This is a genomic window from Actinoplanes subglobosus (genome assembly GCF_042650585.1).
GTDB lineage: Bacteria > Actinomycetota > Actinomycetes > Mycobacteriales > Micromonosporaceae > Actinoplanes > Actinoplanes subglobosus.
On sequence record NZ_JBHSBL010000020.1, the window covers coordinates 410,388 to 465,891 of the forward strand.

The 55,504-nt window shown below is 71.7% G+C and carries 53 protein-coding genes, 1 pseudogene and 1 riboswitch (1 of these 55 running past the window's edge); of the genes and pseudogenes, 25 read left to right on the forward strand and 29 right to left on the reverse strand.

Going from position 1 to position 55,504, the window contains the following annotated elements; all coding sequences use genetic code 11:
- Positions 1-43: 43 nt before the first annotated feature.
- The 3 genes from ACFO0C_RS31065 to ACFO0C_RS31075 all read right to left on the reverse strand — a co-directional run bounded on the left by ACFO0C_RS31065 (position 44) and on the right by ACFO0C_RS31075 (position 3,532).
- The gene (locus ACFO0C_RS31065) at positions 44-2,614 is read right to left on the reverse strand and encodes a M14 family zinc carboxypeptidase (protein WP_378070270.1); all 2,571 of its coding nucleotides are present in this window, start codon (positions 2,612-2,614) and stop codon (positions 44-46) included.
- A 143-nt stretch (positions 2,615-2,757) separates the two neighbouring features.
- Positions 2,758-3,264 (reverse strand): hypothetical protein, encoded by a 507-nt coding sequence (locus ACFO0C_RS31070; RefSeq protein ID WP_378070271.1) that lies wholly within the window; start codon positions 3,262-3,264, stop codon positions 2,758-2,760.
- Positions 3,265-3,280: 16 nt separating this feature from the next.
- Positions 3,281-3,532, reverse strand: coding sequence for a hypothetical protein (locus ACFO0C_RS31075; RefSeq protein WP_378070272.1), 252 nt, complete (start codon positions 3,530-3,532; stop codon positions 3,281-3,283).
- A gap of 36 nt (positions 3,533-3,568) precedes the next feature.
- On the opposite strand from ACFO0C_RS31075, the gene ACFO0C_RS31080 reads away from it, so the two are divergent.
- Entirely contained in the window at positions 3,569-3,847 is a 279-nt protein-coding gene (locus ACFO0C_RS31080; RefSeq protein WP_378070273.1) for a hypothetical protein, read from the forward strand.
- Here the strand turns inward: ACFO0C_RS31080 and ACFO0C_RS31085 are convergent.
- The 5 genes from ACFO0C_RS31085 to ACFO0C_RS31105 all read right to left on the reverse strand — a co-directional run bounded on the left by ACFO0C_RS31085 (position 3,837) and on the right by ACFO0C_RS31105 (position 8,818).
- A complete protein-coding gene (locus tag ACFO0C_RS31085) occupies positions 3,837-4,331 on the reverse strand; it encodes a WXG100-like domain-containing protein (protein ID WP_378070274.1) in 495 nt (164 codons plus the stop codon). The genes ACFO0C_RS31080 and ACFO0C_RS31085 overlap by 11 nt on opposite strands.
- Before the next feature lie 6 nt (positions 4,332-4,337).
- A complete protein-coding gene (locus ACFO0C_RS31090) occupies positions 4,338-4,652 on the reverse strand; it encodes a WXG100 family type VII secretion target (RefSeq protein WP_378070275.1) in 315 nt (104 codons plus the stop codon).
- Positions 4,649-5,059, reverse strand: a complete 411-nt coding sequence (locus ACFO0C_RS31095; protein WP_378070276.1) for a YbaB/EbfC family nucleoid-associated protein — start codon at positions 5,057-5,059, stop codon at positions 4,649-4,651. The genes ACFO0C_RS31090 and ACFO0C_RS31095 overlap by 4 nt, the downstream gene beginning before the upstream one ends.
- Before the next feature lie 61 nt (positions 5,060-5,120).
- Positions 5,121-7,055, reverse strand: coding sequence for an ABC transporter ATP-binding protein (locus ACFO0C_RS31100; RefSeq protein ID WP_378070277.1), 1,935 nt, complete (start codon positions 7,053-7,055; stop codon positions 5,121-5,123).
- Positions 7,052-8,818, reverse strand: a complete 1,767-nt coding sequence (locus ACFO0C_RS31105) for an ABC transporter ATP-binding protein (protein ID WP_378070278.1) — start codon at positions 8,816-8,818, stop codon at positions 7,052-7,054. Before ACFO0C_RS31105 ends, ACFO0C_RS31100 begins: the two co-directional genes overlap by 4 nt.
- Positions 8,819-8,904: 86 nt before the next feature.
- Here ACFO0C_RS31105 and ACFO0C_RS31110 point away from each other — a divergent pair, with 86 nt between their 5' ends.
- Positions 8,905-9,855: a lamin tail domain-containing protein gene (locus ACFO0C_RS31110; RefSeq protein WP_378070279.1), complete on the forward strand. Its 951-nt coding sequence runs from the start codon at positions 8,905-8,907 to the stop codon at positions 9,853-9,855.
- On the opposite strand, the gene ACFO0C_RS31115 is transcribed toward ACFO0C_RS31110, so the two are convergent.
- From ACFO0C_RS31115 to ACFO0C_RS31130, 4 genes are all read right to left on the reverse strand, one after another.
- Positions 9,852-10,502, reverse strand: coding sequence for a thymidine kinase (locus ACFO0C_RS31115; protein WP_378070280.1), 651 nt, complete (start codon positions 10,500-10,502; stop codon positions 9,852-9,854). The genes ACFO0C_RS31110 and ACFO0C_RS31115 overlap by 4 nt on opposite strands.
- 39 nt (positions 10,503-10,541) lie before the next feature.
- Positions 10,542-11,894, reverse strand: coding sequence for an NAD(P)/FAD-dependent oxidoreductase (locus ACFO0C_RS31120; RefSeq protein WP_378070281.1), 1,353 nt, complete (start codon positions 11,892-11,894; stop codon positions 10,542-10,544).
- A gap of 70 nt (positions 11,895-11,964) precedes the next feature.
- Entirely contained in the window at positions 11,965-12,378 is a 414-nt protein-coding gene (locus ACFO0C_RS31125) for a MarR family winged helix-turn-helix transcriptional regulator (protein ID WP_378070282.1), read from the reverse strand.
- Positions 12,378-13,232 carry an alpha/beta hydrolase family protein gene (locus tag ACFO0C_RS31130; protein WP_378070283.1) on the reverse strand — a complete coding sequence of 285 codons (855 nt, stop codon included), beginning with the start codon at positions 13,230-13,232 and terminating at the stop codon, positions 12,378-12,380. Before ACFO0C_RS31130 ends, ACFO0C_RS31125 begins: the two co-directional genes overlap by 1 nt.
- Positions 13,233-13,295: 63 nt before the next feature.
- On the opposite strand from ACFO0C_RS31130, the gene ACFO0C_RS31135 reads away from it, so the two are divergent.
- Positions 13,296-13,634 carry an L-rhamnose mutarotase gene (locus ACFO0C_RS31135; protein WP_378070284.1) on the forward strand — a complete coding sequence of 113 codons (339 nt, stop codon included), beginning with the start codon at positions 13,296-13,298 and terminating at the stop codon, positions 13,632-13,634.
- Positions 13,635-13,641: 7 nt separating this feature from the next.
- Here ACFO0C_RS31135 and ACFO0C_RS31140 read toward each other — a convergent pair whose 3' ends face one another.
- Positions 13,642-14,082: a DUF1877 family protein gene (locus ACFO0C_RS31140; protein ID WP_378070285.1), complete on the reverse strand. Its 441-nt coding sequence runs from the start codon at positions 14,080-14,082 to the stop codon at positions 13,642-13,644.
- 132 nt (positions 14,083-14,214) lie between these two features.
- Here ACFO0C_RS31140 and ACFO0C_RS31145 point away from each other — a divergent pair, with 132 nt between their 5' ends.
- The 3 genes from ACFO0C_RS31145 (at position 14,215) to ACFO0C_RS31155 (ending at position 17,835) form a co-directional block, all read left to right on the forward strand.
- Positions 14,215-14,472 (forward strand): hypothetical protein, encoded by a 258-nt coding sequence (locus ACFO0C_RS31145; protein ID WP_378070286.1) that lies wholly within the window; start codon positions 14,215-14,217, stop codon positions 14,470-14,472.
- 80 nt (positions 14,473-14,552) lie between these two features.
- Positions 14,553-16,184, forward strand: a complete 1,632-nt coding sequence (locus ACFO0C_RS31150) for a sensor histidine kinase (protein ID WP_378070287.1) — start codon at positions 14,553-14,555, stop codon at positions 16,182-16,184.
- 19 nt (positions 16,185-16,203) lie between these two features.
- The gene (locus ACFO0C_RS31155) at positions 16,204-17,835 is read left to right on the forward strand and encodes a GAF domain-containing sensor histidine kinase (protein WP_378070288.1); all 1,632 of its coding nucleotides are present in this window, start codon (positions 16,204-16,206) and stop codon (positions 17,833-17,835) included.
- Here ACFO0C_RS31155 and ACFO0C_RS31160 read toward each other — a convergent pair.
- Genes ACFO0C_RS31160 through ACFO0C_RS31170 form a run of 3 tightly spaced genes read right to left on the reverse strand, consistent with a single transcriptional unit; the run spans position 17,821 to position 22,902 of the window.
- Complete coding sequence (locus ACFO0C_RS31160; RefSeq protein ID WP_378070289.1) at positions 17,821-19,419, reverse strand: glycoside hydrolase domain-containing protein; 1,599 nt, start codon at positions 19,417-19,419, stop codon at positions 17,821-17,823. The genes ACFO0C_RS31155 and ACFO0C_RS31160 overlap by 15 nt on opposite strands.
- Positions 19,420-19,478: 59 nt before the next feature.
- Entirely contained in the window at positions 19,479-21,182 is a 1,704-nt protein-coding gene (locus ACFO0C_RS31165) for an ABC transporter ATP-binding protein (RefSeq protein WP_378070290.1), read from the reverse strand.
- On the reverse strand, positions 21,160-22,902 hold the full coding sequence (locus ACFO0C_RS31170) for an ABC transporter ATP-binding protein (protein ID WP_378070291.1): 1,743 nt from the start codon (positions 22,900-22,902) through the stop codon (positions 21,160-21,162). Before ACFO0C_RS31170 ends, ACFO0C_RS31165 begins: the two co-directional genes overlap by 23 nt.
- 182 nt (positions 22,903-23,084) lie before the next feature.
- On the opposite strand from ACFO0C_RS31170, the gene ACFO0C_RS31175 reads away from it, so the two are divergent.
- Complete coding sequence (locus ACFO0C_RS31175; protein WP_378070292.1) at positions 23,085-23,405, forward strand: hypothetical protein; 321 nt, start codon at positions 23,085-23,087, stop codon at positions 23,403-23,405.
- Positions 23,406-23,470: 65 nt separating this feature from the next.
- Positions 23,471-24,025 (forward strand): HD domain-containing protein, encoded by a 555-nt coding sequence (locus ACFO0C_RS31180; protein ID WP_378070293.1) that lies wholly within the window; start codon positions 23,471-23,473, stop codon positions 24,023-24,025.
- On the opposite strand, the gene ACFO0C_RS31185 is transcribed toward ACFO0C_RS31180, so the two are convergent.
- Together ACFO0C_RS31185 and ACFO0C_RS31190 are read right to left on the reverse strand one after the other, a co-directional pair.
- On the reverse strand, positions 24,014-25,087 hold the full coding sequence (locus ACFO0C_RS31185) for a M20 family metallopeptidase (RefSeq protein ID WP_378070294.1): 1,074 nt from the start codon (positions 25,085-25,087) through the stop codon (positions 24,014-24,016). The genes ACFO0C_RS31180 and ACFO0C_RS31185 overlap by 12 nt on opposite strands.
- A 9-nt stretch (positions 25,088-25,096) precedes the next feature.
- Positions 25,097-25,882, reverse strand: a complete 786-nt coding sequence (locus ACFO0C_RS31190) for a DUF1684 domain-containing protein (protein ID WP_378070295.1) — start codon at positions 25,880-25,882, stop codon at positions 25,097-25,099.
- 74 nt (positions 25,883-25,956) lie between these two features.
- A riboswitch (SAM riboswitch) is annotated at positions 25,957-26,071 on the forward strand.
- Between the two features lie 16 nt (positions 26,072-26,087).
- On the opposite strand from ACFO0C_RS31190, the gene ACFO0C_RS31195 reads away from it, so the two are divergent.
- The 4 genes from ACFO0C_RS31195 to ACFO0C_RS31210 all read left to right on the forward strand — a co-directional run bounded on the left by ACFO0C_RS31195 (position 26,088) and on the right by ACFO0C_RS31210 (position 33,208).
- Positions 26,088-27,362 (forward strand): aminotransferase class V-fold PLP-dependent enzyme, encoded by a 1,275-nt coding sequence (locus ACFO0C_RS31195; RefSeq protein WP_378070296.1) that lies wholly within the window; start codon positions 26,088-26,090, stop codon positions 27,360-27,362.
- Positions 27,363-27,428: 66 nt separating this feature from the next.
- Complete coding sequence (locus tag ACFO0C_RS31200) at positions 27,429-29,708, forward strand: putative bifunctional diguanylate cyclase/phosphodiesterase (protein WP_378070297.1); 2,280 nt, start codon at positions 27,429-27,431, stop codon at positions 29,706-29,708.
- A gap of 33 nt (positions 29,709-29,741) precedes the next feature.
- Positions 29,742-31,952 carry a GH92 family glycosyl hydrolase gene (locus ACFO0C_RS31205; RefSeq protein ID WP_378070495.1) on the forward strand — a complete coding sequence of 737 codons (2,211 nt, stop codon included), beginning with the start codon at positions 29,742-29,744 and terminating at the stop codon, positions 31,950-31,952.
- On the forward strand, positions 31,949-33,208 hold the full coding sequence (locus ACFO0C_RS31210) for a glycosyltransferase (RefSeq protein ID WP_378070298.1): 1,260 nt from the start codon (positions 31,949-31,951) through the stop codon (positions 33,206-33,208). The genes ACFO0C_RS31205 and ACFO0C_RS31210 overlap by 4 nt, the downstream gene beginning before the upstream one ends.
- Positions 33,209-33,519: 311 nt before the next feature.
- On the opposite strand, the gene ACFO0C_RS31215 is transcribed toward ACFO0C_RS31210, so the two are convergent.
- Both ACFO0C_RS31215 and ACFO0C_RS31220 read right to left on the reverse strand, forming a co-directional pair.
- Positions 33,520-33,993 carry an SRPBCC family protein gene (locus ACFO0C_RS31215; RefSeq protein ID WP_378070299.1) on the reverse strand — a complete coding sequence of 158 codons (474 nt, stop codon included), beginning with the start codon at positions 33,991-33,993 and terminating at the stop codon, positions 33,520-33,522.
- A complete protein-coding gene (locus ACFO0C_RS31220; RefSeq protein ID WP_378070300.1) occupies positions 33,990-34,337 on the reverse strand; it encodes an ArsR/SmtB family transcription factor in 348 nt (115 codons plus the stop codon). Before ACFO0C_RS31220 ends, ACFO0C_RS31215 begins: the two co-directional genes overlap by 4 nt.
- 304 nt (positions 34,338-34,641) lie before the next feature.
- Between ACFO0C_RS31220 and ACFO0C_RS31225 the strand changes: the two genes are divergently transcribed.
- Positions 34,642-35,607 (forward strand): hypothetical protein, encoded by a 966-nt coding sequence (locus ACFO0C_RS31225; protein ID WP_378070301.1) that lies wholly within the window; start codon positions 34,642-34,644, stop codon positions 35,605-35,607.
- Positions 35,608-36,368: 761 nt separating this feature from the next.
- Here ACFO0C_RS31225 and ACFO0C_RS31230 read toward each other — a convergent pair.
- Entirely contained in the window at positions 36,369-37,421 is a 1,053-nt protein-coding gene (locus ACFO0C_RS31230; protein WP_378070302.1) for a glutamate-cysteine ligase family protein, read from the reverse strand.
- A 704-nt stretch (positions 37,422-38,125) separates the two neighbouring features.
- Here ACFO0C_RS31230 and ACFO0C_RS31235 point away from each other — a divergent pair.
- Positions 38,126-39,160, forward strand: coding sequence for a hypothetical protein (locus tag ACFO0C_RS31235; protein WP_378070303.1), 1,035 nt, complete (start codon positions 38,126-38,128; stop codon positions 39,158-39,160).
- Positions 39,161-40,177: 1,017 nt separating this feature from the next.
- On the opposite strand, the gene ACFO0C_RS31240 is transcribed toward ACFO0C_RS31235, so the two are convergent.
- Positions 40,178-40,933, reverse strand: coding sequence for a carbon-nitrogen hydrolase family protein (locus ACFO0C_RS31240; protein ID WP_378070304.1), 756 nt, complete (start codon positions 40,931-40,933; stop codon positions 40,178-40,180).
- A 42-nt stretch (positions 40,934-40,975) separates the two neighbouring features.
- Between ACFO0C_RS31240 and ACFO0C_RS31245 the strand changes: the two genes are divergently transcribed.
- A complete protein-coding gene (locus ACFO0C_RS31245) occupies positions 40,976-41,803 on the forward strand; it encodes an ATP-grasp domain-containing protein (RefSeq protein ID WP_378070496.1) in 828 nt (275 codons plus the stop codon).
- Here ACFO0C_RS31245 and ACFO0C_RS31250 read toward each other — a convergent pair.
- Entirely contained in the window at positions 41,781-42,257 is a 477-nt protein-coding gene (locus ACFO0C_RS31250) for an SHOCT domain-containing protein (protein ID WP_378070305.1), read from the reverse strand. The genes ACFO0C_RS31245 and ACFO0C_RS31250 overlap by 23 nt on opposite strands.
- Positions 42,258-42,313: 56 nt before the next feature.
- Here ACFO0C_RS31250 and ACFO0C_RS31255 point away from each other — a divergent pair, with 56 nt between their 5' ends.
- Positions 42,314-42,976: a spermine/spermidine synthase domain-containing protein gene (locus ACFO0C_RS31255; RefSeq protein ID WP_378070306.1), complete on the forward strand. Its 663-nt coding sequence runs from the start codon at positions 42,314-42,316 to the stop codon at positions 42,974-42,976.
- Here ACFO0C_RS31255 and ACFO0C_RS31260 read toward each other — a convergent pair.
- Together ACFO0C_RS31260 and ACFO0C_RS31265 are read right to left on the reverse strand one after the other, a co-directional pair.
- Positions 42,925-43,428 carry a GNAT family N-acetyltransferase gene (locus tag ACFO0C_RS31260; protein WP_378070307.1) on the reverse strand — a complete coding sequence of 168 codons (504 nt, stop codon included), beginning with the start codon at positions 43,426-43,428 and terminating at the stop codon, positions 42,925-42,927. The genes ACFO0C_RS31255 and ACFO0C_RS31260 overlap by 52 nt on opposite strands.
- Positions 43,425-44,345, reverse strand: a complete 921-nt coding sequence (locus ACFO0C_RS31265; protein ID WP_378070308.1) for an aminoglycoside phosphotransferase family protein — start codon at positions 44,343-44,345, stop codon at positions 43,425-43,427. The genes ACFO0C_RS31260 and ACFO0C_RS31265 overlap by 4 nt, the downstream gene beginning before the upstream one ends.
- Before the next feature lie 270 nt (positions 44,346-44,615).
- Here ACFO0C_RS31265 and ACFO0C_RS31270 point away from each other — a divergent pair, with 270 nt between their 5' ends.
- A complete protein-coding gene (locus tag ACFO0C_RS31270; protein WP_378070309.1) occupies positions 44,616-45,638 on the forward strand; it encodes a hypothetical protein in 1,023 nt (340 codons plus the stop codon).
- A 74-nt stretch (positions 45,639-45,712) separates the two neighbouring features.
- Here the strand turns inward: ACFO0C_RS31270 and ACFO0C_RS31275 are convergent.
- Positions 45,713-45,880, reverse strand: a pseudogene (locus ACFO0C_RS31275) (GntR family transcriptional regulator); the annotation flags it as partial.
- A gap of 36 nt (positions 45,881-45,916) precedes the next feature.
- On the opposite strand from ACFO0C_RS31275, the gene ACFO0C_RS31280 reads away from it, so the two are divergent.
- The 4 genes from ACFO0C_RS31280 (at position 45,917) to ACFO0C_RS31295 (ending at position 49,067) form a co-directional block, all read left to right on the forward strand.
- The gene (locus ACFO0C_RS31280) at positions 45,917-46,960 is read left to right on the forward strand and encodes a LacI family DNA-binding transcriptional regulator (protein ID WP_378070310.1); all 1,044 of its coding nucleotides are present in this window, start codon (positions 45,917-45,919) and stop codon (positions 46,958-46,960) included.
- 174 nt (positions 46,961-47,134) lie between these two features.
- Positions 47,135-47,758, forward strand: coding sequence for a 5,6-dimethylbenzimidazole synthase (gene bluB / locus ACFO0C_RS31285; protein WP_378070497.1), 624 nt, complete (start codon positions 47,135-47,137; stop codon positions 47,756-47,758).
- Positions 47,755-48,606: a DUF72 domain-containing protein gene (locus tag ACFO0C_RS31290; protein ID WP_378070311.1), complete on the forward strand. Its 852-nt coding sequence runs from the start codon at positions 47,755-47,757 to the stop codon at positions 48,604-48,606. Before bluB ends, ACFO0C_RS31290 begins: the two co-directional genes overlap by 4 nt.
- A gap of 47 nt (positions 48,607-48,653) precedes the next feature.
- Positions 48,654-49,067 carry a hypothetical protein gene (locus ACFO0C_RS31295; RefSeq protein ID WP_378070312.1) on the forward strand — a complete coding sequence of 138 codons (414 nt, stop codon included), beginning with the start codon at positions 48,654-48,656 and terminating at the stop codon, positions 49,065-49,067.
- Positions 49,068-49,120: 53 nt separating this feature from the next.
- On the opposite strand, the gene ACFO0C_RS31300 is transcribed toward ACFO0C_RS31295, so the two are convergent.
- Positions 49,121-49,996 (reverse strand): poly(ethylene terephthalate) hydrolase family protein, encoded by an 876-nt coding sequence (locus tag ACFO0C_RS31300; protein WP_378070313.1) that lies wholly within the window; start codon positions 49,994-49,996, stop codon positions 49,121-49,123.
- Positions 49,997-50,103: 107 nt separating this feature from the next.
- On the reverse strand, positions 50,104-50,970 hold the full coding sequence (locus ACFO0C_RS31305) for an alpha/beta hydrolase family protein (RefSeq protein ID WP_378070314.1): 867 nt from the start codon (positions 50,968-50,970) through the stop codon (positions 50,104-50,106).
- Positions 50,971-51,239: 269 nt separating this feature from the next.
- Here ACFO0C_RS31305 and ACFO0C_RS31310 point away from each other — a divergent pair, with 269 nt between their 5' ends.
- From ACFO0C_RS31310 to prfH, 3 genes are all read left to right on the forward strand, one after another.
- Positions 51,240-52,376 carry an RNA ligase RtcB family protein gene (locus ACFO0C_RS31310; protein ID WP_378070315.1) on the forward strand — a complete coding sequence of 379 codons (1,137 nt, stop codon included), beginning with the start codon at positions 51,240-51,242 and terminating at the stop codon, positions 52,374-52,376.
- On the forward strand, positions 52,373-52,570 hold the full coding sequence (locus ACFO0C_RS31315; protein ID WP_378070316.1) for a hypothetical protein: 198 nt from the start codon (positions 52,373-52,375) through the stop codon (positions 52,568-52,570). The genes ACFO0C_RS31310 and ACFO0C_RS31315 overlap by 4 nt, the downstream gene beginning before the upstream one ends.
- Before the next feature lie 348 nt (positions 52,571-52,918).
- The gene (gene prfH, locus ACFO0C_RS31320) at positions 52,919-53,527 is read left to right on the forward strand and encodes a peptide chain release factor H (RefSeq protein ID WP_378070317.1); all 609 of its coding nucleotides are present in this window, start codon (positions 52,919-52,921) and stop codon (positions 53,525-53,527) included.
- A 174-nt stretch (positions 53,528-53,701) separates the two neighbouring features.
- Here the strand turns inward: prfH and ACFO0C_RS31325 are convergent, their stop codons facing one another.
- Positions 53,702-54,712: an Lrp/AsnC family transcriptional regulator gene (locus ACFO0C_RS31325; protein ID WP_378070318.1), complete on the reverse strand. Its 1,011-nt coding sequence runs from the start codon at positions 54,710-54,712 to the stop codon at positions 53,702-53,704.
- Between the two features lie 87 nt (positions 54,713-54,799).
- Between ACFO0C_RS31325 and ACFO0C_RS31330 the strand changes: the two genes are divergently transcribed.
- Positions 54,800-55,504, forward strand: the 5' portion of a protein-coding gene (locus tag ACFO0C_RS31330) for an MFS transporter (RefSeq protein ID WP_378070319.1). It continues 669 nt past the right edge of the window; only the first 705 of its 1,374 coding nucleotides appear in the window; it begins with the start codon at positions 54,800-54,802; its stop codon lies beyond the right edge, outside the window.

Below are 55,504 nucleotides of genomic sequence, written 5' to 3' on the forward strand. Positions count from 1 at the left end.
CCCCCCCGCCGGTGTTTCTAGGCTTGTCCCATGGCGGAGATGACTAGTCGGTTGTCCAGAAGAGGGCGCGGGCGTATTGGGCGTACAGGCCCTTCGGGTGGGCGCGGAACAACGGCTCCGTGCCGAAGAGGACCGCCCGGCCGCCTCCTGCTGTGGTGCCGGAGACGACTGCCGGCTGGCCTGCGGCCTGGGCCGGGCCGTTGGTTCCGGCGTCGGTCGGCAGCCAGTGGCCGGCCACCAGCGGAGTTGTGCCGTAACGCTGCTCGACGGTCACACCCGAGCCGACGGTGAACCAGAGGGGGGAGTAGATGAAGGAGTTGCCGGGGGAGCCGGCGCCGACGATCGGGCCCTCGTTCGTCACGGTGACCACGCCGTTGGCGTCGCCTCGGCCGGCTGTCGCGGTCACCGGCAGGACGCCGGCGGCCGCGTTGAAGTTCGCGCCCGTGGCGCCTCGGGTGAGGACGCCGCCGCCGCGCGCCAGGAACGTGTCGACGGTGCCGCGGGCGGCCGGGGTCAACGCCGCATAGGAGAGACCGGAGGAGACGATGAGAGTGTCGATCGTGGACAGGTCGAAGCCCGCGTTGAGGAGCGCCGTCGAGACGGGCTGGACAGTGAAGCCCATCTCCCGCAGGGCGGACAACTCGTCGGCGGAGACGGCCGCGGCTATCGCCGGCTGGTCGAACACGACGCCTTTTACGCGACCGGGGGCGGCGGTGAACCGTACTCCCAAGGTCTTGGAGAGAGCGACGGCCTCGGGCCGCGCGTCGGCCGGGACCACGACGGTGGCCGCGTCGGTGCGCCGCAGCTTGACGCCCCGGGTGAGCAGTTCGTTGACCGCGCGCACGTCGTTGCCGTCGCGCAGCGACAGGGCGAGGTCCCGTCCGCGCGGCGCGTCGACCGCGCCGGTGGGTGCCGCCCTGGTCACCGTGGCGACCGGCGTGCGCGGCAGGGAACGGAGGCTGCGGTCGACGGTGGCGCCCCAGAGCAGGCCGTGGCTCCAGCCGGAGATGTCGTACATCTGCGGGACCAGGTCGGAGATGTCCCGCCCGGCTTCGAGCAGGACGTTCGCGAGGCCACGCTTCGGCTGATGCATGTCGACGATGTAGGTGCCTTTGCCGTAGTGGCGCCCGTCCAGCCGGAAGCTGGTGAGGGCGCGTGTCACCCGCACATCGTGGGAGGTCAAGTGGTTGACGAGGCGGGCGGCGGCGGGAGTGCCGGCCGGGATGACGTAGGAGCGGGGGAACGTCGCGGAGTAGCGGTCCTCCGGGCCGAAACCGTCGACGAAACCGTCCGGGATCGTCGGCGACGGCTCACCGGCCCAGCCGCGGCGGAACTGTTCGATCTGGTCGGCGAGCAGGGTGGCCCGGTTCGTGTCGGCGTAGGTGAGAGCCGCCTCGATCGTCGCCGCGGCCACATCGGTGTTGATCCGGGACCGGCGCTGCAGTTCCTCGACCGGCAGGTTGTTGTAGGCGGCGTTGTTGACCTGCAGCGGTACCTCCACGGTGTGCCCGACCGCGCCCTGATAGATGGCGTACATCGGGGTGAAGATCGGCGGCCAGTCGTCCCAGTCACCGGGGGCGTAGTCCCGGAACGGGATGTCGGCGCGGGTCGTCTCCGCGTGCCCGAGCCGCTGGATGGCCTTCTCCATGCCGAGCGCGTTCGGCAGAGCGTGCTTGATGTACAGGTCGTACTCGTAGTTCTGCCCGTGCGGCGGCGTCGCCGGCTCGATCAGGGTCGTCCCGGTGTAGCCGTGCTCGTCGAGCATCACGAACGGCTGCGTCGCGATCACCACGTCACGCGCCATCCGCGACTCCGGTTGCGAGCTGGTCGCGAAGTCGCGGTTGATGTCGAATCCGGCCCCGTTGGCCCGGGTGCCGGCGACGCGGCCGTCCGGGTTGAGGCTGACGCTGACGTAGACGCGGCTGCGCCTCAGGAACGCCGTCGTCGCCGGGTCGGTGGCGGTGGCCAGGCGCTCGATGACCCGCAGGGCGCCGTCGGTGCCCTCCCACTCGTTGCCGTGGATGTTCGCGTTGATCCAGACCGGTGTCTTGTAGCCGGCGGTCAGGGCCCGGTCCCGTCGTGCCGCGCCCGGATCGTTCTCGATCAGCTGCCGCCAGCGGTCCTGCCGCGCGGCCTCCGAGGCCGACTCGGGGGCGGTCACCGTCACCAGATAGAGATCACGGCCTCCGGCCGAGGTCCCGGCGATCTCGGCCGAGACGCGGTCCGAGGACTCCTGGAGGGCGTTCAGTTTCGGGGCGATCGCGTGGTACGGGACGAGCCCCAGCTTGATCGACCGGTCATCCGGGTTCACCGGCCAGACCGGCAGGCTGTTCTGTCGCGGGTAGCCTTTCCGGCCCGTTATCGCCCACGCCGGCTCCGGAGCCCCGGCGCTGAGCTCTGGAGCCCCGGCGCTGAGCGTGCGTGCCGACAGTGCGCTGACCGCGGCGCTGTCGAGGGCGGCGCTGTCGAGGGCGGCGATGTCGTTGCGTTCGGGCCCGTTGCCGAAGTCACGGGTCGACGGGGCGTCGCCCGGCGCCGCCGTCGCCGGGTTGGCGAGCAGAGCCGAGGCGAGCAACGCGGCACCGATTCCGGCCAGCGTTCGTGACAGATCCACAGAGCACCTCCGTTAGGGTCCCCCGACCCTCCCTGTCCCATCGAGTGATGCGCAATCATCGATGCCGGTGTGTCGCCATACCGTTGAGGTCATCCCCGCCCCACTGTTCGGCGCGTTCCGCCCGGGTGGCGCACGGCGCGGTGTCAGATCAGGCCGAGGCGGCCGAGTGTCTGATCGTCCCAGGGCAGGATGTCACTGCGGGTGAAAAGCGCCTGGTAGAAGCGGACACGGCCGGGCTCCATCCCGGCCAGCCGCAGCGCCACCGGTTTCTCGAGCTCGGCCCGGCCCAGCAGCCGCAGGCCTTCTTTTTCCAACGTCCGCAGCAGCCAGCGCTCATGTCCGTCCAGGTCCCGCGACGACGGCTCCAGCAGTGCACTCCAGAACCCGCCGTCCGGGCTGATCCGGCCGACCAGCGCGTACGGCCCGACGGCGGAGAGCCCGAGGACCCATTCGCGCCCCTCGTCACCCAGGACGTAGGTGAACGCGACATCGTTGTTGTCGTCGGTCTCGTCCTCGACGGTGAACTGCAGCCCGATCTCGGCGACCAGTCTCGCCCACGGCTGCCTGCCCATCGTCTCGTTGATCGCCCGGAACTGCGGGTCTGCCAGCGAGGTGTACGTCCGCTCGATCTGGCGGAGGACATCGTCCACGGCCGGGGCCTCTCTCTCACTTCGGGTGGCCATGGATCATCCCATCCTGGTCCATGTGCACTCGTACCTTGCTCTGCGGTACCCCGCGGGAGGTGTGGCCGACCGGCTCCTGGAAGTCGTAGTCCCGCTGGTCGGCCCGGCGCGGGTTGGGGGTGCCCCGGTACCACGCCTCGTAGGTCAGGCGGTTGGCGTAGTTCTCGTCGCCGGCCCATGCCGATCCCTGTTGGTTGCGTCGCTTGCGGTCCTCGAACTCGTCCGTGCCCGGCACGTGTTGCCGCTGTTTCGGGCCCTTGATCCCCTGCGGATGCTCGTGCGGGGCGCCCCGGGCGCCGCCGGGGGCCGGTGGCCGCGGTGCCGGCGCACCGGTGCGTCCCGTGGCGCGGGGGAAGCCCGTGGCGGCGACGCGGGAGACGATCCGGGCACCCGGCGTCGAGCGTGGGCCGCCCTGCCCCGCCTGGCCGCCTTGCTGGCCGCCCTGCTGGCCGCCCTGCTGGCCGCTTTGTCGGCCGCCTTGCTGGCCGCCGCCGCTCTGCTGGCCGCCGCCGCTCTGCTGACCGCCACCCGACCGGCGCCTAGCCATTGAGGACCGTCTCGATCGCCTGGTTGATGATCTCGTCGACGATCGCCCCGATGATCATCTTGAAGATCGGGATCTCGGCCAGCGAGGCCCCGAACGTCACCGCAGCGGTGGCGATTGCCTGCGCGATGGCGATCGCCAGCGTCACCAGCTGGACGATCACGTTGATCTTCAGCACCAGCACGATCAGGGCGGCGCACAGCATGCCCGCGCCGACGATCAGGCACGACTGCGCCATGGTGGCGAGGTTTGCCGACGGCGCCGAGCCGTCCGCCCACGCCTGCTGGAAGGCGGTGATGTCGGCGCCGAGGTTCGCCGCCCACACCTGCTGGGCCGCCGCGTCACCGGCCGTCACCGCCTGCTCCAGCGCGGCCCCGAAGTCGATCCACGTCATGGCGACGTCGATCAGTTTCTCCTCGTCGGCCTCCGGCCAGTTGAAACCGAGCTCGCCGAGCAGCCACACCAGCTCGCCGGGAAGTTGCAGACCCATGCCGGCCTACCAGCGGAACGTGTCGAAGGACTGGGCGTTGTCGCTCTCGGCACGGTCGTAGCCGTCCGCCATCGCCGTCAGCGACTCGACATGGCTGTCGAGGGTGTCGAGGTTGCCGTCGCAGCAGTCGAGAGCGGCGTCCAGCACCGCGTCGTGGGCCACGCCGATCAGCGTGCCCAGATCGTCGGTGCCCCACGGGGCACCGAGGCCCTCCAGGTCCGCCAGGAAACGGTCGGTCAGCGCGCCGATGTCCTCGGCGGCACCGGCCAGCTGCCGTGCGGCGGACCGGATCGCCTCCGGGTCGATCTCGATGCCGCTCATGCGCGGTCCCGGTGGATGCGGGCCATCACGGCCTGCACGGCCGACGAGATCTCGGCCATCCGGCGCACACCCTCGTCCTGCACCTGCCGCAACTGGCCGTCCAGGGCGGCCAGGTCGACACCCTGCGCCGAGCCCGCCGACGCCCGTAGCTCATCGAGCGCGGCGTTGACGGCCGCGGTCAGCTCCTCCGACAGGGTCCGCGAGTCGAGGCGCATGGCCCGCGGGTCGAGGTCGATCGACTCGATCCGGCCCTCCCCGGCGACCACGCGCACCAGGCCGTCGGCGGCCTCGGTGGTCACCGTGACCGGCTCGCCGTCCGGCGGCGTCTCACCGCGGCGTACCGCGTCGAGGAGCCGCCGCGAGCGCTGCAGCAGATCGTCCGTCGCATCCGTGCCCAGATCGGCCATCGATGATCCTCCCGGCGGAAAGAGCCGAGTGTACGTATCGACGTCCACCTGTGGGTGGAATTCAGGCGGTGTGTGACTCCCAGGTGGCGTACATGGCGGCGTAACGGCCGCCCGCGGCGACGAGCTGGTCGTGGGTGCCCTCCTCGATGATGTCGCCGTCGTCGACGACGATCACCCGGTCCGCCCGACGGGCCGTGGACAGGCGGTGCGCGACCAGGATGGCGGTCCGGCCCTCCAGCAGGCGCTGGATCGCGGCCTCCACCCTCAGCTCCGACCGCAGGTCCAGGCTCGACGTCGCCTCGTCGAGGACCACCACCCGGGGTTCGGCCACGAAGACGCGGGCCAGGGCGATCAGCTGGCGTTCGCCGGACGAGACGGACTGGCCGCGTTCGTGCAGGATCGTCCGCAGGCCGTCGGGGGAGCGGTCCACCAGGTCGCGCAGGCCGACCGCGTCGACGGCCGCCCACACCACCTCGTCGGGGACGTCGGGGCGGGCGAAGGCGATGTTGTCGCGCAGCGTCCCGGCGAACAGGAACGGCTCCTGCGGCACCACGCCGACCTGCCGGTGCAGCGAGTCGAGGGTGACGTCGCGCAGGTCGTGGCCGTCGATCAGCACCGTGCCGGAGTTCGGGTCGTAGAGGCGGGACACCAGTTTGGCCAGCGTCGACTTGCCGGCGCCGGTCGGGCCGACACAGGCGATCGTCTCGCCGGGCGCGATCCGCAGATTCACCCCGCGCAGGACGGGGCGCGTCTCGTCGTACCCGAAAGTGATCTCCCGCAGCTCGATCCCGCCGGACGCCGGCGGCAGCGGCTGGGCCCCGGGTTTCTCGCGGACCGCGGGGACCGTGCCGAGCAGGCCGCGGAGTTTGCCGAGCGCGGCGCGGGCCTGCTGATAGTTGGTGTAGAGCTGGACGAGCTGCTGCACCGGCTGGAAGAACGCGTTCAGGTAGAGGACGAACGCGGTCAGCTCACCGATCGTCAGGGTGCCGCGCAGCACCATCCGGCCGCCGATCAGCAGCAGCGCCGCCAGGCCGAGCAGGCCGATCACCGATGTGCCGGGGCCGTAGACGGCGTTGATCCGGCCGGTGTGGTCGTTGGCGTCGCGATAGGCACCGACCACCTCACGGTGGGCGATCACGTTGCGGTCCTGCTGGTTGTGGGCGGCGATGACGCGTACGCCGTTCAAGCTCTCCGTCAGGTGGGTGAAGAGTCCCGCGATCGTGTCGCGCTGCCGGTTGTACCCGACGTCGGCGGCCTTGCGGAACCAGAGCGTGAGGAGCAGCAGTGGCGGCACCACCAGGAGCAACGTGATCGCGGCGAGGGTCGCGTCGTAGTGGACGAGGACCGCCGTGACCACGACCATCGTGAGCCCGTGGATGAGGAACTGCGCGAACCCCTCCTGCAGCAGTTGCTGGAGCGCCTCCACGTCGGAGGTCATCCGAGTCATGGTGACGCCGGCCTTCTCGGTCGTGTAGTGGTCGAGGCTGAGCCGCTGCAACTGGGTGAACACGCGAACCCGCAGGTCACGGGTGCTGTAGGCGGCGAGCCGCCCGCTGGTGCGGATGCGCACGGCGGTGGCGGCGGCGGTCAGCGCCACCGAGGCGAGGAAGGCGACGGCCGCGACCACGAGGACGGTCACGTCCCGGGCGACGATGCCGTGGTCGATGCCGACCTGCACGAGGTAGGGCCCGGACTGCAGGAGCAGCGCCTCGACGAGCACGGCGACGGCGGCCCCGGCCAGGAGCGCGCGCCGCCCGGACAGCAGCGACCACAGGGTGAGCCGGCCGCTGTCGGGGGCGTGGCTGAACGTCCCGGCCGGATCGGGGTGGGCCGGTTCGCTCGCTTCGAGGAGGGTGACGCCCGCCGCGAGTTCCGGCGGCACCCCGGCGAACGGCGTGTTGCCCGCACGGCGGGTGCCGGTGCCGCCCATCCCGGCGATCGCCCCGGATCCGGGACCGCCGCCGGGACCGCCGAAGCCGCCTCCGAACATGCTCATGTGAGGACCTCCGTGGCCAGGACCCGTCCGTAGCGGGGTTCGGTCGCCAGCAGTTCGGTGTGGGTGCCGGAGGCCACGGCCTGACCGTTCTCGATCAGCACGACACGGTCGGCGAGACCGATCGTGGCCAGCCGGTGGGCGACGACCACGGTGGTGCGGTCGCGCATCAGGTCACGCAGCGCCTCGTGGATCTCGTGCTCGACGCGGACGTCGACGGCACTGGTGGCGTCGTCGAGGATCAGCACCGGCGGGTTGACCAGCAACGCGCGGGCGATCGCGACGCGTTGCCGCTGGCCGCCGGAGAGGGTGTAGCCGCGTTCGCCGACGACGGTGTCGTACCCCTCCGGAAGCTCCTGGATGAAACCGTCGGCGCCGGCCGCGACGGCCGCGGTGACGACCTGCTCCCGTGTCGCCGCGGGATGTCCGAAAGCAATGTTGTCGTGCAGGGAGACGGAGAACAGGAACGGCTCGTCCGGCACGATCCCGACCCGGTCGCGCAGCGTCGCCAGGGGGTAGTCGCGGACGTCGGCGCCGTCGATCAGCACCCGCCCGGCGCCGACGTCGTAGAACCGCGCGGCGAGACGCGCCACGGTGCTCTTGCCGCTGCCCGTCGCACCGACCAGCGCGACCGTCTCGCCGGGCCGGATGTGCAGGTCGAGACCATCGAGACCGAGAGTGCCGTCGGGATAGGTGAATCGCACTCCCTCGAAACGCACGTCGCCCCGCGGTTGCGGGATCACCGGTTCGTCCGGGTCGTCCAGCTCGGCCGGGGTGTCCAGGATGTCGTAGATGCGCTGCGCGGACGCGGCCGCCCGCTGCCCCATCATGATGATCATGCCGAGCATCCGGAACGGCGGCTGCAGCATCAGCACGTAGGAGTTGAACGCCACGATCGTGCCGACCGTCGCGTTGCCGTCGAGGACCATCAGCCCGCCGACCAGCAGCACCATCGCCAGCCCGAGCCGGGGCAGGTTGTCCATCACCGGCATCCATCGGCTGCGGATCCGGGCGTCGGTCGTGTACGCCCACCGCACCCCGTCGGCGGCCCGGGCGAGCGTGTCGATCTGCCGTTTCTCGGCCGCGAACGCCTTCACGATCCGGACGCCCTGGATGTTCTCGTCGACCACCGTCGCGACCCCGGCCAGCCGGGACTGGATCAGCCACGACACCGGGAAGATCGCCTTGCGCATCCGGACGCCGAGCACCGCGATGACCGGCATGGTCAGCATCGCGACCACGGCGAGCGGCGCGTTGATCGACACCATCAGGGCGAACGCGATGCCCGCGATGGTGCACTGGACCAGGATCGACGGGCCGAACGCCAGGTACATCTGCACGGCCCGGATGTCGCTGGTGGCGCGGGAGATCAGTTCGCCGGACTGGACCCGGTCGTAGAAGCCGTACGACATCCGCATGAAGTGGCCGAAGACCAGGTTGCGCAGGTCGTACTCCATCTCGTACGCCGTGCGCAGCAGGTAGAGGCGGGCCAGGAAGTTGATGACGCCCTGCGCGACGGCCAGCCCGGCGATCAGCCAGACGTACTTCTCCAGCCCGTCGGTCCGGTCGACGAGAGCCTTGTCGATGCCGATCCGCACCAGGTCGGGGATCTGCACCTGCACGATCAGGCCGATGAACGAGAGAACCAGCGAGGTGATCAGGAGCGCGCGGTGGGCACGGACGATGGGCCAGGCGCGTCGTAACCAGCTTTTCGTGGGATCCGGGTGGATGCCGGCCTTGGGGGCGCGGCGCGGCGCGACGGTCAAGCGGTGCTCCTCACGAGGGATAGTGCTTAGCTTAGCTAACTATCCAGTCTTCTCAACCCCGTCCCACCGCGGCCGATGGAGGCGTCATGTTCCGCCGCCTCGCCGCTCTCGCCGCCCTCAGCGCCCTGTCCGTGACCGGCCTCGCCGCCCCCGCCCACGCCGCGACCACCGCCTGCCGCGCGGAAGCGGGGAGCCCACGCTGCCAGGTGTGGACCGCGAAGTTCGACTGGGCGCCGGACGGCGACACGATCCGCGTCGACCTCGCCGGGGACGGCACGAAGGACCTGGTCTCGGTACGCGTCCTGGGCATCCAGGCGATGGAGATGAAGACCTACTCGCACCACCCGGAGCGCCGGAAGGGCGACTGCCACGCCGTCGCCGCCAACGCCCGCCTCGAACAACTGCTCAAGGCCGGCGGCGGCACGGTCCGTCTCACCTCGCTCAAGGCGTCCAGCCGGAGCCAGGGCCGGCCGCTGCGCTCGGTCGCGGTCAAGGTCGGCGGCCAGTGGCGCGACGTCGGGGAGCAGCTGATCCGCGAGGGCTACGTGCTCTGGCAGGCGTGGCCCGGCGAGTGGGCGATGGACGAGGCCTACCACGCGGCCGCCCAGCAGGCCGCGGCCGCCGGACGCGAGCTCTACGACACCGACAGCTGCAAGTCCGGCCCGGCCCAGAACAGCGGCATCACCCTGACCGTCAACCCGGACGCCGACGGCATCGACGAGAAGAACCTCAACGGCGAATGGTTCCAGGTCCACAACCCGTCAGCCGCGGACGTGCCGATCGCCGGCTGGTGGGTGCGCGACTCCGGGCTGCGCCGCTACACCTTCCCGGCCGGCACGGTGGTGCCGGCCGGTGGCGACGTCTACGTCCACATCGGCAAGGGCAGGGACACCGCGACCCACAAGTACTGGGGGCTGACCAAGCCGATCTTCACCAACGTCGACCCGGCCAACCACGGGGTCGGCGACGGCGGCTACCTCTTCGACGTCCACGGCGACCTGCGCGCCTGGATGATCTACCCCGACGCGGGAGCCTAGACCGGGCCGGCGTCCCCGTTGCGCCAGTGGCGGCGGCACAGCACCCGGTAGGTCACCTCGGCCGCGTCCGACGTGTCGCCGACCGCCACCTGCGCGCCCGAACGGGCCACCCGGCCGTCCTCGATCCGCGCGTTCTGCCGGCCCGGGCGCCCGCACCAGCAGGTCACCTCCACCTGCAGGGACACGATGTTGTCGGCCAGCTCCAGCAGCCGCTGCGCGCCCGGGAACAGATGCGACATGAAGTCCGTCGAGATCGCGTAGCAGTCCACGTCGACGCACAGCTCGTCGACCACCCAGGCCAGCTGCTCGACCTGCTCGGCCCGGAGGAACTGCGCCTCGTCGACGATCACGAAACCGCCGGCCGGCACCTCGCCGGCGATCAGCGCGGTCAGCTCGGTGCCGTCGGTCACCTCGATGGCGTCGGCGGCCACCCCGAGCCGCGACGACATCACCCCGGCGCCGGCCCGGTCCATGCTGGTCAGCAGGATCCCGGGCCGGCCCGCCTGCCGGCGGTTGTACGCGTTCTGCAGCGCGAGCGTCGACTTGCCCGCTCCCATGCTGCCGTGGAAGAGCGTCAGCTCGTGAAAGACCGGAGCGAGACTCCTGGCGCGGGGCACCACGGGGGTGCTGACGGTGACCGGAACCAAGGTGAGCCTTTCTCAGGACTTTCGGCGGGCCGCCATACGCTACCCGACCTTGTCCGGCTCCTCGGAAGCCCGGCGGAACGGATCCCCGTACGCCCGGATCGCCTGACGGGCGAAAGCCTGCTGCTGGGTGGAGACCCGCTCCGAACGGCCGCGACCGAGGAAACTGACGAACCAGTGCAGCACCGCGGTCACCCGGTTCTTGAAGCCGACCAGGTAGAACAGGTGCACCGCCACCCACACGACCCAGGCCGGGAAGCCGGCGAGGTGCACCTTCCCGATACTCGCGACCGCCGAGAAGCGGGAGATCGTCGCCAGGCTGCCCTTGTCGAAGTAGCGGAACGGCTGACCCGTCTCCTTGCCGGCCAGACGGCGCTTGATCTGGTCGGCGGCGTGCCGGCCGCTCTGGATGGCCACCTGCGCCACCCCGGGCAGCGGCTTGCCGTCCGCCCCGGCCAGGTTCATCATGTCGCCGAGCGCGAAGATCTCCGGGTGACCCGGCAGCGACGTGTCCGGCTCGACCAGGATCCGGCCGGCCCGGTCGGTCTTCGCCCCGGTCGCCGCGGCCAGTCTCGCGGCCAGCGGCGGCGCCGCCACACCGGCCGCCCACACCTTCGTCATCGCCGGGATGCGCTCGCGTTCCCCGTTCGACTCGACCTCGATGCTGCCGGCGTCGACACCGACGACCATCGTGTTCGTCCGCACCTCGACGCCCAGCTTGTCCAGCTGCCGCTCGGCCTTGGCCGAGAGCTGGTCACCGAATGTGTTGAGCACCGCACCGACCGCGTCGACCAGCAGGATCCGCGCCTTGCGGGAGTCGATGTGCCGGAACTGCCCGACCAGGTTGCGGTGTGCCAGCTCGGCGATCTGCCCGGCCATCTCGGTACCGGTCGGGCCCGCGCCGACGACCACGAACGTCATCCAGCGCTCGATCGTCTCCGGATCGGTGTGCAGGTCGGCGACCTCGAACGCGCCGAAGATCCGGGCCCGCAGCTCCAGGGCGTCGTCGACGCTCTTCATGCCGGGCGCGTGGTCGGCGAACTGGTCGTTGCCGAAATAGGACTGGGACGCCCCGGCCGCGACGATCAGCGTGTCGTACGGCACCGTGTAGTCGATGCCCGGCCCGGCCACCGACACGACCTTGGCCTCCACGTCGACGTCCTGCACCCAGCCGAGGCGGACGTCCACGTTCTTCTGCTTGCGCAGCACCTCACGGATCGGCGGCGCGACCTCGCCCTCCGACAGGATCCCGGTCGCGACCTGGTAGAGCAACGGCTGGAAGAGGTGGTACGCCGTACCGTTGATCAGGGTGATCTCGACGTCGGCGTGACGCAGCGCCTTGATCGCGAAGAGCCCGCCGAAGCCGGCCCCCACGACTACCACTCGATGACTCATCAGTACTTCCTCACCCTCTGGGGCACCCAGCAACCACCTTGGTATGCCCCGGGCCCGAGCGGAAGTACCGTCAGCTCAGACGCTGTGTGATATGTCCCAGCCAGCGGGCCACCACGTCCAGCTCGGCGTCGGTGAAGCCGTCGGAGATCTCCGCGTTCAGCTCCCGCACCGCGCCCCTGGCCGTCGCGACCGCCTCCCGGCCGGCCGGGGTGAGACGCAGCCGGACGGCCCTGGCGTCGACCGGGTCCGGCGCCTTGACCAGGAAACCCGCCTTCTCCAGGCGGCTGACCAGACCGCTGATCCCGGACGGTGACGCGCAGAGAGCCGCGCTCACGTCGCCGACCAGCGCGTCGTCGTGAGCCGCCAGGTGGAACAGCACACCCGCCCCGGCCGCGCCGATGCCGCTGTCGCCGGAGCGCGCGTCGATCCACCGCCGGACCGAGCGCTCGGCGATCATCATCTCGAAGACGAGGCGGTGACTCATCAGGACGCGTTCGCGATCTGTTTCTGCAGCCAGGTCAGCAGCTCGGGCCAGAGGGTGTCACGGGCGGTGCGTCGCATGAACCCATGGTGGCCGATCCGGGCGACACCCGCGTCGGCCGGGGTGTGGGTGCGGCGCTCCACCGCCGCGTTCGGCAGCCTCGCGGCCAGCTTGTCGACCTGCGCCGGGGTCGCCCACGGGTCGTCGCTCAGCCCGATCACCAGCACCGGCTGGGTCACGGCGGCGGCCCGCTCGGCGCCCCGCATCGCCGGGTCGCCGAACAGATAGTCCGTCAGCGCGCCCCAGCCCGCCCACTGCCGCACGGCGGCGACCGGGACGTCCTCCCCGAGACCGAGGCGACGGGCCGGGACATAGCCGAACACGGCGCCGAGCGCCGGCCCGAGCAGGGACAACACGAGGCGTACGCGAAGACGCTCCACCCGGTCCGGAATGGCGTCGATCGACGCCACGTGCGAGGCGACGAGCGCGAACGCCGTCAGGCCGGGGCCACCACGCCCCAGCGCGAGCGCGTGCCCGCCGATGCTGTGCCCCACCGCGAGCTGCGGCAGCCCCGGGAAACGGCCGGCCGCCCACGCGGTCATCGCCGGCACGTCCTGCTCGATCCAGTCACGCATGCCGACCTCCCGGTGGTAGCGCGGCGACCCGGACCGCCCGGTGCCCCGGTAGTCGTAGGTGACGGCGGCGATCCGGTGGCCGGCCAGGAACGACGCGAACCCGGTGTAGAACCCGGCCGGAGTCGCCGTCGCCGGATGCATGACGAGCACCGCGACCGGCTCCTCGTCCGGCTCGAACAGCGTCCCGGCCAGCCCGCCGACCTCGATGGAAGTATTTCGCATGCGACATAAATTAGCACGGGCCATCGATTGAAACGTTACGAAGATGGCGGCAGGATGACCCGCATGACGCACGTGTGCTTCACCCTCCAGGTCGATCCGTCGAAGCTCGATGCCTACCGGGAGGCGCACGCCGCCGTCTGGCCGGAGATGCTCCAGGCGCTGGCCGCCACCGGCTGGCACGACTACCGGCTCTTCCTCCGGCCGGACGGCCTGCTCGTCGGGGTGCTGCGGACCGACGACTTCGCGGCCGCCCAGGAGGCGATGGCCCGGACCGAGGTGAACGCCCGCTGGCAGGCCGCCATGGCCGAGTTCTTCCCGGCCCTCGGCGAGGCCCGCCCCGACGAGGGCATGCTCGTCCTCGACCAGGTCTTCCACCTGGAGGAGCAACTGGAGCGCCTCTGATCCCCGGTCATCCCCGCCAGGCGGTCACCAGCTCGCCGGCGGCCGCCGCCTCGCGGAACAGCGGGACCAGCCGGTCATAGGCGTCCTCCAGGTACGACAGCGCCCACTCCGCCTCCCACAGGTCCTCCGGGTAGACGCCGATCGACTCCAGCAGCGCCCGGTCGTAGCCGGCGGCCAGCGCCGTGAACGGGGTCGCCGCCAGGAACGCGGCGGCCGCCCGCACCTCGACGGCATCGAAGATCCGGAACGGCTCGCCCGGCTCGAACACGTTCACCGGCGGATCGAGGTCGAGCAGCAGGAAGTGCAGCCCGGCCCAGGCCTTGTCGGTGTGGGTGCCGGGCAGCCCACCGGCGAACTCCAGCGCCGTCAGGGGATCCTCGCCGGCCAGCCGCAGCAACTCGGCCACGGCGTCCGGCCCGCTGCGCCGGAAGTAGGTGATCACGCTCATCGACGCATTGTGCCGGTCCGGCCGGTGGACCGGAAACGGACAGCGAACACACAGGTCAGGGGTGGAACGGGCGGCCTACCCTGGAATCCGGACGGCACGCGTGATCGCGGCCGGCAACGGAGGAGACGTTCGGTGGGCTTTGTCAAACGGTTCGTGCTCTCGATGGTCGCGTCGAAGCTGCAGCGGATGTCCCACAAGCGGCACAACCCCCTCGCGGACGGCATGCTGCGCGAGGTCAACCGCAAGCTCTACGGCCACGGCCACCACCCGGGCGGTTACGGCCACCCCGGCGCCTACGGGCATCCGGGTGCCTACGGCCACCACGGCCACTACCGGCACCACGGGCACTACCGCCACCACGGCCACTACCGGCGCCGCCGCTGGTTCTGAGTGGCCGGACATCGGCCGGGAGCCGCGACTTCTTAGGGAAACCGGGTCAGATCGTGCCGCCGGGTGCCGATAGGTGGCAGGTGGGCAGCGAACAGGAGCGGCGGCGCGTCGCGGCCCTGCGGGAGTACCACCTGCTCGACACCCCGCCCGCCGCTGAACTGGAGGCGGTGATCCGGGTCGCCGCCACGGTCGCCGGCGTGCCTTACGCGACCCTGAACCTGCTCGACGACCAGAAGCAGTACCAGCTCACCACCGTCGGGTTCGCCGGGAGGCCGTGCGACCGGGAGGACTCGATGTGCGCGGTGCGCCTGGACCACGGTGTGTTCGTGCACCTGCCGGACGCCCGGGAGGACCCGGACTACCGGGACAACCCCTGGGTCACCGGGGAGCTCGGGTCGATCGTGTTCTACGCGTCGGCGCCGCTGATCAGCCCGGGCGGCCTGGTGATGGGCACGCTGTGCGTGTTCGACGGCCAGCCGCGGCGGCTGAGCCAGGACCAGATCGACCGGCTGCGGGACCTTGCCGGGATCGTGGTGGCGTTCTTCGAGCGGCGCCGGCTCGCGCGGCTGTCGGCGGGACTGCGGGAGACCATCCAGGGCCGGGACCAGTGGACCCGGACCGTCCTGGACAACATCGACGCCGCGGTGATCGCGATCAACACGTCCGGCCGGGCCACGCTGGTCAACCGGGCCGCGCACGGCCTGCACCCGGACACCGACATGGACGCCGGCCCGGACCGGGCGGCGGCAAGGTACCAGCTGTACGAGCCGGACGGCCGGCGCCTGATCCCCGACGACCAGGTGCCACTGGCCGTGGCGATGCGCGACGGCACGTCGGTGAAGGGCCGGGAGATCATGATCCGGATGCCCGGCCGGGAGCCACGGTCGGTGCTGGCCAACGCGGCGCCGTTGCGGACCGCCGACGGCATCGTCAGCGGCGCCGTCGTCGCCCTGCACGACATCACCGCCGAGCACGCGCGGCGGCGCATTCTGGAGGAGGCGCACGAGCGGCTCGCCGCGGCCAACGCCGACCTGCGCCGCTCCAACATCGACCTGACCCACTTCGCCGGGGCGGTCAGCCACGACCTGGTCGCGCCACTGGCCTCGGTCGGCGGCTATCTGGAGCTGCTCGACGACCCGGACGAGCCGCAGCCACGGATCACCGAGTGGGTGACGTCGGCCGCGCGGGCGGTGGCCCGGATGCGGGACCTGATCGACTCGCTCCTCGACTACGGGCGGGCCGGCAGTGCTCCGGTGCGGGCGCTGGCCGTACCACTGAAAGATCTGATCGACGAGGTGCTGCACGACCTGGCTCCGGAGATCGCGGCGGCCGGCGCACGCGTCAGCGTGCCCGGACCGCTGCCGGAGGTGATCGGTGACCCGGTGCTGATCCGGCAGCTGCTGCAGAACCTGATCGGCAACGCGGTGAAGTACCGGGATCCGGGGCGGCCCGCCCGGGTCGAGATCACCGCCGACGGTCCGGCGGTCCGGATCGCCGACAACGGGATCGGTATCCCGGCGTCGCGCCGCGAGGAGGTCTTCGACATGTTCGCCCGGGCGGACGGGCAGGCGGCGCGGGGGCACGGCATCGGCCTGTCGAGCTGCCTGAGGATCGTGGAACGGCACGGCGGGACGATCACGATCGGGGACACGCCCGGCGGCGGCACCACGGTGACGGTCACGCTGCCGGGGAAACAGTCAGATCACGGGTAGCGGTGCCGATGGGACGGAGGTGGATCTGGCTGAACGCGTGTCGGAACGGGAGCGGCTGCGGCTCGCCGCACTGCACGAGTACCGCCTGCTCGACTCTCCGGCCGGGGACGAGCTGGAGGCGGTCGTCCGGGTCGCCGCGACCGTGGCCCGGGTGCCGAACGCCTCGCTGAACCTGATCGACGAGAACCGCCAGTGCCAGCTCACCACCGTCGGCTTCGAGGGCGGCGACTCCGAACGTTCCGACTCGATGTGCGCGGTCCGGTTCGAGACCGGCCGGTTCACCCACATCCGGGACGCCAGCACCGACCCGGTCTTCCGTGACAACCCGTGGGTGACCGGTGTCCTGGCCGATGTCCGGTTCTACGCGTCGTTCCCGCTGGTCACGCCGGAGGGACACGCGCTCGGGTCACTGTGCGTCTTCGACGGCGCGCCGGCCGAACTCGACGAGGAGCAGATCGAGCGGCTCAAGGACCTGGCCCAGATCATCCTCGCGCTGTTCGAGCGACGGCGGCAGGCGCGGATCAACGCCGAGCTGGCGACGCTGGCCGAGGAACGGCAGCGGTGGACCGACACGCTGCTGGAGACCATCGACGTGGCGGTGGTGGCGGCCGACGAGAACGGGCGGCTCACCCTCTTCAACCGGGCCGCCCGCGAGTGGCACGGCATGGACGACTTCCCCGATCGATATCAGCTGTTCGAGACCGACGGGTGCACCCCCCTCGCGCCGGAGCGGGCGCCGTTGCCGCGGGCGCTGCGGGAGGGCAGCGTCAAGGACGCCGAGATGATCATCAAGCGGCCGGTGGGCGAGCCGCTGCACGTCAGCGTCAGCGGCCGGGCGCTGCCCGGGCCGGGCGGCGTGCCGCGGGGTGCCGTCGTCGCGATGAACGACGTGACCAGCGCCCGCGCCCAGCAGCGGGCGATCGAGGAGGCCCGGCGGGAGCTGGCGGCGGCCAACGCCGACCTGCGCCGCTCCAACGCCGACCTGAGCAATTTCGCCGGTGCGGTCAGCCACGACCTGGTGTCCCCGCTGTCCGCGGTCGGCGGCTATCTGGAGCTGATCGGCGAGGAGGTCGAGGGCCGCCCGAAGCAGTGGGCCGAGTCGGCGTCCCGGGCCGTCGCCCGGATGCGGGACCTGATCCGGGCGCTGCTCGGTTACGCCCAGGCCGGCAGCGCTCCGGTGCGCCGCGTCACGGCCGACCTGGCCGACCTGTTCGAGCAGGTCAGCACCGACCTGCGCCCGGCCGCCGAGGCCGCCGGCGCGAGGGTCGAGACGACCGGCGCGCTCCCGGTCGTCGACGGCGATCCGGTGCTGATCCGGCAGCTGCTGCAGAACCTGATCGGCAACGCCATCAAGTACCGCGACCCGGACCGGTCCTGCCGGGTGCTGGTGACCGCCGAGCACGGCCCGTCCGGCTGGACCGTCGCGGTCGCCGACAACGGGCTGGGCATCCCGCCCGAGCAGCGGCACCGGGTCTTCGAGATGTTCACCAGGCTCGGCACCGGCACCGCGGGGGGCCACGGCATCGGGCTCTCCACCTGCTGGCGGATCGTGGAACGGCACGGCGGCGACATCCGGGTCGACGAGACACCCGGCGGTGGCACCACCGTGCTGTTCACCCTGCCCGACCGGGTCACCTCAGAAGAGGGGTGACCGGCCCTTGTAACCCGCGCTGACGCGCAGCCCGGCGACGAAACCCTTGCCGTTGCCGCGGTAGACCATCAGATAGCCGGTCGACGACTGGATCGCGGCCAGGTCGGTGAACCCGTCCCGGTCGAAGTCGCCGACGCCGAGCAGGTCACGCAGCCCGGTGGAGGTGCCGACCTTCACCCGCGCCTTGAACCCGCCGGTCTTGCCCGGGTAGAGGTAGAGCGCGCCGGTGCTGGTCAGCCTGACCAGCAGATCCTGGAAGCCGTCCCGGTCGAAGTCGCCGACGCCGGCGAACTCGCTGCGGTCCTTCCAGTCGCCGTAGGCCAGCGCCACCCGCTTGCCGAACCTGGCGCCCGCCTGCCCCGGGTAGAGGTAGACGTTGCCGTTGCTGGTCTGCGACGCGAGCAGGTCCGGGTAGCCGTCCCGGTTGAAGTCGCCGATCGCGGTCAGCTCCCGCAGGTGGCTCATGTTCTTCCAGAGCTTCTTGGGGGTGCCGAAGTTCCCGCTGCTCAGGCCGGGGTAGAAGTAGACCGCGCCGGCCTTGGTCCGGACGATCAGGTCGGTGTAGCCGTTCCGGTCGAGGTCCATCCGCAGCAACGCGTTCGCCGAGGCGAAGGCGCCGACCTTCTGCCGGTCGCCCTCGGTCACCAGCGTGCCGTTGCCGGGGTACGCGAACAGGTTGCCGGTCGACGTGGTGCGGGCCATCACGTCCGACCAGCCGTTGCGGTTCCAGTCGGACAGCTTCGCCGCGGGCAGCCGGGCGAAGTCCAGGTAGTCGTTGTCGATGTTGATGGTGACGCCGCCCCAGGTCTCCTGGTGGGCGCCGCGGTACTGCTTCATCCGCCGTTTCGGCATCCAGTAGCTCGCCGGGACGGCCGCGTCGGTGACCGTGACGACCTGGTCCCAGCGGGCGATGTCGACGTAGTCGGGCCGCACGTACCCGGCCTTGTTGTAGACGGCCACCTGGTCGGCGATGCCGGTGGAGGCACTGCTGTAGTAGCCGGAGAAGTAGCCGAAGTCGTGCAGGCGGGCGGTCCACGCGTTCATGAACGCGAGCACGCCGTCGCGGCACGCGATGTTCTTGCTGTCGTACGACTCCATGTCGTAGATCAGCACGCTCTCCTGCGACAACCCGAGCGCGATCGCCTGCCGGACGGCGTCCTCGGCGGTGGCCCGGCCCTGCGCCGCCGCGTTGGCGTCGTCGATCAGGTTCTTCCGGGTGACCGTGGTGCAGCTGGCCTGCGGGCCGACGTAGAGCGGGATCAGCCGCCAGCCGCGGGTGACCTGCTCGCGCACCCACTCGGGGGTCAGGTTGGCCTGGGTGCAGCCGCGGTTGTTGCCGCCGAAGTAGATGCCGGCCGCCCGGTACGGCGACGACGCCAGCCACTTGGCCATCGTGTCGCTGGACGGGGCGGTGCAGGCGTCGAACCCGTACCCGGTGAAGTTGCCCGGCTGCGGCGCCAGCGCGGTGGCGGCGCCGGCGTTCCCGTTGATCAGCGCCAGCGGGGCGACGGAGAGTGTCACCACCAGTGCTGCGAGTAGCCGCCTCCGGTATCTGACGATGCCGGCGGTGAGTTTTCGCAACATGGGGACCTACTTCATCGACGTGGAGGGCCCATAGAGGTAAGCAGAAGGTGTCACCGCGGTCAATTCCTCGTCCAGGCGCCGACCAGGTCGGCATATCGTCCGGGCCGGGCCGCCAGCTCGGCGTGCGATCCGGATTGGACGATTCGCCCGCCGTCGAAGACGAGCACCCGGTCGGCGTTCTCCGCGGTGACCATCCGGTGCGCGATCGAGACGGTGGTCCGGCCGCGGGTCAGCACGGCGAGGGCCGCCTGCACCGCCACGTCGGTGGCCGGGTCGATGCCCGAGGTCGCCTCGTCGAAGACCACCAGGTCCGGGTCGGCCAGCGCGGTCCGGGCCAGGCCGGCCAGCTGCCGCTCACCCGCCGACAGCAGCTCGCCGCGCAGCCCCACCGGGGTGTCCACGCCGTCCGGCAGCGCGTCCAGCCAGTCGCGCAGCCCCAGGCGGTCGATGATCCGCACCACGTCGGCGGTGGTGGCACCGGGCCGGCCGAGACGGATGTTGGCGTCGAGCGTGCCGGCGAACAGGAACGGGTCCTGCGGCAGGATCACCACCCGCCCGGCGGTCGGCGCCAGCCGGTCCAGCGGGACACCACTGAGCCGGATCGTGCCGGCGGCCGGTTCGAGACGGCGGGTCAGCAGCTTGGCGAAGGTCGACTTGCCCGACCCGGTACGCCCCACGACCGCCACGTGCTCCCCGGGCGCGATGGTGACGTCGACGTCGTGCAGCACCACCGGGCCGTCGCCGTAGCGGGCGCTGACATGCTCGACCCGGACCCCGACCGGCCCGTCCGGCAGCGGCCGCCCGTCGGCGATCTCGGCGCTCGGCGTGCCGGCCAGTTCCCGCGCCCGCCGCCAGCCGGCCAGCGCGTTCTGCGCCTCGCCGAGGCTCTGCACCAGGAACTGCAGCGGCCGGACGAAGAACGTGACCAGGAAGACCATCGCCACCACCTGCCCCGACGACAGCCGTGGCGCGCCGGGGCCGGCCAGCGACCACCACACACCGCCGAGCAGCACGGTCACCGTCATGGCGGCGATGGTGATCTCACCGAGGGACGCGTTGCCGTGCAGCGCCGGCTGGGTGCGGATGAGGCTGTCCCGGGCCCGGTCGACGGCCGCGTCCAGCTTGACCCGGGCCCGCTGCTCGGTGCCGGTCGACCGGATCAGCGCGGCGCCGCCGACCGACTCGGTGACCGCCCGCTGCAGCTCGGACAGGTCGCGCCGGGCGTGCCCGAACCGCCGCCCGATCACCCGCTGCATCACCGCCATCCCGGCGATCAGCACACCGGCCAGCAGCAGCACCGGCACCGCCAGCTGCCAGCTGTAGACCGACATGATCACGCCGGCGATCAGCAGCTGCGCGGTGTTGGTGACGAACTGGACGCCGCCACCCTGCAGGAAGGTGGTCGTCTGGTCGAGGTCGCTGGTCAGCCGGGCCACCAGGTCGGCGGCCGGGGTGCGGTCGGCGGTGCTCGCCGCCATCTCGTGCACCCGGCGCAGCCCGGTCCGCCGCAGCCCGGCGATCGCCGTCTCCACCCGGGCCTGCAGACGCCGGTTGAGCAGCAGCGACGACCCGCCGGCGACCAGCACCGCGACGGCGCCGACCGCGACCGCGGGTCCGACCGTGTGCGGGGCCAGGCCGGCGTCGATCACCCGCTGCACGGTCAGCGGTGCGACGATCCGGCCGCCTCCGGCGAGCAGCGCCAGGACCGCGGTCAGCGCGAGGCCGTCCCGGAGCCCGGCTTCATCGAGCAGGCGTACGCGCATCGCGAACCGTCTCCTCATCATGGTCGTAAGCGGTCACGATGCGCCGGTACTCCTCGTCGCCGGCCAGCTCGTCCGGCGTGCCGTCGGCGGCGATCCGCCCGGCCCGGACCAGTACCACGCGGTCGGCGATCGACAGCGGCCCCGGCCGGTTGGTGCTGAACAGGACCGTCGCGCCGAGGCCGGCCAGCCCGTCGAGCACCTGCCGTTCGACCGCCGGGTCCAGCGCCGACGTGGCGTCGTCGAGCAACAGCAGCCGCGGCCGGCGCAGCAATGCCCGGGCCAGGCAGATCCGCTGCCGCTGCCCGCCGGACAGGGTCGCCCCGCGCTCGCCGACCACGGTGTCGAGGCCGTCCGGCAGGCCGCGCACGATCTCGTCGGCGGCCGCCAGTCGCAGCGCCGCCCACAGCTCGTCCTCGGAGCAGGGCCGGCCCAGGGTGAGGTTGTCCCGGATCGGCTCGGCGAACAGGAACGGGTTCTGCGACACCACGGCCACGGCCGCGGGCACCTCGCCACGGGCCAGGTCACGCACGTCGACGCCGTCGAACCGGACGGTCCCGGCGCTCGGGTGGGACTGCCCGCCGGCCACGTCGAGCAGGGTGGTCTTGCCGGCACCGACCGCACCGACGACGACCGTGACGGTGCCGGGCGCCAGGCTGAGGCGTACGCCGGAGATCAGGGCCCGCCCGTCGCGGACCAGGCGGGCGCCGCGCACGTCGACCCGCAGCGGCCCGTCGCCGGGCAGTTCCCGGTCGCCGTGCCGGGCGGCCGGGGTGGCCAGCACGGACCGGACCCGGTCCCGGCCGGCGCCGGACATCGGCAGCATCGACAGGAACCGGCTGATCACGTTGAGCGGGATGGCCACCGTGATCAGCAGGTAGACCACGCCGACCAGGTCACCGACGGTGAGCGCGCCGGAGGCGACCCGGGGTGTCGCGGTGGCCAGCACGACCAGCACGGCGGCGGTCGGCAGCAGCTCCAGCACCGGGTCGAAGATCGAGCTGATCGCGGCCATCCGCAGGTCGGCGGCGCGCAGCCGCTCCACGACGGGGGTGAACCGGGCGTCCTCCTGCTCGATCAGGCCGAGGCTGCGGACCACCGGCCCCGCCTCGATCGACTCGTGCGCGACGGCGCCGGTCGCACCGCGGGCCTCCTGGGCCTGACGGGCGCGCGGCGCCAGCAGCCGCTGATAGACGACGTTGATGCCGAGCACCGCGCCGATCAGCCCGAGACCGGTCAGGCCCAGCGACACGTCCCGCCGGAACAGCTCGGTCAGTGCCAGGAACAGCATGAACAGCATGCCGAACGCGAAGAACATGAACTGGACCGGCGACCACTGTGCGTCCACGTCGGAGACGGCGTGGGCGAGCAGCCGGCCGGGGGAGTGGCGCCGGTGCCAGGCCTGGTCGAGTTCCAGGTAGTGGTGGGTGACCGCGCGCCGGGTCTCGGCCTGCGCCCGGAACTGGACCCGGCCGGTGGCCACCCCGCGGACGAAGATGGTGGTCCAGCGGACCGCGGAGACGCCGAGCACGAACAGCGCGCTCGACCACCAGTCGCCGGCCGGCACGTGCTGGCCGGCCAGGGCGGGGACGACGACGTGGTCGGTGGCCCAGCCGACGGCGGCGGCACCGCCGACCATGGTGGCGCCGTTGACGAGACCGGCGACGGCGGCGGCCGACGCGGGCACCGGATGGGCGCGGGCGCCGGCGAACAGATACCTCACCCCCAATTCCTATCAATTTGGTGGGTCAATCGGAAAGGGTGTCCCATGACGATCCGTGATCACCACCCATCACGAACGCTGATAGTTCACCCGATGTCCATGTCGCGTTGTGCCGGGTGACCATCGGGCCGCGCCTATGGTGGTCAGACGCCTGAACGCACGGTTAACGGAAGGCAAGTGCGATGCGTGGCTCGGTTCTCGAGGTCAGCACGAGCGCCGACGGCAGTGTGGTGATCCAGCCGCACGGCTCGGTCGGCCCCGACGAGGCGGTGGAACTCCGGCAGCTCCTGGTGCACACGGTGCGCCGGGTGCGCCCGCTGCGCCTGATAGTCGATCTCGCGTTCGTGCGCGAGCTCGACCCGATCAATCTCGGTTCCGTGGTCGCGGCCTGCGGCCTCGGCGACGACCACCAGGTGGCCGTCTTCGTCGACAATCCCAGCGGTCCTCTCGCTGCTCAGCTCGCCGCGGCGGGCGTGCCGTCGCAGAGGCTGCGTCTCGGTTAACGGTTTCGGTCAGCGGTCATCGTCCGTCCATCCGCTGTTAACCTGCGGAGACGTAGCATCCGGCGATGACCGCTGTTCTCGCCCCCACCCGCGCCCTGCTGGCGCGGACCGTCGCCGAGTCCCTGATCGGTGACAGTGGCAATCGGTGGAAGCACACGGCCGGGGTGGCGCAGCGGGCGGCCGAGCTCGCCGACCGTCTCGACCTCGACCCCGACGTCCTGGTGGCCGCCGCGTGGCTGCACGACATCGGCTATGCCGCGCCGATCGCCCTGACCGGGTTCCACCCGCTCGACGGCGCCGTGCACCTGAGCACCGAGGGCTGGCCGGCCCGCATCGCCGGTCTGGTCGCCTTCCACTCCGGCGCCCGTTTCGTGGGCGCGGCCCGCGGTCTCGCCGAGCAGATGGCGGCCTTCCCCGACGAGCGCAGCCTGATGGCCGACGCCCTCACCTACGCCGACCAGACCGTCGGCCCGGCCGGCGTGCGGGTCGACACCGAGACGCGTTACGCGGAGATGCTGCACCGCCAGGGCCCCTGCTCGTGGAACGCGAAGGTCGGCGCCGACCGCCGCCCCCATCTGCGTGCCATCGCCGCCCGCGTCGAGCACCTGCTAGCCGTCTAGGCCTTTCAAGAAGCCTTCGAGCGCTTCCCGGTACGGGGTGAGCGTCCGCAGATCGACATACTCCTCCGGGCCGTGCTGCCCGTCGCCACCCGGCCCGAAGATCACCGCGGGCACGCCCTCGGCCGAGTAGAAGCGCCCGTCCGCCGCCCCGTGCTTGCGCAGCAGTGACCCGTCGAACCCGGCCTCCCGCGCGGCCCGCCGCAGCCGGAGCACCTCGGCACTGCCCGGATCGGCGAAGTGCGGTGCCCCGAGAGCCTCGACCGTCGCCGTCACGCCGGTCACCTCGCTCAGGAACGCGGCCACCTCGTCCGGGCCGCGCCCGGCCAGGTCGGTGTCCGACGGCGGGAACCGGATGTCCAGCAGCGCCTCCGCGGTGGCCGGCACCACGTTCGCCGCCTGGTTCGGCGTGCTGATCGAGGCCACGTTCACCGTCGTCACCCACGCCTCCGCGGCCGGCACCGGATAGCGCGCCAGCAGCCGGTGCACGCCCGCGGTCACCGCGGTCAGCGCGTTCGCCCCGAGCCACGGGTAGGCGGCGTGCGCGGTCCGGCCGGACGCGGTGAGCCGGGCCCGGGCGATCCCCTTCGACTCGGTGACCACCCGCAGCCCGCTCTGCTCGCCGATGACCACGAACCCGGCCCGGACACCCTGCGCCACCTGATGCCCGGTGCCGTCGAAGCCGCCCACCTCCTCGTCGGTGACCAGCTGCAGCGCGAGCCCGTAGGGCAGGCCGGCGGCCAGGTCCCGGAAGACCCGGGTCATCACGAGGGCGGCCGCCTTCATGTCGTGGGCGCCGCGGCCGTAGAGGCGGTCGCCGTCGAGCCGCGGGACGAACTGATGCGGCTCACCGGGCACCACGTCCAGGTGCGCGTTGAGGATCACCCGGGGTGGGCCGGTCCGTCCGGGGACGGTCAGCAGGGCGCTCGGTTTACCGCGGGACTCGAATCGCCGTACCACGAAATCGGGGCCGGCGACCGTGAGCAGCAGGTCGAGCGCACGCCGCAGCTCGTCCGGCCGGTCCGCGGTCGAGCGGATCGCGATCAGCTCCGCGAGCTCCTCCATGGACGGACTCTACGACGGAATCCGCTCGCCCGCCTCGACCGCGATCGGCAGCCTGTTGCCGGCCGGCGGCAGCGGGCAGGTCGCGAAGTCGACGTACGCGCACGGCAGGTTCGTGGCCCGGTTGAAGTCGATCGTGACCGTGCCGTCGGCGGCCGGCGGCGCCACCGACAGGCTCCGGTTGGCGGCGTAGGTGGTCAGCCCCGAGGTCGCGTCGGTGAACAGCACGGACAGCGAGCCCGGCGTGCTCCCGTTGAACGCGATCAGCGACAACGACTCGCCGCCGGCCTCGAACTCGACCCGCCCCGGCGACTCGTAGACGTGCTCGATGCCCTCGGCCACCGATCCCACGGTGTACTCCCGCGGCTCGTCGAACGGCACGTACCGCCCGGTCACCGCCCACTTCTCGTCGGCCGGGTAGGCGGGCGTGCCGGTGTAGGCGGTGAGCAGCGGGCTCCGCGGGCTGCGCGGCCGCACCACGTCGTAGCCGCCGCGCCGGGCGATCTCGATGTGCACGTCACCGTGCTCCACGATCACGTCTCCGCGCTCCTCGATCGGCGCGAACGTGTGCGTGCCGGTGATCGTGCCGGTGGCGGTGGTCAGCGACTCACCCTCGGCCAGGACGACGGTGACCCCGGACGGCCCGGTGCTCCACGCGCCGGGGGCGTCGTCGATGCGCTGCGGCGTCTCGGTGAGCCAGTGCAGGCCGGTGATCGCGAGGAAGCCGTGCGGATCGGCGCGCCGCCCCTCGTGCTCGGTGTGCCATTGGTCCCACTGCTGCTGGAACGAGGTCGTCATGACAGATGACTTTAATCCCTACTTCGAGCATGGGAAATGGACGGTGGACGTGACATCTGCTAACTTCGGCGGCAGGTCATGAGTGCCAGCACACAGCCCCGGCTTGCTGGCCGGCAACCCTTCCGTTCGCGACGGGGTGCCCCGGGTGAGGACCGGGCCGCTGCCATCCGGCAGCGGCAAACGGCGAACCCGTGGAGGCGCGGTCATGCCATCTTCCTCTCTCGACGTCATCCCTTCCTCTCTCGACGTCATCCCTTCCTCACTTGAGGTCATCCCTTCCTCGCTTGAGGTCGTCTCGGACGGCAGCGACTTCGTCCACCTCGACTACGCGGCGTCGGCTCCCTGTGTGCGGGCGGCCGCCGACGCGGTCCAGGACCTCCTCCCGCGGTACGGCAGCGTCCACCGCGGCACCGGGGTGCGCTCCCAGACGTCCACCCTCGCCTACGAGCTGGCCCGCGACGTGGTGGCCGAGTTCGTCGGCGCCCGTCCCGGCGACACCGTGATCTTCACCCGCAACACCACCGACGCCCTCAACCTGCTGGCCCGGGCTCTGCCACCGGGCACCACCACCGTGCAGTTCGACGGCGAGCACCACGCCAACCTGCTGCCCTGGCCGAACCCGCTGCGCCTGGCCACCCCGTCGTCGCCGGGCGAGGCGGTCACCGCGCTCAAGACGGCGCTCGACGGGCTGACCGGCCCGGTCGTGGTCACCGTCACCGGGGCGAGCAACGTCACCGGCGAGGTGTGGCCGGTACGGGAGCTCGCCGACGTGGCGCACTCCTACGGCGCCCGGGTGGTCGTCGACGCCGCCCAGCTCGCCCCGCACGTGCCCGTCGACCTCGACGACCTGGGTGCCGACTATCTCGCGTTCTCCGGACACAAGCTGTACGCGCCGTTCGGTGCCGGGGTGCTCGCCGGGCGCTCCGACTGGCTGGACGCGGCGGAGCCGTACCTCGCCGGTGGTGGCGCGAGTGCCGCCGTCGGTGACCGTCCCGGGGACCTGACCTGGGCGACCGGCCCGGCCCGGCACGAGGGCGGCACCCCGAACCTGCTCGGCGCGGTGGCGATCGCCGCGGTCTGCGAGGCGCTCACCGAGGCCGGCCGGAGCACCCTGCGCGACCACGAGCAGCGGCTGCTGGCCCGGCTCCGCGCCGGGCTGGCCGGCGTGCCCGGCGCCACCGAGGTGAGCCTGTTCGGCCCGGACCACCCGCGGGTCGGCATCGTGTCGCTGGCGCTGTCCGGCCACGACCCGGCCGAGGTGGCCCGGCGGCTGGGCCGCGACCACGGCATCGGTGTCCGGGCCGGCCAGTTCTGTGCCCACCCGCTGGTCCGCCGCCTGACCGGGGCGGACCGGACCGGCGCGTGCGGCGACGGCGTGCCCGGCCTGCTGCGGATCAGCTTCGGCCTGGGCAGCACCACCGGTGACGTGGACCGGATCGTCGCGGCGCTGGCCGGGGTGCTCGGCACGGATCGCACCTGACCTACAACCCGGCCGTTCCTGTGATCCACACCCCGGGCGGCCGATGCTGCGTTCGTGGTGACGTGGATGGCGAGGCTCCGCGACCGGCTTCCGACCGGCGGGAGGCTCAGCGACGAGGATTGGGCCGGCCGGCACCGGCTGCTGACGGTGCTGCTGGCCGTCTGCATGGTGCTGCTCACCGTGTTCGGTGTGCTCCGGGACGCCGAGGCCGGCGATCTCCTGATCACCGACGGCATGGTGCTGACCAGCCTGGTCGTCGCCACCCTGCCGCGTAACCGGCGGGTCCGGTCGCTGGCGGTGGCACTCGGCTACGTGGCCGCCAGCGGTGGGTTCGTCGCCATCTGCCAGGGACTCACCGAGGCGCACTTCGCGTTCTTCATCCTGATCCCCGCGCTCGCCCTCTACCGGGACTGGGCGCCGTTCGGCGGCTTCCTGGTCGGCACCACCCTGCACCACGCCGGCTTCGGCGTGGTGCAGGCGGACCACACCTTCGGGCACGACGCGGCACGGCAGCACCCGATGGTCTGGGCACTGCTGCACGGTGCCGCGGTGCTCGCCGCAGCGTCGTTCCAGCTGCTCGCGTGGCGGTTCAACGAGATCGAGGAGCTGCGGGCCGAGGAGCACCTGAGCGAGAGCCAGGCCCAGCTCAGTGTGGCCTTCGACGAGACGCCGGTACCGATGGCCATGTTCGCCCCGAACGGGCGGCTGCTGCGCACCAACGTCGCCTACCGGGACTGGCTGCGCCTGCCCGCCGGACTGCCCGAGGGCTTCTCGATGGCCGACCTGCCACTGAGCCCGATCAACCCGGGCGAGCAGCCGATCACCCGGATGCTCACCGAGACCCGCGAGCCGATCACCGTGACCCGCCAGTACCGGCGTACCGACGACGACTCGCTGATGTGGGTGCAGACCCACGCCACCGGCCTCTACGACCGGGACGGCTCGCTGCGCCTGACCTTCGTGCACTGCCTGGACGTCACCGCGGTCCGCGACCACGAGGCCGAGCTGCGCTACCAGGTGCGGCACGACTCGCTGACCGGCCTGCTGTCGCGCAAGGCGTTCGAGCACGACCTGACCGAGCTGCTCGCGGCCAGTCCCGAGCCGGTCAGCGTCATCTACCTCGACGTGGACCGCTTCAAGTCGATCAACGACGGCGCCGGGCACACCACCGGCGACGACGTGCTCCGCGCCCTCGCGAACCGGCTGGCCGAGGTGGTCCCGACCGGCTCGCTGCTGGCCCGTCTCGGCGGCGACGAGTTCATCGCCGCACTGGCCGGACCGTCCGGCACCGGCCTGCGCGTCGGCAACGGCATCCTGGCCGCCCTGGCCGGCCCGCTCGCGGTCGGCGGCTACGAGCTGCCCGTCTCGTGCAGCATCGGCGTGACCACGGCGGTCGGCGCGATCCCGGCCGACGACGTGGTGCTGGCCGCCGACACCGCGATGTACGCGGCCAAGCGGGCCGGCGGCAACCGGCTCCAGGTCTTCACCGACGAGTTGCGGGTGCCCGTACAGGAGAAGATCGCCGCCGAGGCCCGGGTCCGCCGTGCCCTGGCCGGCGACCCGCGGCTCACCCTGCCGCTCTGGTTCCAGCCGGTGGTCTCCACCGTGAACGGGCAGATCGCCGGCGCCGAGGCGCTCGTACGGATGCGCACCCCGGACGGCGAGATCCTCAGCCCGTACCACTTCGTCGGCGCCGCCGAGGAGACCGGCCTGATCGTGCCGCTCGGCGAGCACGTGCTGCGCTCGGCCGTCGAGCACCTGCTGCACTGGCAGGACCGGCTCGGCTACGTCTCGGTCAACGTCAGCCCGCGCCAGCTGGCCGAGCCCGACTTCGTGCCGATGGTCGCCGGCGTGCTGAACCGGGTGCCCTGGCTCGACCCGTCCCGGATCGTCCTGGAGATCACCGAGACCGCCCTGCTCTCCTCGGCCGTCGACGTCGGCGAGCGGCTCGCCTCGCTCAAGCAGCTCGGCGTGCGTATCGCCCTGGACGACTTCGGCACCGGCTACAGCTCGCTGACCTGGCTCAAGTCACTGCCCGCGGACATCGTCAAGCTGGACCGCTCGTTCGTGGCCGGGCTGGCCGAGGACCCCCGCAAGGCGTCGATCATCCAGGCGGTGCTGTGGCTGGCCCGCTCGCTGACCATGTCGACCATCGCCGAGGGCGTCGAGGAGCTCGCCGACTGGGAGGCGCTGCGGGCCGCCGGCTGCCCGGCCGTGCAGGGTTACCTCTTCAGCAAGCCACTGCCCGCCGCCGAGTTCGACGTCATGCTCCGGGAGTCCTTCGAAAGGGCCACCTTCGAGGGAGTTCATCTGCGCGAAACCATGGGGACCTCAATGGCCGGTTAGAGTCCGGCCATCCTTGACAATGTTGATCCTTTCATCGGCACAGCGGCCACCGACCTGCCCCGGGCACACGGTCTCGCCGCTACCTGGTGGTGGCCGAAGCCGCAGGTGGGCAACACCCACCCCGGGGCCACCTCCCCCCTCGGCATGGTCTCGGCGTGCGCGTACTCGGGGGCGTATCCGACCGGCTACGGCCGGTACGCCAAGAACACCGAGGGCGTGCCGGAGGAGATGTTCGACCGGCACCAGGCCTCCGGGTTCACCCACTTCCAGCAGTCCGGCACGGGCGCGATCCGCAAGTACTACAACTATGTGCGGGTCACCCCGATGGTCCAGCCGCTCGACGACCTCGGCCAGTCCTGGCCGCTGGAGGACGAGCGCGCCGAGGCCGGCTACTACGCGGCCAACCTGGACACCGGCGTGCGCTGTGAGATCACCGTGGGGGAGAAGGTCGCGGTCCACCGCTACACGTTCCCCGACCACCACAGCGCCCGGGTCGTCATCGACCTGTCCTGCGGCGGCCTGGCGATAGATCTCGGCCGGACCGTGCCGCTGCGCGCCCAGGCCGAGAGCATGGGCCACGGCCGGGCCCAGGGGACCGTGGTCATGGAGGGCATCCCGCTCTCCGTCCACATCGAGGTGGACAGTCCGGGCTGGCGGCAGATGCTCTGGTACGACCGGCGGCTCATCCCCGGCGGCACCCGGCTCGACTTCGACAGCATCCGGCACACCACGCTGCGCCCGTTCGGGATGCTCTTCATGGGTCCGGCCCGGGCCGGGCAGACCATCGAGGTCCGGATGGGATTCTCGCTGCGCGGCTGCGACCAGGCCCGGCAGAACCTGGAACGCGAGTGCGGAACCGGCGTCTCCGCGTTCGAGACCGTGCGGAGCACCACCCGGTCCCGCTGGCGCGACCACCTAGGCCGGGTCCAGGTCGACGGCGGCACCCCGGCCCGGCGCACGGTGATGGCGACAGCCATGTACCACTCGCTGATCAAGCCGTGCATCGCCGACGACGAGAGCCCCAACTGGCCCGACCCGGGCCCGTACGCGTTCGACATCTGCACCATGTGGGACATCTACAAGACGCAGATGCCGCTGCTGTCGGCGATCGCGCCGGACCGCTACGCCGACATGCTGGAGTCGCTGATCCGGGTCTGCGAGGAGGAGGGCAACTTCCCGATCGGCTACCGGATGGCCCGTGGCGCCGACCGGTTCTTCCGGCAGGCCAGCGCACTCGCCCACACCGCCCTGGCCGACATGCAGGCACTGCGGCGGCCCGGCATCGACTGGACCTGGGCGCTCGTGCACATGGTCGACGACCTGCGGCGGCTCTACGGCGAGGACTTCTGGGAGCACGGCGTGGTGCACCCGATCACGCACACCCTCGACCTGTCGTACGCCCACTACTGCACCGCCAAGGTGGCCCGCGCCCTCAACGACCACCGCCTCGCCGCCGACCTGGAACGCCGCAGCCGCGACTGGGTGAACGCCTTCGACCCGAAGACCGGCCTGCTGCGGGACTCGGAGTTCTACGAGGGCGGCAAGTGGAACTACTCGTTCCGCCTGATGCACGACATGGCCGGCCGGATCGCGCTGGCCGGTGGCGACGCGGCGTTCAGTTTCATGCTGGACCGGTTCTTCGGTTACGGCGCGGCCCCGGTCAAGCAGCCCGGCCGCTGCCCCGACCCGGCCGAGATGGCCACCGGCTACGCCCTGAACCGCTTCGAGGGCCTCAACAACGAGCCGGACATGGAGGTGCCCTGGGCGTACCACTACTCGGGGCGCCCGGACCGTACCGCCGAGATCGTCAACTCGGCGCTCACCTGGCAGTTCGGCACCGGCCCCGGCGGCCTGCCCGGCAACGACGACTCGGGTGGCCTGAGCGCCTGGTACGTGTGGGCATCCCTGGGCCTGTTCCCGGTCGCCGGCCAGAACCTCTTCCTGGTCAACGCCCCGGCGTTCGAGCGCGCGACCCTCCAGGTCGAGGGCGGCGAGTTCGTCATCGAGACCTCAGGGCATCGAGAATCACCGATCGGCGTCGACGGCATCGACCGCGACCCGGCACCCCAGTACGTTCAGTCCGCGACCCTCAACGGGAGGCCCCTGCACGCCACCCACCTGAACGCCGCCGACGTCCACCAAGGCGGACGGCTGCACCTGCGGCTCGGCCCCGAGCCCTCGACCTGGGGACACGGGATCCGGCCGCCATCCCTCTCTGATTCCCACCCTAAGGAACAACGATGAGCCGACCGACCCGCCGCCTCGTCATCGCGGTACGCGCCGATCCGGTCATCTGCGGGCACTCCGGCGAGGCCCGCAACCTCGCCGAGGTGGCCCTCACCCGCGGCTTCGACGACGTGGTGCTGCTCACCTGGCCGATCCCCACACTCCAGTCGGCCGGACTGCCTCTGAAGCCACTCGACCGGCTCCTGCCGTACAGCCCCGGCATCACCGTCGAACGCCCCGAGGCGGTCGGCGACTACCGGGTGCCGGACGGCCGGCACCTGGCCGGGCTCACCGGCCGCCTGGTCGAGCTGCTCTCCGAACCCGTGCCCACCGTGTGCCTGTCGATGTACCTGGTGCCCCACACCCAGGTGATCAACGACGCGGTCACCGCGGCGAAGGCCGCCGGGTTCGACCCCGACGTGCACACCATCGCCAAGGCGGTCGGCTCCGACGTCACCAACGTCATCCGCTCCTGCCTGCGCGAGGGGCGGTTCGGCGCGGCCACCGTGCTGCTGACCACCTTCCTCGCCAGCGACGAGGTGGTGGCGGTCTCCGAGTACACCCGCGACGAGATCATCGCCTCGGCCGAGGAGGTCGACGCGCACTGCGGCACGACCTTCGCCGAGCAGTGCCGCGAGCGCGTCACCGTCAGCTACCCGCCGATCGACTCGTCGGCCTTCACCGACCTCGACCCGGCGGCCGTCGACGCGGCCCTCGAACGCCGGGGCCTCAAACGCGACCGCTACGTCCTCTTCCTGTCCCGGGTGGCCCGGGCCAAGGGCATTTACGACCTGGTCATCGCGTACGGCCAGATGCGCTGCCGCGACGACGTGAAACTCGTGGTCGCCGGGACCGGGCCGGCACTCGAACACGTCCAGGCGATGGCCAAGGAGGACGACCGGATCGTCTTCCTCACCGACGTGGACGACGACGAGAAACCGCTGCTGATGGCGGGCTGTGCGGCGTACGCCCTGCCCACCAAACCGGAGCCGGACTTCGTCGAGACCTTCGGCATCGCCCTCGCCGAGAAGGGCCTCGCCGGAGGCGGGCCGATCATCACCACCACGACCGGTGGCGTCCTCGAGGCGGTCGGCGACGCCGCGGTGATCGTGGAGGCCGGCGACATCGCCGGTCTCGCTGACGCCGTCGACCGGGTCGTTCTGGACATGTCCGAACAAGAGCGGCGAGACCTGGAGATCCGGGCGCGGGAGCACGCCATGACCTTCGACCGGTTCGCGGTCTTCGACCAGCTCTTCGCGGCAAAACCCCTTTAATGGGTACGGGACGCGCCGCTCGCAACGGCGTGTCCCGGCCCCCTGTTCACTGTGACGACGATCTCCGATATGGTCTCCTCCGCTGTGGAGGGGCCGTATCGGGGGATGAGCATGTTCAACTGGATCAGTTCGTGGTTCAACGAGCGTGTCGACCCCGCGCCCAACCCGCTGCGGATGACCGTCGCCGACGTCGACGCCGAGCTCGCCGGCCTGCGTGCCGTGCCCGGCTGGGACCGGGACCGTTTCGCCCGCGAGCGCGCCGACCAGCTCCTCGACGTCCGGGCCGTGCTGGTCCGGCACGAGGCCGAGGCTCAGATGCGGCCCTCGGCGGCCAGTCGCTCCAGCTTCGCATATCCCTCGTCGACGCCGACCTCCATGCCGCTCTTGAGCCAGGCGTCCCTGCCCTCGAAGCTGTCCACCAGCGACTGAGCGTGCAGGCGGGTGCGGCCGTCACCCAGGTCCTCGAACCACAGGGTCTCCAGGGAGACGCCGTCGGGCTGCCCCTCCCAGGTGAAGGTCTGCACGATCCGGTCCGGCCCGACCTGGTGGAACGAGCCGTGGAACCCGAACTCCTCGCCGTCGCGGCTGGCGACGTAACGCCAGCTGCCGCCGGTCCGGGCATCCCAGTAGTCGATCTTGTTGGTGAGCGAGTCCGGCCCGCACCAGAGCGCGAACAGCTCCGGATCGGTGTGCGCCTTGAACAGCTGCGCCGGGGTCGCCGCGAAGTCGCGGGTGATCCGGATGATCGGCAGCTTCGGGTCGGCCTCGATGGTCGCCTCGGTCATGACTGTCCCTCTCCCTCGGTGTCGTCGTTCATCTCCGCCAGCACCGCGTCGAGCCTGCGGTAGCGAGCCTCGGCCCGCTGGCGGTATCGCTCGATCCACGCTTCCATCAGGTCGAACACCTCCGTCTCCAGCCGCACCACGCGGGGCTGCGGGCCGGGCGGGCGGCTCACCAGACCGGCGTCCTCCAGGACGCGCAGGTGCTTGTAGACCGCCTGGAGCGACATCCGGTACGGCTCGGCGAGCTGGTTGACCGTCGCGTCGCCGCCGGCCAGCCGCCCCACCATGTCGAGCCGGGTCGGGTCGGCCAGAGCGCCGAAGACCCGTTCCATCGTGTCCGCCGACATCAGCCCCTCATTTCAACCTCTTGGTTGAAACTCAAGTTAGACCCATCCACCGAGGATGTCAACCAAGAAGTTGAAAGTGCTGCTCAGCGATTGTCTGGGAAGGTCGTCCCAAAACTTGAAAGCGGTGCCCCGGGAAACGATCCGTAAACGTATTCTCGACAGATGGTTACCGAACTGTGCACCTCGGGGTCACTGCGGAACCTACGATCGATCTCACTCGCCGCGTCGCGGGACACGTAGGAAGTCCACGCTCTCCCTGGACGTTCGCTGCCCGCGGCCCGCCCGGAACGGGAGGGATGTCCTAGTGCACGACGAGATGCTGACGCTGTTCGACGACTGCATCGCCCGGATGCTCCAACTCCGCGCCCACCTCACCGTCGCCCGCCGCGTCCACCCGGGCGAACGCCGCGCCGCCGTGGTCAGCGCCATCGAGGTCGCGGCCCGTTTCGCCTCCGAGGCCACCCGGACCGTGTCCCCGGCGTCCCCCCTCACGGTCGCCGCCCCACTCCCGGCCCGAGTCCCGGCTCCGGTCCCGGCTCCACTCCTCGCCCCGGTCCAGGCTCCACTCGCCGCCCCGGTCCCGGCTCCACTCGCCGCCCCGGTCCCGGCTCCACTCGCCGCCCCGGTCCCGGCTCCACTCCCCACCTCGGTCCCGGCTGCGCTCGCCGCCCCGGTCCCGGCTGCGCTCGCCGCCCCGGTCCCGGCTGCGCTCGCCGCCTCGGTCCCGGCTGCGCTCGCCGCCCCGGTCCCGGCTCCATTCCCCGCCCCGGTCCCGGCTCCACTCGCCGCCCCGGTCCTGGCCGAAGCCCCGCCGCATCCCACCCGCGCCGCTGACGCGCCGCCGGTCCCCGTCCGCGGCGTCGACGCGCCGCCCGTCGCGGTTCCCGGGGTCTCGGTGGTTGCCGTCTTGCGGGCGTTGCCGCCGGAGGCCGCCGGCCCGTCACCGGATGCGCGCCCAGCCGGGTCCCCGGTGGTGCCCCGGAACGGGTCGACCGGTGCCCCCTCCACCTCCTTGGCCGTCGTGGCCGCCGCGCCGGATCCTGACGCCTCCCCGTCCGGTGCTGGTGGCGCGCCTTCGAACGTCCTTCCTTGTGCCCCACTGACCGCCATCGGTCGTGAGTCTTCGGTTGCCGACCCGGGAGACCCGTCGAGCACCCTGCGAACCGCGAGGTCAGCCGTCCCCGATGAGCCGCACCCGGCGTCCTCGAAGCTGACCACCCGGCTGGATCCCGTCCCCGATCTCCGCGCCAACCTCACCGCCGCGTCGTAAGCGCCTCCGCTCCGCCGGATCCACGTTCCCGTGCCTTCATCTGCTCCCGTGCCCTTACTGGCTCCTGTGCCCTTACTGGCTCCTGTGCCCTTACTGGCTCCTGTGCCCTTACTGGCTCCTGTGCCCTTACTGGCTCCTGTGCCCTTACTGGCTCCCGTGCCCTCATCTGCTCCCGCGGACTTCCTTGCCTCCGTGGACCCACCAGCCGCGCGGTGTTGTTCGCCCGGGTCCGTTCCCCGCGCCCCGGAATCCACTACCGCAGTGTGGTCCTTCCGGCCCTGCGCGATTCGGCCTTGTTCGCGGCGATCCCGACCGTTCTCGCGACCCCGGTTGCGTCAGCGTTCATCAACGCGAGCCGCCTCAGGGGACCAGCGCGTTGAGGCAGGCGTCCGGGCTTCGCATCGCCGGAGCAAGGATTGTCGGCCGCTTTTCAGAACAGAAAGCGGGGCAATCGTGGCTTCCTCGTGCCGTCGAGCGCTAACCACGAACCCTCACCGTTCCGCCCTGCCGGATCTTGCCCGCTAGACCACCGTTTCCGGTGGTCTAGCGATCAAGATCGGCCGGGGTCGGCCCGGCGAACGTCGCTGGTCAGCGAGTTGGCAACGGCGAGTCGACCCGTGGTGAGTTGGCAGCGGCCGGCCGCAGGCCGGCAGGCCTGCGGCCTCTGGCGTGGTCGGTGGCTGCGGTGCTGCGGACGGGCTCGGCGGTGGCGTTGTGGAGGGCGGGCTCGGCGGTGGCGTTGCGGAGGGCGGTCGGCCGGTTCAGGGGTGGGCGGTGACGGCGTCCAGGACGTCGTCGGCAGGGCAGCGGCTGCGGTAGACGTACCGCTCGGTGAAATCTGCGACCGCATCGCGCAACTCGCGGGAGACGCCCTGGCGGGAAAGTGCCGCGTAAGCGGCCAGGAAACAGTCCCTCGCGGCCGCCGCCAGCACCGGATCGGTGAGCGCGTCGCGGGCCGCCCGCTCCCACAGCGCGGGCTCGCCGGCCAGGTGAGCGGTGGCCTCGGCCGCCTCCTCGGCGGCGCGTGGATCGTCCAGCAGCACCGAGGCCACCGTGGCGGGGATCCGCCACCCGTCGCCCGGCTGCCGGTCGGCGGCGTCGATTTCGAGGTGGCCGCGAGCGGCGACCGGCGGACGCAGAGTGGCCATGTGCCGTTCCAGGTCGGCGACGGTCAGCCGGCCCCCGGACCGCAGCGTCTGCCGCGGCGTGGTCCCGGAGCTTCCGGGAGCGTCCATGACGTACGCCGCCCAAGCCTCCCGTGGCTCCCCGCGCAACGGGCGTACCGGCAGGTCACGCCGGAGAGCCTGACGCACGCTCCGCCACCCCGCCGGCCGGCCGTGCCGCAACGGCGAGTTCGCGAACGCGGCCGCGAGAACCGGAGCCAGCATGTGTGCGAGTTCCCACCGGCGGGGCAGCCCCAGTGGCCCGCCGCCGTCGAGCCCCGCCTCCAGGCCGACCCGGATGCCGGCGGTCGCGGAACCGAGGGCGTGCGCCGGCCCCTCCGGATGCGCTGCCTCCGTGGCCTGCGGCAGAACGGTGAGCCGGCTCCCGTCGACGATGCGCTGCGCCGCGGTGAGGTCGTCACCCATCCGCCGGAGCGCGACCTCGAGGCCCGGTGACGGTGGTCCGCTGACCACGAGGATCCGAGGCGACCGGCTGTCCAGGAATCCGTGCCGCAACGGCCGCCTCCCCGCCGGCGCCAGGGCCGGATCGACCAGGAGATCAACCGCGATCCCGATGAACCCGGGCAACCCCGGCGAGAACGCCCGCGCCGCGACGAACTCCTCGGCTGCCTGCTCGCTCAGGGTGCCCACGCCGCCTCACTCCTTCTCCGGGGGAGCGACGAGCATAGCATTCCTATCTGCCTAATAGGAGAAGCTGCTCGGTGCCTCCCGGGTCGAGTCGCGCGGTCCCGTGCCGCCGGTTCACATGCTGCCGCAGACAAACCGGCCGAACGCCACAGTCCTCCCGTCTCGCCGCTGTTTCCCGTCCGCCGAACAGGGCGTTTACCCCGAGATGCAACTTCTCCCGCCTCCCGCCTCCCGCCTCCGGCCTCCCGCCGTCCGCCGTCCTCCCGCCGTCCTCCCGCTGTCCGCGGTCCGTCCGCTGCCTGCGGTCCGTCGCCCGCCCGTTGTCCGCGGTCCGCCGTCCGTCGCCCGCCCGTGGTCTGCGGTCTGCGGTCCGTCGCCCGCCCGTGGTCTGCGGTCTGCGGTCCGTCGCCCGCCCGTGGTCTGCGGTCTGCGGTCCGCCGTCCGGCCGCCGCCTGCGGACCGTCGCCCGCCGCCTGCGGACCGTCGCCCGCCGTGGTCCGCGGTCCGTCGCCCGCCCATGGTCCGCCGTCCACCGCCCGTCTGCTTCCGCCTCCGGCCGCTCCCGCGCCTGGGTGAACGAGATGGCGCGGGGCGGGGATTCGGGATGGGTTCCTAGGATGCCTTAGGGGTTGTGGGGTGGGGACCTGGGGGTGGAATCGGGGAAAGCGCCGGAACAACCATTTGCCACCTGGTCATACGGTCGATCCATGTCATCGACGAGCGCCACGGTTCGCCACGCCGCCCTGGACGCGCCGCTTCTTCTGCTGGCCTACGGCCTGTTGCGGCTGGTCGACGGCCTCGATGACACCCACGATCCGGGCCTGCTCTGGACGTTTGCTCATCTGGCGTTGTTCGCGTCGATGGCGTTGTTCGCGGTTCTGGCCACGGCTGTCCGCAAGCTTGTCCCGCCCGGCGCGCGGACTCCGGCCGCGGTGGCCGCTTCGGCGACTGTCGCCGGTGTCGTCTGTTTCCTCTGGACGGTCACTGGAGCGCTGTCGCCCGGGTTCGGCGGGGCGACACCGCTGCCCGGGCCGCTCCGGATCGCCGGTCCGCTGTTCTTCTCGCTCGGCCTGCTCACCCTGCTCGGCCTGCTGGTGGCGGCCCGGCGCGCTCCGGCCTGGAGCCCGCTCCTGTTCGGCGCCGGCGTCGCCGCAATGATCATCGATGCCGGCGCGGTGGCACCCGCCGCGCTGATCCTTCTCGCGGCCCTGGCCCCACTGGCCCGCCCCGCCGACGGTGACCCGGCCCGCGCCGCCAGTCGCCCGGCCCGAGCGGATGCTCGTCTGCCTCACGCCATCGGCGGTCCGACCCAAGCCGTCGGCGGCCCGGCGCGCGCCGCCAGTCGCCCGGCCCGAGCGGATGCTCGTCTGCCTCAGGCCATCAGCGGTCCGACCCAAGCCGTCGGCGGCCCGGCGCGCGCCGCCAGCAGCCCGACCCAGGCCGTCATCAGCGCAAATGGCGTCGGTAGCGGCACGTCCCACGCGCGTGATCGCCTTTCGCACCTCGGCAGCGGCCTGGTTCCTGCCGGTAGTCCGGTCCGTGCCGGTAGCGACCCGCTCCGCACCGATGGTCACCCGCTCCGCACCGATGGTCACCCGCTCCGCACCGATGGTCACCCGCTCCGCACCCCGAAGGCTTTCGGTGAGGGCCCTCGTTCATTGGTCGGCGGCGCCGTGGGTGACACGGCGCCCGCTGGCCACTTGCGGCCCGTCACCTCTCTCCGGCCAGGCCGCCTGCACTGATTCGTTCGATTGCGCCGCCCGGTTCGAGTCGGTCCGGCTGATCCGCTGAGGGCGTCCTCGCCGGGCATGTTCCACCGATCGGTGCCGCCGGGGCGGTCCTCGCGGATTGGGACGCAGCGTGGATCTACGCGCACGTCGGGTTCAAGCCGCATGCGGTGAGCGGTCGCGGGGGTTCGCGGCCATCCGTGGGCCTGCGGTGGTTCGGGCTCTTGCGATGATCCGGTCGGTTGGGCTCCAGGGAGCTTCGGAGGCAGGGAGCTTCGGAGGCAGGGAGCTTCGGAGACGGGGTCCTTTGGCCGTGGATCAGGCGGGCATCGGCCGTGCAGAGGGGTTCCGGTCGCGGCGGCTGAGGCCACTGCCCTGCACGGCAGTGACCGCCCAGTTCACGACGATGAGGGCACACGTAACGGCAACGTGTGATCTCACCCTCGCTATCACGCAATGCCGCGCGGTTTAAGGGACTCCGGGATCGGCAACACCGGCTCGGGTGATCGATATCGACACGAACCGGACGCATGAACTGAAAGACCATCCTGCTTCGCCGGACTGAGCGGCATCTCCCCATACCCCAAGGCCGTCGGATACCTGCTGGTGCGGTGACCGTCGACGTGTGTGCCGGGGTCGGCCTGGGCCGATCTTGACCGGCTGACCACCGGAAACGGTGGAAAAATGGTCAAGATCCGGCGGGGCGACCCGGTGAAGACCGACAGTCGCCGCACCCGGGGCGATCGACTGCCATCCGGACCCGCGACTCCGGGCGCCCACCGACCGGCCCACGGAACCTACCGACGACCCGCGGTGAGATCGAGCAACTCGGACCTGCCCGAGACGCCTGTTTCAGCAGGGTATAGGTCACCCGGACGGATGTTGCCGACACGCGAAACCTCTTAAGTGCGCGGCATTGCGCTATCACGAGGATGAGCGTCCACAATCGGCCTTCCGTGATCGTTCATCCTCGCCATGGCGGGGTCCGGCGCACACGATCGGGGATGTGTTGGCCGGAGCGCCCGGCGATGATCACGGCTGTCGCGGTGTCCCGGTGCCGGACGACTGGCCGTTGATGTCGGCGACGACCATGCCCGTGGTCAGGGTTTCGACCTGGGCCACGACCCGGCCGGACGGGGTGATCACGCTGGTCGGGCCGTAGGCGATGCGGTCGGGGTCGCGCCGGCCCGTCACGTCGGCTGAGATCACCCACATGCCGGTCTCTCGGGCCCGTTCGGCTCGGATCGTGTTGTGCAGGGGTCTCCAGTGTTCGGCGGCGGCGCGGCGCAGCATGTTCTGCGAGGCCACGAGGAGGACCTGCGCGCCCCGGGCGGCCACCGCCGAGGCCGCCGCGGGAAACCGGGTGTCGTAGCAGATGTTGATGCCGAACCGGACTCCTCCGACGTCGAAGACCGGGTAGTCGTCGCCCGGGGTGAAGATCCGTTCGCCGTCGATCAGGTGGGTCTTGCGGTAGGCGCCGAGGACCGTCCCCCGTTCGATCACGACGGCGGTGTTGTGGAAGGCGGCCCCGCGGCGTTCGATGAGGCCGAGCACGAGCACCGGCCGGATCGGTGCGAGCCGGGCCAGGATCGCGGCGAATCCTGGTGACGAAAGGTCGACCGCGGTCCGTGTCACGTGCTCACTGCTGACCAGGTAGCCCTGGAGGAGGCACTCCGGGAACAGCAGCACGTCGAGTCCGGCGGCGCCGGCGGCGAACGACTCCACGACGGCCAGTGAGGCCGGCACGTCGTCGAGGAGTTCCGGAGTCTGGCACGCCCCGATCCGCATGGCCGCAGGCTAGCCGGGCGGTCGGGCATGATGCACGGTGTGATGCTGCTGGTGCCGTCCGATGTCCTGCGTCCACGCCGTCCCGATGAGCACTTCGCGGACGAGGCGGCGGCTGCCCGGGACGCCGGTGTCGAGGTCGCTCTCGTCGATCACGACGCGCTGGCCGGCGGTGACATCGAGCGTGGGGTGGCGCGGGTCCCGGCCGGAGCCGGTGCGGTTTATCGGGGCTGGATGCTGGACGCCGGCCGGTATGCGGAGATGGCCGCCGCCCTGGCCGCCCGTGGGGTGACGCTGCGTACCGATGCGGGGCAGTACCGCCGGGCGCACGAACTGCCGGGCTGGTATGCGGCGATCGCCGGGGATACGCCGGAGACGGTATGGACGGCCGGTGACGGGCGGGACGCGTTCCGGGTGGCGTGCGGTGAGCTGGGTGGCGGTCCCGCGGTGCTGCGTGACTTCACGAAGTCGATGAAGCACTACTGGCATGAGGCGGCGTTCGTCCCGGACGTCGCCGACGGTGACGCGGCGTGGGCGGTGGCGGCCCGGTTCCGGGAGTTGCGCGGGGACGGGTTCACCGGCGGGTTCGTGCTGCGGCGGTTCGAGTCGTTCACCGGGGCCGAGGTGCGTACCTGGTGGGTCGATGGGGTGTGCCGGCTGGTGACGGCCCATCCGGACACTCCGGATGAACTGCCGCCGGACGGTCTGGTGCTGCCTGATCTGGGTGGGGTGGATCTGCCGTTCGTGACCGCCGACCTGGCGTTGCGCGCCGACGGCCGCTGGCGGGTGGTCGAGATCGGCGACGGTCAGGTGAGCGACCGTCCCCGCAGCACGCCGCCCGAGGAGCTGATCACGGTGTTGGCGGGCCGGTGAGGGCGGCGCGTTTGGCGGCGTACTCGTCGTCGGTGAGGATGCCGGCGGCGTGGAGTTCGGCCAGGTGCCCGAGGAGGGCGCTGTTGTCGGGTGCGGCGGTCATCCGGTCGCGGATCAGCGCGGCGAGGTAGGCGGCGGTCCGCCGGTCGGCGCTGAAGGAGACCGTGGTGCCGCCGGTGTCGATCTCCACCGAGGAGCGGATCAGGCGATCACGGGCGGTCACCCGGTCGACGGTGGTCAGCGGCACCCGTTCGCGGCCGGCGCCGGTGCCCATCAGGCCGCCGGTGCTGGCGAGTTCCAGCCGGTCGGGGTAGACGAGCAGGTAGAGGTCGGTGCCGCCGGTACGGGTGTGTGCGACGGCCAGGGCGCCGGTGGTGTCGACGCTGTGCCGGCGGGCCCGGTCGAGTGCCTGAGCGCAGTGATCGGGAACCGTCATACCGTCGTCGGAGCTCACGATGAGTCACCGTAGCTCATCGACGAGGGTCCATCAGGTGCGTAGGCTTGCCGCCCATGGAGGAACGGGTCTTCACCGATCGGGGGGAGCTGGTCCTGCGGAGCCGGGACGGACACTTCGAGCTCATCAGCAACGGTGTCCTCCTGATGGATACGCGATCGGACCGCTCGGAACGGGTGCTGGTGCGCGCCGCCCTGGATGCCATCGGGCCGCGGCCGCGGCTGTTGATCGGCGGGCTGGGGGTGGGGTTCGCGCTGGCCGAGGCGGTCCGTACGGACGCTTCCGAGATCATCGTCGTCGAGGTCGAGCCGGCCGTCGTGGACTGGCATCGCGGGGTGCTGCGGCCGTTCAGTGAGGGGGCGCTCGACGATCCGCGGGTGCGTGTGGTGACCGCCGACCTGGCGGTGTGGTTCACCGGCACCAGTGATCGTTTCGACGCGATCTGCCTGGATGTCGACAACGGCCCGGGGTGGACGGTCTTCGACCACGGGACGCGCCTGTCCCGGCCGTCCGGGCTGGCCATGTTGCGGGAGCATCTGCGGCCGGGCGGGGCGCTGGCGGTGTGGAGCGCGTCGGCGGGGCCGGGATTCGCGGCGACCCTGACCCGGATGGTCGGCCCGTGCCGGACGGTGCGGATCCCGGCGGGGCGGGCCCGGCCGGATGTCGTCTACGTGGCGTCGTGCGCGGGCGACGATCTACGCGGTGTCCGCAGCCCGTGAATCAGGCGGTATTCGATGAGGTCGGGGTGCGGCGGGAAGTCGTCGGGGACCGAGCGCCCGGTGGCCCGCCAGCCCATCTTCTCGTAGAAGCGCCGCGCCCGGAGATTGCCGGCGAGCACCCACAGGCGGCCGGTGCCACCGAGCAGTTCGACGATCTCGGCGTGCGCGGCCGCGGCCAGCCCGGTGCCCCAGGTGCGGGTAGCCGTACCGAAATGAAGCAATTGATCGGCTTTTAAAGCGACGTATCCAGTGATCTGTCCGTCCTGGAGGATCACCAGGACCCGCACCGACGGGTCGTCGATCTCCTCGGCCCACCGGGCGGTCAGCTCGGCCCGCGGGAACGGGAACTCGTCCTGCGGGAAGATCCCGGACAGCGCGCGGATCGAGCCCTCCTGCTGCACATCCATGATCGCTTCGACGTCGGCCGGTGTGGCCGTGCGCAACACGCTCACGCCACACCGAACCAGCGGTCGGCCAGTTCGTCGAAGGTCGCCGCCGCGGGCAGCCGTTTCATCCAGGCCGGCAGATTGCTGAAGTAGTGCAGCAGCGCCCACGCCATCATCCGCCGCGGGAACCCGTCGTCGGCCGGTTGCCCGTAGGCGCGCAGGAACCGCCCGAGGAACCGGCCGTCACCCTCGGCGACGAAACAGCCGACGCCGACGAACTCGTACTCGGCGGCGCCCCGCATCGCCGGTTCGAAATCGATCAGCCCGCTGAACCGCCAGCGACCGTCCGAACCCGGCGCGACCAGCAGATGGTCCCGCATGATCTCAGTGTGCAGCAGCACCCGCCGCCGGTCGGTCAGATCCACGTCGAGGGCCTCCGGGAGGCGCTCCAGCCACGCCTGGTCCAGGCCCCGGCGCCGCTGCCGCTCGGCACATCCGGCCCGTTGCGCGGCCACGAACTCGTCCCAGTCGGCCGGCCACCACCCGTCGATCTCCGGCAGCGGCAACGCGTGCAGCGCCGCGACCGCATGCCCCAGATCGTCGGCCAGCCGGTCCCGGTCGCCCGCCGCAATCCGGTCCCACACCGCGCTGAGCTGCACCCCCGGCATCCGTTCCATCAGCACGAACGCCCAGCCGTCCCGCTCACCGGCCGCTTCCACCCGCGGCGTGGCGATCGGCAGCCGCCCGTGGACCGCCTGCAGAACCCCGGTCTCGACCGGGAACTCCGCCCGGTACACCTGCGGGAACAGCTTCAACACCAGCCGGCCCGCACCGTAGACGGGCAGCGAACCGGACGCGAACCGCTCGGCACCCGCCGGATCCACCCCGAGATCCCGCAGCAGCGCCTCGACCCCCGGACGCAGCGCACCCTCATCGAGCGCGTCGAACGATTCCGCACTCCCGGCCACCGGCAACTTCGACACCGGAAAGACCATAGGGGGTACGTGCCACCACCACCCGACCGCAGGCACTCCCTCCCCGGCTGCGCCGCGACCGCCCTCCCCTGCGCCGTTCGCAGTCCAGGCGACCGGCTCTTGTGGACGGACCGGTCGTCAGGCGTACCCGGAAGGTGCATTTCGCGACGGACCGATGCCACCTACCGTCGGTGATGTGCGCATCACCGATCTACGTGCGGCGATCAATCTGATCTTGCCCCTGCCCGTTACCAGGGAGAACAGGTCTGGAGGACTGACGTGACCGAGACGCCCGAGTCGCCGGACCGGCCCGCATGGGATGTCGCGTCAGCGGCGTACTTCGACCCGACGACCATGGCGATGACGCCCCCGGCCGAGCACCTGAGGCCCGCCGCCGACCCGTTCACACCGGTGTCCCCGCCGGCCGACCCGTTCACACCGGTGGCCTCGCCGGTCGACCCGTTCGCATCGGTGGCCTCGCCGGCCGACCCGGACGGCACCGTGGTCGTCGGCCGCTTCGAACCCGCACGCCAGCAGCAGCACTACCCGGCCGGGCCCTCCGACTGGCCGGCCGCCGACGGGTTCGGGACCACGGAGCAACTCCAGCCGCTCCCGCCGCTCCCGCCGGGCCGGGGATACGGGAAACTCCCGGTGATCGTCGCCGCCCTGGCCGTCCTGCTGGTGGCCGGGGCCGCCGGCGGTGTCGTGCTGATGCGGGCCTCCGACCGCACGGACGCGGCCGGCACCGATCCCACGCCCCCGGTCACGCCCACCGACACGGTCACCACCGAGGTCACCCCCACCGAGACCGTGACCACCGACTACACGCCGACGACCGAGTCCACCCCGACCGGGTCCACCCCCACCGAGTCCACCCCGACCGTCGACCCGCAGGAGGCGGCGCTGACCCGGCTGGAGTCGCTGCGCGCCCAGGACCTGGGCACCGTCACGTTCGACAGCCGGTTCGTCGCCCAGATCGCCTCGAAGTATCCGGGTGTCAGCGACCCCTACCAGACCGCCGCCGACGGCACGCACACGTTCCAGCTCAGTGACATCCTCGCCGAGCACGAGCGCCTCCGCTCGGAGCACGGCGACACCGAACATCCGGTGATCCTTCTCAAGAGCACCGACTACGGTAAACAGCAGCTGGTCGGCGGCGAGCCGTTGTGGGTGACGTTCGCGGTCGGCGAGTTCCCCGACAAGGCCGCGGTGCTGGCCTGGTGCTCCACCCACTTCGGCCACCTGTCCCCGACCGAGCTCAAGAACCAGTGCGACTCCCGTAACCTGCGCCCGGTCACCTGACCGTCAGAACCGCACACGAGACGGCCTCGACGGTGACCGGGGGTGTGATCGCGGATCACCCAGCCTTTACGCTGGACCACGAGACCTTCCTGCACCAGCCGGAACAACGCCTCCCGCGCGGGAGTGCGGCTGACCTCCAGCCAGTCGGCGATGTCCGCCTCGACGAGCCGACGGGTGGGGGCGCAGCTTACGCCTTTGCCCCCCGGGTGGGATTGAAATGTTTCAAGCGTCGTGCTTACCATCAGGGCGCCCCTCCCGCCTCGGTTAGAAAGGCCCAGGTGTTGACTCAGCAGCCCCGCAACGGTCGGGCTCCCTCGGTGAAGGACGTCGCCGCCGCAGCGGGCGTCTCCCTGGGCACCGTCTCCAACGTGCTCAACCGGCCCGCCGTGGTCAGTGTCGCCACCCGTGAGCGGGTCGAGCGGGCGATGGCCGAGCTCGGGTTCGTGCGTAACGAGTCGGCCCGGCAGTTGCGCGCCGGCACCAGCCGCGCCCTGGCCTACGTGATGCTCGACGGCGGCAACCCGTTCTTCCACGACGTCGCCGAGGGCATCGAGACCGCCGCCGAGGACGCCGACCTGTCACTGTTCGTCTGCAACAGCAACGGCCGGTCCGAGCGCGAGGCCAAACACCTCGACCGGCTCCTCCAGCAGCGCGTCCAGGGCATCCTGATCACCCCGGTCGACCCGGACGCACCGCACCTGGCCGATCTGGCCCAGCGGGGTCTGCCGTTCGTCATGGTCGACCGGTTCAGCCGGGCCGGCGGGCACTGCTCGGTCGCCGTCGACGACGTCCTCGGCGGCCGCATCGCCGTCGAGCACCTGATCGATCGCGGACATCGCCGTGTGGCGTTCGTGGGCGGGCCGTCCAGCATCGGCCAGGTTCGTGAGCGTCTTCAGGGCGCCCGCGCGGTGTGGGCCGAGTTCGGCATGCCCGAGGAGGACCTGATCCACCTGCCGACCGAGGCGCTCACCGTCAACGAGGGCCGCTCGGCCGGGGAGCGGCTGGCCGGGCTGCCCACCCGGCGGCGCCCGACGGCGGCGTTCTGCGCCAACGACCTGCTCGCGCTGGGCCTGCTGCAGCACGCCGTCACGGCCGGGCTGCGGGTTCCCGACGACCTGGCGATCGTCGGCTTCGACGACATCGACTTCGCGGCCGCCGCCGCGGTGCCGCTCACCTCGGTCCGGCAGCCGCGGCAGGAGCTCGGGCGGACCGCGGCGCGCCTGGTCCTGGACGAGGCCACCAATCCCGATCACGTCCACGAGCAGGCCACCTTCGTGCCGGCCCTGGTCGCCCGGGCGTCGACAGGCACCGCCCGCCGGTGATCCGGGGTGCGGGTGGTGCCGCCGGGTGGCGGTGATCCGGGGTGTGGGTGGTGCCGCCGGGTGGCGGTGATCCGGGGTGTGGGTGGTGCGCCGGGTGACGGTGAGCCGGGGCGCGGGAGGGCCGCACCGCCCGTCGGTGACCGAGGGCGCTTCGGCTGATACCTTCCGTCGGTGATCGAGGGGCTCTACGACGTCATCCATCGCCGCCGCGACGTCCGTGCGGAGTTCACCGGGGAGGCCGTCGACCCCGAGGTCCTCGACCGGATCCTCGCCGCCGCGCACGCGGCCCCGAGCGTCGGCCTCTCCCAGCCGTGGGACTTCGTGATCGTCCGCTCGGACACCGTGCGCAAGGCCTTTCACGAGCACGTCCGCACCGAGCGGGACGTCTTCGCCGCGACGCTGAGCGGGGAGGCCGCCGCCCGGTTCGCCCGCATCAAGATCGACGGGGTGCTGGAGGCGGGCCTGTCGATCGTGGTCACCTACGATCCGGCGCGCGGCGGGCCCGCGGTCCTCGGCCGGCACGCGATCGCCGACGCCGGCCTGTACTCGGTCTGCCTCGCCATCCAGAACCTGTGGTTGTCCGCCACCGCCGAGGGTCTCGGTGTCGGTTGGGTGTCGTTCTACCGCGAGGAGTTCCTGGGCGAACTGCTCGGCATCCCGGCCGGGATCCGTCCGGTCGCGTGGCTCTGCGTCGGCCCGGTCAGCCATCTCGAAACCGTCCCCGACCTGGAACGGCACGGCTGGCGGCGGCGGCGCCCGGTCAGCGAGGCGATCCACGAGGACCGGTGGAACGGATGAGACTGCACGTCGGCTGCGCCATGTGGAGCCTGAAATCGTGGCAGGGCCGGTTCATCCCGGCGTCCGGCACTGATCGCCTTCGGTCATACGCCGGGTGGTGCAATGCGGTCGAAGGCAACACGACCTTCTACGCGACGCCCACCCTCGCCACGGTTTCCGGGTGGGCGGCCCAGGCCCCGGCGGACTTCCGGTTCGTCCTGAAGCTGCCGAGGGAGGTCACGCACGGCGCCGCTCTCTCCGACATCTCCGGAATGTCGGAGTTCTTGCGTGTGATCGAACCGCTCGGGCCACGGATCCACGCCCTGTGGGTGCAACTGCCGGGATCCTTCGGACCCGGCGACCTTCCGGCTCTCGCACGGTTCCTGAGACTTCTGCCCGATTCTTTCCGGTACGCCGTAGAGGTTCGCGATCCGGCCTTCTTCCACCACCCGCGCCACCTCGAGGACCTGCTCGGCACCGTCGGGGCGGAGTGGGTGCCGTTCGACACGACCGAGTTCTTCCGCACACCCCCGACCAGTGACGCCGAACGTGACGCCTGGCTGAAGAAACCCCGCATGCCGTTGCGCACCGACGCTCTCACCGATCGGCCGATCATTCGCTACCTGGGGCGGGACGCCACCGGCCGTACCGTCGAAGGCTGGCGGAAATGGGTGCCGATCGTCGCCGGCTGGTTGCGCGAGGGCCGATCGCCGACGTTCTTCGTGCACACACCGGACAATGCGGACGCGCCGGAACTGTGCCGCCGCTTCCACGACGAGGTCCGCGCCCTGGTGCCGGACCTGGAGCCGTTGCCACCTCCGCCACCGGCGTCGTCCCTGGAACCCGAGGGCCCGCCCACCCTGTTCTGAGCCGCCCGGCGCGGTGTTCTCCAGTGGAGGGTTGTAGGTTGCCGTCCATGATCAAGACGCGTCTGCTGGGCGTGGCACAGTTCCTGCTGATCGCGCTATATCTGCTCGGCGGGTTCGGGCTGCTGCTGCTCGCGGTCGTGCGCAGCGGCGACTGGAGTGCGCTGCTGGCGCCGGGGCTGGACCGGCTCGGCGACCCGAAGGACTCGATCCCGTTCGGCTGGGACTCGGTCTCCAACCCGTTCGCGTGGATCTTCGGCATCGCCCGGCTGACGGCCATGCTGGTGGTCCCGGTGGTGGCGGTCGGCGTCCTGCTCGGCGGTTTCGCGGTGGCGTCAGGCCGGCGCGACGGCGACGCCCGCCGGATCCGGCGGGCCCTGCTGCTCATCGTGCTGTGGCTGGCACTGGCGGCGGTGGCCTTCACCCCCTACGGCGGCAGCCTGCACACCTGGCTCGCCGACTGACCGCCCGCTGTGAACGGGTGAGGGCCCGGCTCGGTGGCCGGGCCCTCGGGGGGTCAGGAGTGCGGGCAGGTGTCGCGGTACTCCTGGATGGCGGTGCCGGACGGGGCCGGGCACAGGAACTGGTCGTAGCGGGTGTCGTTGTCGATGAAGCGCTTCAGCCAGGACAGGCTGTACTTCGCGACGGTCACGCTGCCGCCCTCGGTCGGGGCCGAGTGGCTGGCGTTGTTGAGTTCCAGGTAGGCCTTGTCGGGCGCGGTGGTCAGGCTCGTGTAGAACGGCTCGGCGTGTGACGACACCGGAGCCACCGTGTCGTTCTCGGCGCCGATGATCAGGGTCGGAACGCGTACCGTGGTCCAGCTCTTCGTGCCGTGCCACGGGGTCATCGGGACCGCCGCCTGCAGTGCGGGCCGGGTGCGGGCCGCGGCCAGGCTGCCGCCGCCACCCATCGAGTGGCCCATCACGCCGAGGCGGGTGGCGTCGATGCGGGTGCGCACCGAGCTGGTGTTGGTCAGGTAGTCGAGGGCGGCCAGCAACTGCGTGCCGCGGCTGTCCGGCTGGTCGAGGGTGCTGCGGGTGTCGATGGTGATCACCACGAAGCCCTGCGAGGCGAGCCGCGGGCCGAGCCAGGCGATGCTCGACTGCGACGCGGTGAAGCCGGGGGAGACGGCGATGGCCCCGAACGTTCCGGCGCTGGTGTCGGTCGGGTAGTAGATGGTGCCGCCACCGAACGTGGAGACGCTGGAGCGTGCCACGGTGACCTGGGCGATCGCGAACGTGCCGCGGGACGCCTCGATGCTGGCGTTGGTGGGTGCCGGGCCGCGCTCGTACGGGTTGGCGGCCGCGGCCGGTGGTGCGGGCGTCGCCAGGACGAAGGCGGCGCAGAGAGCGGTCAGTAGTGCGAGCTTCCGGGTGCGGGCAGGAACGGGCATGGGAACTCCCTGGGGTATTGGGGCTCCTGGAATCGAGGGATGTCGATAAGTTAACCCGGCGGTAACAAAGGAGGTAATCCCAGCCCGTACCTGGACCCGGCGGTATGTCAGACGTGTGGACAGGTGTCGCGGTACTCCTGGATGCCCGGGCCCGCCGGCGCCGGGCAGAGGAACCGCTCGTAGCGGGTGTCCTCGTCGAGGAACCGCTTCAGCCAGGCCACGCTGTACTTCGCGACCAGCGGGTTCTGGTTCGCCGTCGGCGCCCAGTGGCCGGCGTCGTCCAGCTCCAGGTAGGCCTTCTCCGGCGCGCCGGTCAGGCCCACGTAGAAGGCCTCCGCGTTCGAGCCGACAGGTGCGATGAGATCGTTGTCGGCGCCGACGATCAGCGTCGCCGCGCGTACCTCAGGCCAGGTCTTCGTGCCGTGCCAGGGAGCCAGCGGGAGCGCCGCACGCAGCGACGGGCGGGTCCGGGCCGCGACCAGCGCGCCTCCACCGCCCATCGAATGACCGGCGACGGCAAGACGATCAGGATCGATCTGGGTACGGACGGCGCTGCTCGTGGTCAGGTAGTCGAGGGCGGCCAGCAACTGGGCGCCACGGCTGTCCGCCTGGTCGTAGGAGCCGGTCGTGTCGATCGTGAACACGACGAAACCCTGCGAGGCCAGACGTGGGCCCAGCCACGCCACACCGGACTGTGACGCGCTGAAACCGGGCACGATCGCCACCGCCCCGAACGAGCCCGCCGACGTGTCGGTGGGGTGGTAGACGGTGCCGCCACCGAACCCGCTGACCTCGGCGCGGGCCACGGTGACCGACTCGATCGCGAACGGTCCGGTGGCGGCCTCCAGGGACGCCACGGTCGGGGCGGGGCCTCGCTCGTACGGGTTGACGGCAGCCGACGACAGTGCCGGGGTGGCGACGACGGCGACCGCCGCGGCACACAGCACGGCCAGGGCGCGACGGGGGAAAGGCATGGGAATCTCCCAGGTCGGAGGGGGAGTGGGAGATCTGCGCAGATCTGTGGCGGCGTCAGGTTAACCGGCCAGTAATAAGACACTTTTAAATCGGTTGCCGTCGCCCGGCCGGTCCGGTTGGGTGGACCGCATGACGTACTGAGGCCTTTACCCAGCGCACCCCGCGGCGGCGTCCACTGCCGCCTGCTCCGGCACCGCCCTCGTCGGCGTGCCGTGAACCGTGCCCTCAGCCCGGCGCCCCCGCATCCCGCGGGCCGCGCCCCACCGTCATGGGAAGAAGCATTTTGTCTTCACAGCACTCCACTCAGCAGTCCACCCGTGCCACCGTCACCGTCTTCGCCGAGTCCGGCAGCTGGATCGAATCCGACGCCGTCGACCAGTGCCACCAGGTCGCCGCACTGGACGGCATGATCCACGTCGCCGGGATGCCCGACCTGCACCCCGGCAAGGGCGCCCCGATCGGCGCCGCGATGCTCTCCTCGGTGCTCTACCCGCTCCTGGTCGGCTCGGACATCGGCTGCGGCATCGCGGTGTTCCCGATCCGGCTCAAGCGGGTCGTCCCGGAGCGGCTGGCCGGCCGCTTCCCCGACCTGGACGAGCCGGTCGACCCGGCCGATCTGCCCGGCACGGACATCCCCGCCGGATACACCGACCAGCTCGGCACCGTCGGGCGCGGCAACCACTTCGTCGAGCTCGCCAGGGTCGACGAGGTGCTCGACGGCGGGCACGCCGAGCGGCTCGGCCTGACCGCGGGGGACACCGTCCTGATCGTGCACAGCGGCTCCCGCGGTCTCGGCGAGCGCATCCTGCGGTCGCACACCGAGGTGCACGGCGCGGGCCCGGCCGCCGACCCGGCGGCCTACCTGGCCGCCCACGACGAGGCGGTCCGGTGGGGACACCTCAACCGGCGGATCATGGCCGAGCGGGTCGCCGACGCCCTCGGCGCCGAACTCGGCGAACCCGTCACCGACGTCTGCCACAACTCCGCCGAGGTCCGCGGCGGGCACTACCTGCACCGCAAGGGCGCCGCACCCGGCGACGGCACCGACGTGCTCATCGCCGGCACCCGCGGCACCCGGTCGTTCCTGGTGGCCGGGCATGCCGGCGCCGGGGCCGGGCACTCGGTGGCGCACGGCGCCGGGCGCAAGATGTCCCGGAGCGACGCGCTGCGGCGTGGCCGTGCCAAACACACGGTCGAGGAGCTGCGGCGTACGGCGGTCGGTTCCATCGTCGTCTGCGGCGACCGCCAGTTGCTCTTCGAGGAGGCGCCCGGCGCCTACAAGCGGATCGAGCAGGTGATCGGCGACCTGGTCGCGCACCGGCTCGCCACGCCCGTCGTCAGCACGGTCCCGCTGGTCACCTACAAGACGGCCGATCTGGCCCCCCGGAAAGGAGGCCGTCGATGAGTGCGGCTGCTTCGTCGAGTGCGGCCTCCGCGGGTGCGGCGGCTCTCCGCGCGGTCACCGGGTGCGTCCCGGTGGTCCGGTGGCGGCGGTTCGCCGACCGTCCACCACGGCCGGTGTTCTTCACCCGCCCGCCGCGGCGGGGCGGTTCCCGGCACACCGGGACCTCCTGGCAGGGCGGGGGTGAGCAGCGGTGATCGGCTGGTGGAAACGAGCGGCCCGGCCCGCGCCCGACACCGGGGGGCTCTGCCGGCCGGTCTTCACCGGACCGGAGCCACGCCACGGAGCCGGATCCTCCGACGGCTGCCGCGGCACCCGGTCACGGCCGCCGGGCACCGGCCGCATCGCACCCTTCCGGCGGTGGGCATGAGACCGCCGTCGATTTTCCGGTACGGCCGGGAAGGGCACCGTGGCTGTCCGCGCGAGGTCGCCACGGCTCCCGGCCGAGACGCGGCCGCCGGGCTGAATGCGGTGGTCACCGGAATGCCACGACCGTGCCGCCATGGTGTGGGCGGCGACTCCGCACCTCGTGGAACGGGGGCACGATGGCCGTACATCTGATGGTTTCCGCCGGCCGCGGACCGCAGGAGTGCTCGTGGGCGCTGGCCCGGCTGGTCGGTCGGCTGGAGGCCGATGCCGCGCAGCGGAAGATCACCACCCGGCGGGTGGAGACCGTGGCGGGGGAGCGGGCCGGGACGTTCCGGTCGGTGCTGCTGGAGATCAGCGGTGCGGGGGAGGCCGAGTTCGCCGCGTCGTGGAGCGGGACGCTGTGCTGGCAGGCGCCGAGTCCCTATCGGGCCGGCCCCGGGCGCAAGAACTGGTATGTGACGGCGCGGCGGTGTTCGGTCGGCGTCGAGCGGACCGTCTTCGACGAGGCGGACGTGGAGATCGTGCCGACCCGCACCGGCGGGCCCGGTGGGCAGCACCGCAACAAGGCCAGCACCGCGGTCCGGGCCACCCACCGGCCCAGCGGGATCGTGGTGGTCGCCGACACCGAGCGGCAGCTCAGCCTCAACCGGGGCATCGCGTTGCGGCTGATCCGGGAGCGTCTGGAAGCCGGTGACGCGGCGGCCTCGCAGGCGGCGGAGACGGCGCGGTGGCGGATCCACGACGAACTGGTCCGCGGCAACCCGACCCGCGTCGAGCGGCCCTGACACCGTGCCGAGGGGCGGCGGCCCGAACCGGTGCCGCCGCCCCTCGCAAGAGCTCCAGCACGCCGGTGGATCACGAACCGCGATCGCCGGCACGCCGGGCGTGACGCCCTCATTGATCAATGACGTCCCCCGGGGGCCGATGGTTGCCCGGGAGGCGGGAACGTAACGGGGTGTTCACACTCGGCCGAGCTGCTTCACGTGCCGCAGCAGGGGCGCGGACTCCACCCGGTCGACGCCGTCCAGGCCGCTGATCCGCTCGGTCAGGTAGCGGTAGAAGGCCGCCATGTCGGTGCAGATCACCGTCGCCACCAGGTTCGTCGAGCCGGTCGTGGCGGCCGCGAAGACCACCTCCTCGTGCTCGGCCAGCGCGGCCCCGACGGCGGCCAGCCGGGCGGGCGCCACCGTCACCCAGAGCAGCACCGGGGCCAGGAAACCGAACACCTGCGGCCGTACCTCGACGTCGTAGTAGAGGGCCCCGGACCGGCGCAGCTCCCGCATCCGCCGGCGGACCGTCGACTCCGGCCAGCCGGTCGCCGCGGCCAGCTCCGCGTAACCGGCCCGCCCGTCCCGCGACAGCACCTCCAGCAGAGCCTCGTCACCGTCGGCCAGCCGGATCGGTGACGTGCCGGCCGGGCCGGCGGGCCGGCCGGAGGCGCCGATCGTGAACGGTGGCGGTGGCGGGGCCGGCACCCCGTCCGGGGTGAGCGCGGCGATCTGCCCGGCGGTCAGTGCGTCGTCGCGCCGGTCCGGGCCGACCGCGCCGCCGACGAAATGGTGGATCAGGCAGTGCGCGGTCACCGACACCAGCCGGGGCGTGCGCGGCAACCTGTCCAGCAGCAGCGACTCCCGGTCGGCGTGCGCGGCCAGCCGGGCCAGGCAGGAGATCTCGGTGCCGCCGGAGAACACGCTCACCCAGGCGGTGTCGGGCCGGCGGGCCAGCGCGTCGGCGAGCGGCCCGGCCATGTCCGGCGAGGTGTGCAGCCGCAGCATCCACGACTCGTAGCCCAGCCGGATCGGATTGGGCATGCCCACCACCCGGACCCCGGCGCCCTCCCGCAGCCGCCGGTAGCGCCGGGCCACCGTCTGGTCGGAGATGCCGAGGACCGCACCGATCTCCCGGTAGCCGGCCCGGCCGTCGACCCGCAGCGCGTGCACGATCTGCCGGTCCAACATGTCGATATCCACCCCGTGAACGCTAGCCGAATGTCGAGATCCGCCGCATGCCGCTGAAAACGTGGTGCGGTGGGAAGAGCAGGCGGCAGAGTGCGGCGCATGCGAAAGTGGTCACCCCTGCTCGCCGTCTGTCTCGGCACCTTCCTGCTGCTCGTCGACGTCACCATCGTCATCGTCGCGCTGCCCAGCATCGCCGCCCACCTCGAAGCCGGCCCGGACGACCTGGCCTGGGTCCTCGACGGCTACGCCCTGGCACTCGCCGCGCTGCTGCTCGGCGCCGGAGCCCTCGCCGACCGGTACGGGCGCCGGGTCACGTACCTCACCGGTCTCGTGCTCTTCGGTCTGTCCTCGCTGCTCTGCGCGCTCGCGCCGACCGTGGACACGCTGGTCGCCGCCCGGGTCCTGCAGGGCGTCGGCGGCGCCGCGATGTTCGCCACCACGGTGGCCATCCTCAACGTCACCTACCGGGGCCGCGACCGCGGCATCGCCTTCGGCGTGTGGGGCGCGGTCAACGGCGCCGCCACCGCGGCCGGGCCGCTGGCCGGCGGCCTGCTCACCGAACATCTCGGCTGGCGCTGGATCTTCCTGGTCAACCTGCCGATCGTCGTGGTCGCGGTCTGGTTCACGATGCGTACGGTCACCGAGTCCCGCTCCGACCGGGCCGGCCGTTTCGACATCCCCGGCACGATCACCTTCACCCTGGCCGCGACCGCGCTGGTCTACGGGCTGATCCGGGCCGCCGACGACGGCTGGACCGCCACCGCCGTGCTCGGCCCGCTCGCCCTCGGCCTGGCCGGGACCGCG

What these genes read in the sequence shown, in the direction of transcription:
- ACFO0C_RS31080 (WP_378070273.1), top strand. Translation starts at nt 3,569, where the DNA reads ATGCTCGTGCGGGGCGCCCCGGGCGCCGCCGGGGGCCGGTGGCCGCGG.
- ACFO0C_RS31085 (WP_378070274.1), bottom strand. Translation starts at nt 4,331, where the DNA reads ATGGGTCTGCAACTTCCCGGCGAGCTGGTGTGGCTGCTCGGCGAGCTC.
- ACFO0C_RS31090 (WP_378070275.1), bottom strand. Translation starts at nt 4,652, where the DNA reads ATGAGCGGCATCGAGATCGACCCGGAGGCGATCCGGTCCGCCGCACGG.
- ACFO0C_RS31095 (WP_378070276.1), bottom strand. Translation starts at nt 5,059, where the DNA reads ATGGCCGATCTGGGCACGGATGCGACGGACGATCTGCTGCAGCGCTCG.
- ACFO0C_RS31100 (WP_378070277.1), bottom strand. Translation starts at nt 7,055, where the DNA reads ATGAGCATGTTCGGAGGCGGCTTCGGCGGTCCCGGCGGCGGTCCCGGA.
- ACFO0C_RS31110 (WP_378070279.1), top strand. Translation starts at nt 8,905, where the DNA reads ATGTTCCGCCGCCTCGCCGCTCTCGCCGCCCTCAGCGCCCTGTCCGTG.
- ACFO0C_RS31120 (WP_378070281.1), bottom strand. Translation starts at nt 11,894, where the DNA reads ATGAGTCATCGAGTGGTAGTCGTGGGGGCCGGCTTCGGCGGGCTCTTC.
- ACFO0C_RS31125 (WP_378070282.1), bottom strand. Translation starts at nt 12,378, where the DNA reads ATGAGTCACCGCCTCGTCTTCGAGATGATGATCGCCGAGCGCTCGGTC.
- ACFO0C_RS31130 (WP_378070283.1), bottom strand. Translation starts at nt 13,232, where the DNA reads ATGCGAAATACTTCCATCGAGGTCGGCGGGCTGGCCGGGACGCTGTTC.
- ACFO0C_RS31135 (WP_378070284.1), top strand. Translation starts at nt 13,296, where the DNA reads ATGACGCACGTGTGCTTCACCCTCCAGGTCGATCCGTCGAAGCTCGAT.
- ACFO0C_RS31140 (WP_378070285.1), bottom strand. Translation starts at nt 14,082, where the DNA reads ATGAGCGTGATCACCTACTTCCGGCGCAGCGGGCCGGACGCCGTGGCC.
- ACFO0C_RS31160 (WP_378070289.1), bottom strand. Translation starts at nt 19,419, where the DNA reads ATGTTGCGAAAACTCACCGCCGGCATCGTCAGATACCGGAGGCGGCTA.
- ACFO0C_RS31165 (WP_378070290.1), bottom strand. Translation starts at nt 21,182, where the DNA reads ATGCGCGTACGCCTGCTCGATGAAGCCGGGCTCCGGGACGGCCTCGCG.
- ACFO0C_RS31175 (WP_378070292.1), top strand. Translation starts at nt 23,085, where the DNA reads ATGCGTGGCTCGGTTCTCGAGGTCAGCACGAGCGCCGACGGCAGTGTG.
- ACFO0C_RS31180 (WP_378070293.1), top strand. Translation starts at nt 23,471, where the DNA reads ATGACCGCTGTTCTCGCCCCCACCCGCGCCCTGCTGGCGCGGACCGTC.
- ACFO0C_RS31185 (WP_378070294.1), bottom strand. Translation starts at nt 25,087, where the DNA reads ATGGAGGAGCTCGCGGAGCTGATCGCGATCCGCTCGACCGCGGACCGG.
- ACFO0C_RS31190 (WP_378070295.1), bottom strand. Translation starts at nt 25,882, where the DNA reads ATGACGACCTCGTTCCAGCAGCAGTGGGACCAATGGCACACCGAGCAC.
- ACFO0C_RS31195 (WP_378070296.1), top strand. Translation starts at nt 26,088, where the DNA reads ATGCCATCTTCCTCTCTCGACGTCATCCCTTCCTCTCTCGACGTCATC.
- ACFO0C_RS31200 (WP_378070297.1), top strand. Translation starts at nt 27,429, where the DNA reads ATGGCGAGGCTCCGCGACCGGCTTCCGACCGGCGGGAGGCTCAGCGAC.
- ACFO0C_RS31210 (WP_378070298.1), top strand. Translation starts at nt 31,949, where the DNA reads ATGAGCCGACCGACCCGCCGCCTCGTCATCGCGGTACGCGCCGATCCG.
- ACFO0C_RS31215 (WP_378070299.1), bottom strand. Translation starts at nt 33,993, where the DNA reads ATGACCGAGGCGACCATCGAGGCCGACCCGAAGCTGCCGATCATCCGG.
- ACFO0C_RS31220 (WP_378070300.1), bottom strand. Translation starts at nt 34,337, where the DNA reads ATGTCGGCGGACACGATGGAACGGGTCTTCGGCGCTCTGGCCGACCCG.
- ACFO0C_RS31235 (WP_378070303.1), top strand. Translation starts at nt 38,126, where the DNA reads ATGTCATCGACGAGCGCCACGGTTCGCCACGCCGCCCTGGACGCGCCG.
- ACFO0C_RS31240 (WP_378070304.1), bottom strand. Translation starts at nt 40,933, where the DNA reads ATGCGGATCGGGGCGTGCCAGACTCCGGAACTCCTCGACGACGTGCCG.
- ACFO0C_RS31245 (WP_378070496.1), top strand. Translation starts at nt 40,976, where the DNA reads ATGCTGCTGGTGCCGTCCGATGTCCTGCGTCCACGCCGTCCCGATGAG.
- ACFO0C_RS31255 (WP_378070306.1), top strand. Translation starts at nt 42,314, where the DNA reads ATGGAGGAACGGGTCTTCACCGATCGGGGGGAGCTGGTCCTGCGGAGC.
- ACFO0C_RS31290 (WP_378070311.1), top strand. Translation starts at nt 47,755, where the DNA reads ATGAGACTGCACGTCGGCTGCGCCATGTGGAGCCTGAAATCGTGGCAG.
- ACFO0C_RS31295 (WP_378070312.1), top strand. Translation starts at nt 48,654, where the DNA reads ATGATCAAGACGCGTCTGCTGGGCGTGGCACAGTTCCTGCTGATCGCG.
- ACFO0C_RS31300 (WP_378070313.1), bottom strand. Translation starts at nt 49,996, where the DNA reads ATGCCCGTTCCTGCCCGCACCCGGAAGCTCGCACTACTGACCGCTCTC.
- ACFO0C_RS31305 (WP_378070314.1), bottom strand. Translation starts at nt 50,970, where the DNA reads ATGCCTTTCCCCCGTCGCGCCCTGGCCGTGCTGTGTGCCGCGGCGGTC.
- ACFO0C_RS31310 (WP_378070315.1), top strand. Translation starts at nt 51,240, where the DNA reads ATGGGAAGAAGCATTTTGTCTTCACAGCACTCCACTCAGCAGTCCACC.
- ACFO0C_RS31315 (WP_378070316.1), top strand. Translation starts at nt 52,373, where the DNA reads ATGAGTGCGGCTGCTTCGTCGAGTGCGGCCTCCGCGGGTGCGGCGGCT.
- prfH (WP_378070317.1), top strand. Translation starts at nt 52,919, where the DNA reads ATGGCCGTACATCTGATGGTTTCCGCCGGCCGCGGACCGCAGGAGTGC.